Below are 57671 nucleotides of genomic sequence, written 5' to 3'. Positions count from 1 at the left end.
CTTCAAGCATTACAGATGTGGATGGATATACGCACGATGGTAAAAAACGCTATGTAACATTATACGCAGAGCAAATTCCAGACGATGTATACAATCCAACATTCTATGCAGAAAGTACGGAGTTTGAATCAAAGGAATACACCATTCCAATCTACGCAGGATTAGAGTACAGAAAGCAACGTGAAGGTCAGCCAGATCCTAATGTTTGGGAGAAACCAGAAATTTCACATGACAAGCGTTACTTACACTTAGATACAACGGTTTCAAATGCATCCGAACGTTATGAGGCGTTTCCAATTACATTGCCAGAAGTTGGACAGCCAATTTTTGTTCACAAGCAAATTATCAGCGGAACGCATTATTATGGTTCATACGGAATTAACTGGTTCTCTAGAGCGACAGACAGTCCTACGGAAGTGTCTATTGTAACAGCATTACAACCAACAAATCCGTTATTGCCGCCGTCAAACATTCAGCCGCATCTCATTCAGAAAGAGCAACCATTATTGTTGACTTCAGCAGAAGAGCAAGCGCGTTATGATGCCATTACGGATACTGATAAAACCTTGGCAAGAATCTCGTTCGATTACCATTCGTATCAAGAATTGATTGACTATTCTGTGTCAGCAGATTCAGCCATTACAGATGCACAATTGGTAAGTGATACAACGTCTATTTTTGACGATGCCGATGAAATCTTTGCAGAAGATATTGACATCTTTTTCAGAAATGAAATGCCAAACAATATCTCAGGGCAAGTAACCAATGTTGAAGATGATCCTACTAATAATTTGGTTTCTATCGTTACGGTTGATGAATACTATTTATCAAGTGTTGATCAAACATTAACACCAAACATTCCAAATGGTTTAGAGTCAAATTATCATGGAGGTGTTTTCATTATTGGTGAACAACAACACATTATTCATGAAGTAATTCAAACTACTGGTTTCCCACAATTTAAAGTATATAAAAAGGAAATTAGTGATGCATTGGTAGATGATATTCCAGCACCAGATGCAGATGAATTACAAGCAATTCAAATTACAAATGATGGTATTTTCATGGCGATTGAAAACATGCAAACGCCAGCAAGTTGGGGAACGCCAAATCCACAACCATTAGAAGTACAAGTAGGCGATAATTGGCCAATTCATCGTGAAGTTGTCATGATACAAGGTGATGATGGCGAATTGGAACGTCACTTAGAAAAAACACGTGGAATTTGGTCAGATCCAACAAACAATCATACCACAATTACTAAAGTAGATGAAGTTCTTGATGTAGATGCAAATGGTGATCCGATTATGGGACACAACGGAATGTACAATATTACGTTCCATGGCATTGTACTCGATCAGCATGCGCAATACAGTACCAACAGTGATTCTGTAGAATGGTACCGAGGAATTGTACGTGTACATACACAAGACTATCCAGATGGGAAGCGTAAAGTATTGAAAGTGGCAAAAATTCTCAACATTGTCAATCCAGGCGATACAGGAACTCCAAGCGATGTACAAGTACTAGCTTTTGATCCTTTATTCTCTGTCGATCCTGACTATAATTCAATTCAATTTGGAACAAATGTTTCGGTAAACTTCTATCCAGGATACAAAGTGTACTTATATAAAAATCAAACCTATGGTTTAACGGCTGCAAATCTGTTACCTGGCGATGATGAAGAAGTACGCAATTCAATTATTGGTTTACGAAGTCATGATACTGACAATCCGTATTATTCGAATATCAGTATTCCGAAAATCATGTTTGCACAAAAAATTGTGGAAGCAATGCAACCAGAACAACCAAGTGGTGCTAAATATGCGACACGACCAGATTTCTTTGGACGTTCTACATATACAATCACGACGGAATACCAGCACAAACCGCATGGTGTATTGTTCTATAGAGCTAATGACGAAGCAATTTTAAATGCATTGTATGAGAAAGAAACGGTTCGTGAAATCAGGGAAGAGCTCAAAATTCTGGGGGGAAATAATGAGCAATATTTCGCAAATCGTTGGGAGAATTTCTTAGACTTTACAACGTTGCAAGCAGAAGGCGATTATAGATATTATCCGCCAGTAGATGTATCACCAGACCATTACAAATTTCCAAATCCTAATAAGGTAGCATTATTTGAATGGGCAAATAGCATCATTGACCGAATTAATGATAATACGGCATTTCCGCCACCGCAACCTGTAACAAGATTTGTAGATGATCCGCTAGCATCAAATACAGATGTTGGAAACATTGCAGTAGGAGATCCACGATTAATAGGCTTTGTAAAAGGAGTTATTTTCAATGCATTTGTACCGCTGACAAAAGTGCCAGTAGTATATGCATACATTAATGGTCCAGATCACAAGCCGGTCAATAAAAAGCAAGTGTTGCGTGATGAAAATGGTAGTGTATTAATGCCTACCGATCCAGCATTTGAAATGGCGCCAATGATGAAAACCACAAGTACAAGTCCGCACACAACTCAATTTACAGACTTTAACTTGGATGGAACATCAAATAACATCTATTTCTATGCAGCGCGTGAATTAAGTTCGCAAATGAAGCTAGGGGAATTTAGTACCGCATTAGGACCAATTAAATTGGTAACCTCAAATGCACCAGAAGCTCCAGAAGTGAAACGAATCATGCCAGTATTAGAAAATGTTATTACAGGAACGCCGTCACAAATTCAATTGGAAATCAATGCGTATCCAGAAATTCAAGACATCAAAAAAGTGAATATTTACAGAGCGTTTAACAAATTAGATGCACAATCTATTCGTACAATGACGCTAGTAGATTCAGTAGATGTCGATGCTGCAGGATTGCAAGGAAATGAGTTATGGAAAGTATATGATGATTTCGCTGACTTGGATGAAGTTCCGTACGGTGACGGATTATTCTACCGATTGACAGTGTCAAGACAGATAGAATACTCGGAAGCTGATTACGGTACCAATTCGCCACAAGTAGTCACAGATTACGCTCCATCACAAGCTTCAAAAATTGTAGCAAGTATGATGGTAGAAGTGGCAAATCCGCCAGCACCAACATTGAAATACATTGCGGAGCCAATTGCAACAAATGGAGATATTGATCAAATAGCATTGCAGTGGGAAAAAACATGTTACAAAGGAACCTATCACTTGTACAAAATGAATGCACAAGGAAACTGGGTGAAAATTCATGAAGTAACCACCAATGAATCAGAAATTTTCGTCTTACTTGAAGATACTACATTACAAAATCATAGTCTCTCAACACAAGACGCCAATGGAAAGATTGTATATCACCATTTCAAAGTTGTGGCACAAAACACATCTGGAATGCAAAGTACGGAAGAAAACATATTAACAATACCAAACGAAGACAATTGGATTGACATCGGAGGTATTGGAGATATGGTCATCGGAACCACATTTACAACAAGATAACACATCTTAGAACTCGCTTAAGCCGGAACTGCTTGAACAAAAAAGTGAAAGTTTAAGCGAGTTTAAAAAAATAATACACATAAAAAAATTAGATCATGGCAGAAAAAAATAGAACAGAGCTAAAATCATATTTTGAAACAGGAGATCGTCCAACACAAGATGAATTTGGAGATCTTATTGACAGCGCAGTCAATAAAGGGCAAGACAAAGCAAATTTAACGGAAGCATTAACTACAAACGATACAAAGTATATTACGCCAAAAACGGCAAATCATATCGTAGATACTTCAGTGCCAAATGCCACAATTTCCACCAGAGGAAAAGTAGAATTGGCAACCTTGGCAGAAGTAACTACAGGAACAGATGCGAGTAGAGTAGTAACACCACAAGGCGCAAAGCGTGCCGCAGAAATCCATGCGCCTGTAACGAGCGTAAATGGACAAACTGGAGCAATTACGCTTGATGTTAATGACGGAACAACAGTAGGAAGTGTGCGAAATGGGATTGTGAAGTATTTTACAACATCGAACTCAACCTTACCTATTTTCCACTTAAAATTGCCATATAGAGTAGATACAGATAATAAAATGTTTCACTTAAAAGCAACAGGATATTCGTATGGTTCGTCAGATATTATTGATGTAACTTGGGTTGGATATTGTTATACAAACGGATCAGGACTGAACAGATTGCGAAATACAAAAACAGGTATTTTAAATTCTACAGGAGTTACTGCAGGACAGTATATTGGTTCGGACGATCATATTTATTTATGGTTTAAAACACCTTCAACTTACTTTACAACTTTTAGAGTAGACAGCATGCGTGTTGGTAATGGAACCTTACTGGAAGAAGGCGATGTTGAAATGATTATGAGCTTGGATGCTACATTATAGTATTTAGCGCAGATATTTAATAAAAAAAGCAGTTGTGATTTCACAACTGCTTTTCTGTTTAGTGGAAAAATATAAATGATTACTTTTTCTTTTTAGTCTCAATAATGATAACTCCATTTTTTCCTTTCTTTCCATACTTTTCTTTTGCCGATTTTCCTTTCAATACGGACATTGTAGCAATGTTGTCAGCATCTAACTTTGTGAATTTCTTATACGACATTTCTTTTCCGTCCACAATAATTAGCGGCTTCTCTTTGCTGTTAGAATTATTGAAAACGATTTTACTGCCTTGATTCTTAACAATTTTCACCTCTACTTCTTCCTCATCGTCGTCGTTATCGTCATCGTCGTCTGAAGAATACGCATAAATATAGGTGCCTCCATTTCCATCACCTTTTTTAATTTCAACTTCTTCTTCAATAATTTCATCTGGCGAAACTTCTTTCCCATTAATGATTATGATATCTTTTCCATCTTTCTTTCTAATGTTGATGGTTTTTACATCGTCTTTCTGAATCCAAGTCTTTGTAGTTCCGTCTTTAGAGTTTGTAAATTTAGAACGTACTATAACTTTCTTTCCATCATGATCATGATCTTCATCGTGGTCTTTATGAATTTCATAAGTAAACGCATTGCTGTGACCTATATGTTTGTCTGAACTGATAATAAGCGTACCATCTTTTTTTCCGACTTTAATTGTTGGAATTGGCTTTTCTTCACTAGTTTCAAATGTTGCACTAGCTTCAGCACCAGCTTTATCTTTTAAATCAATTTTGATAGCTACAATTTCATTTTTACTATTGAATTTTTTAATGTCATAACGCATAGTAATGTCATAGCTTTTCAACATCTTTTGAATCGCTTTAATTTCTTTAACCGTAGTATTTTTATCAATAGTTACGAGTACATCACCATAAGTGTTTTCAATAAAAGTATTCTCTGTATTTGTAGCTTTAGAAGCACTCACTTCTTTTGCAATTACTTCTGTGTTGAACATAAATACAAAAGCGATAAGCATTGGTATGATAAATGCCTGTTTCCAACGATTTATCTGTGTAGATTGTGTTTTTTGTAACATAACGATTCGTTTTTTGATTAATGAATTATAAAAATTGTTTGTAAGCGCAGGACAAAATGTATTGCCAGACACTTTTAATAAGGTTAATTGATATTCTTTTTTAGAAGGCGTTTGCTTAATGGCAGCGCTGTCTGCTAAAAACTCTAAATTTTGTAGCATGAATTTTTTGTGTAACCATGCAAAAGGATTGAACCAAAAGAAAATACAGTACAATTTCGATACAAAAACATCGATAGAGTGTAACTGACGACTATGTGCTTGCTCATGCTTTAAAATAGCTTCTAACTCTGTACTTGAGTACAATTCAGGATTGTATACGATATAATTAAAGAATGAAAAAGGAGAGATGGAAATATTGGTTTCTATATAAATATAATGTCTGTCTCTTTTGGCAAAAGTCGATTTCCAAAGCAATCGGAACAATGAAAAAAGCTCCAATAAAAACTTACAAAAGAAGAAAACAACACCAGCTACATAGGTGTAAAATAAAATACCTGTCCAGGAAATACCAGAATCTACTATTGGTGTGTCTCCAGTTGCATCAATAAAAGTACCAGAAAGTCCATCGGCAATCGCAGGAATTTCAATATATCGTGTGATGACTAAGAAAGGTAAAGTCAACGAAATCAGCATTCCAATCAACAAGAAAAAACGATTTTCTCGAAAAAAAGTTTCGCTGCGCAGCACCAAAAAGTATACGCCTAAAAATAGCAATAAAACGCCGGTGCTTTTCAAAAAATACATAACTAACTCGTCCATTATTGTTCTTTTTCTATCAGGTTAATAATCTCTTTCAAATCCTCAACGCTAATCTTTTCCTCTTTAGCAAAAAAGGAAACCACGTTTTTATAAGAATCATTAAAATAATGCTGAATTGCAGAAGCCATATACTTTGTTCGATACGCTTCTTTTGTAACAATAGGGAAATATTGATGTGTGTTTCCGTATGCTTGATGACCTACATATCCTTTTTCTTCTAAATTTCTAACAATGGTAGATAAAGTATTGTAATGCGGTTTTTTAGTTTTAATCTCTGCCATGACATCTTTTACAAAAGCTTTTTCGAGCTTCCATATAATGTGCATGATTTCTTCTTCTTTATTTGTCAATTTTTGCATAATAGAATTCAAATTGATGTGATACAAAATTAATTTCAATACAAATATAAACTAAAAAAACAGTTATGCAACTATAAAAATAGTTAAGTAACGAATTTTATAGTTTATTTAACAATGTGAATCATGTAAAAAACAAACAATATTACTGAAGAAAATAAGTGTTACACTGTTATATAACGTTATCTTAGGCGTATTAGAAAGATGAAAAATTAAGTAGCTATTTTATAAAACATTCCTAAATTGTAGGAACAAATACAGAATTTACTTTTTGTCAGAAGTCAATACCATTATAAGATAGGTGAACATGAAAAAAATATATATCATCTTTGTTTTATGCTGCTTTTTCAACAATGTCTGCGGACAGCATAACGAGTCTATTGTTATTGGAAAAACAGACAGCATATATTCCAAAGTATTAAATGAAACTAGAGAAATATGGATTCATGTGCCAGATGGTATTTATGACGGTAGCTTGCAAAAGAAAAAATATCCAGTACTTTATTTATTAGATGGAAACTCTCATTTTCATGCTGTAGTGGGAATGATCAACCAATTAAGTCCAACAAACGGAGATGCTATTTGTCCCAAAATGATCATCGTTGGAATTTTAAATACGAATAGAACAAGAGATTTGACACCTACAAAGCCAACAGAAAAACAGTCAAATGTAAGTCGTGATAAAATGGAGAATTCGGGTGGAGGCAAAGCATTTATGTCATTTATTGAAACAGAGTTAATTCCGTACATAGATTCAAAATATAAAACAGAATCCTATCGGATGTTTATTGGACATTCACTTGGCGGATTAACCGTGATGAACACATTCATACACAAACCTGAATTATTTAATGCTTATGTTGCCATTGATCCTTCTATGTGGTGGAACAATAAAAATCTACTGCGCAAAATTAAGCAAACAAAGTTTGATGAAAAATATAGCAACACATCACTATTTTTGGCAATCGCCAATACTATGAGCAAAGAAATGGATACGATCAAAGTAAAAAAAGACACTACGGATGCTACCCAACATATTAGAGCTATTTTAGAATTAAATGCTGTGCTAAATAAAGATACTTTGCATAATGTATCGTATAAAGGAAAATACTATAAAGATGATTCGCACAGTTCTATACCGCTCATTGCAACCTATGATGCCTTGCGCCATATATTTGGTTTCTACAGAATGCATATTACCAAGCGAGACTTAATGAATCCGAAAAACGATGTTTTAGGTGAGATAAAAAAATATTACCAACGACTATCCAAAGAATTTAAAAGAGACATAAAACCGAAACAATACTATATTGAAGATTTGGCATATCAGCTTATCGAAATGAAACAATTCAAAAAAGCCGAAGCATTTTTAAAACTAAATGTAGCAAATTATCCAGAAGATTTTTATGTGTATAGTTCGCTCGCAGATTTTTATATAGAAATAGGAAACAAAGAAAAAGCGATTGAAAATTTTAAAAAATCAAATGCTGTCCATAAAAATTCCTATGCAACGGAACAATTGCAAAAAATAGAAAAACAATAAAATAAAATCCTGTAGCATTTAATCAGGAATCTGGAAGAAGAGATAATTTTTTCATTCTTCATTTTCTTCTAACTCAGGAATAGATGTTACACATGTAAAAGGAAATAGTATCTTCGCAAAAAATATTTTTTAATGGAAAACATATTGTATGTCCTTGGAGGTTTAGTGCTATTGGTTTTAGGAGGAGAATTTCTTGTCAGAGCATCAGTAGGACTGTCTTTTAAATTGAACATATCTAAAATGGTGATTGGACTTACCGTGGTATCTTTTGCTACGTCTGCACCCGAATTATTAGTAAGTATCAACGCTGCTATAAACGATTCGCCAGCAATTGCCATCAACAATGTCATTGGTTCAAATATTGCCAATATTGGTTTGGTTTTAGGAATTACCGCAATCATTGGTCCCATGGCGGTCAACAATACCTTCTATAAACTTACCTGGCCTGCATTGATGTTATTTTCATTAATTATCTATTACTTTCTGTGGACAGATAGTTTACTAGCGCGATGGGAAGGAATTTTACTGCTCATAGCTCTCATAGTATTTTTAGTAATATTACTTCGTTCGGCGCAAAAAAATAAAGATGATATTGATGTAGAAGAAGTAGACGATGCAGCAGCGACCATTTCTTATGGTAAAATTTTTCTGTGGTTAGCCATTGGTGGAGCAGCATTATATTTTGGTTCAGAATTTTTAGTAGATGGCGCCAAAGCGGTTGCACAAAACATGGGTGTAAGTGAAGGTGTTATTTCCATTACCATGATTGCTATTGGAACCAGTGTGCCAGAATTAGCAGCTTCTATCATAGCAGCAATAAAGAAAGAAAAAGCCATCTCTTTAGGAAACTTAATAGGTTCTAACATCTTTAATATTGCTTCTGTATTAGGAATTACATCTGTCATTACAGAAATTCCTGTGATAGAACCCCAAATATTAGCAAGAGACATTTTTTGGATGCTTGGTTTTGCTTTTATTCTCTATCCGTTTGCGTATGTTCCTAGAAAATTTGGAATCGATCGTTACGAAGGTGTTTTACTATTTATTGGCTATATAGTCTTTATTTACTTGGTTTTTTAAGCAAGAAAACGATTGTTTTTTGTAGTAACCTTTTATGAAAGCTCATTTACTTTAGTATGAATACTCTCTTTTATGAGGCTTCTTAGTTATATGTCTAACTAAAAAATTTCATTAATGAAGAAAAAAATCTTAAATCATTCCACCTTAATAAAAGGTCAATCTCAAATTTAAAAACTACAGAATTAACCAAAGGAGGAGCACTTCCACCAAGTAATAGATTATGTAGTGATACCTGTCCAACTAAAGGAAGATGTCTCAATAGTTATTGTGTACGGTGCGATCTTACGAGTGCGTGTTCTAAATGGTGCTCAAAATTTTGCGATTAAAAAATAGAAGCCCAATATTGCATACTTTGAAGCGAACTTCGGTTCGCTTTTTTTATGATGTATTGGGTAATGAATTTTTGTTTTTGCCCCATATAGATATAAAACATAAAATTTATATATAATGAAAAAACGAAATCTAAGTATCTTAAAACTCCACAAAAAAGTAATCTCAAACGTAAATTTTAAAAATGTAAATGGAGGAATTAACGGAAAGCCATATAGTAAAAGTCCTGACCCAAAAACGGTAGACAAACATGCGTGTATCCTAGAAGATTACCACTCATAAGAACATAAAACAAAAAAAGAGCTTACAAAACGTAAGCTCTTTTTATATATTTTAAAATCCAAACTAACTAATATCAGCAGATTTTACAGTCTTAATAATTCTTCCAGCAATCTTATAAGGATCACCATTAGAAGCTGGTCTTCTATCTTCTAACCAACCTTTCCATCCTTTTTCTACTGTAATAATAGGAATACGGATAGAAGCTCCACGGTCAGAAATACCATAGCTAAAGTCATTGATAGAAGCTGTTTCGTGATCTCCTGTCAAACGTTGGTCGTTAAACTCACCGTATACAGCAATATGCTCTTTTACCACAGGTCTAAATGCTTCACAGATTTTTTCATATACTTCTTGACTTCCACAAGTTCTCAACGTAGTGTTAGAGAAGTTTGCGTGCATACCAGAACCATTCCAGTCCATATCTTTTCCTAATGGCTTAGGGTGATATTCAATATAGTATCCGTACTTTTCTGTTAAACGATCTAATAAATAACGTGCAACCCAAATTTCGTCTCCAGCTTTCTTAGCACCTTTTGCAAACAATTGAAATTCCCATTGTCCAGAAGCAACCTCTTGGTTAATTCCTTCAAAATTCAATCCAGCATCAATACATAAATCAGCATGCTCTTCTACTAAATCTCTTCCGTGTGTGTTTTTTCCACCAACAGAACAGTAGTACATACCTTGTGGAGCAGGATAACCACCAATAGGGAAACCTAAAGGCAATTGAGTTTTTGTATCCATAATGAAATACTCTTGCTCAAATCCAAACCAGAAATCGTTGTCTTCATCTTCAATCGTTGCTCTACCGTTAGATACGTGTGGCGTACCATCAGCATTTAAAACTTCTGTCATTACTAAATATCCATCTCTTCTTGCAGGATCAGGATAAATAGCTACAGGCTTTAATAAACAATCTGAAGATCCACCTTCTGCTTGTCTTGTAGATGAACCATCGAAAGACCAAATTGGACAATCTTCTAATTTTCCACTAAAATCTTCTTCGACTTTAGTCTTACTTCTCATATTTTGCGTTGGAAAATATCCATCCAACCAGATGTACTCTAATTTAGATTTGCTCATAGTAATTGAAATTCACATTAATAAATTCGAAGGCAAATATAATTGAAATTTGAAAACAACCTATCAAAAAGCAAGGTTAAGTTTATGTAAATTATTAAATACTTATTAACAGCCCCTATTTTTTTAGGGGTAAATAAAATTTGATATAAAAAATGCGTCAAAATTGATATATTTGTAAAAAAATAAGATATGTCTACACTCAGATTTGATGCTTTAAAGGAAACATTAAACAGAAAACCTGTTGAAATTCAAGAAAAAGGACGTCGTTCAGAAATATTTGGACAAAATGTTTTTAACGAACATGCCATGTTGCAACATCTCACGAAAGGTGCGTATCAAAGTGTCATGAATGCTATTGAGTTTGGAACTAAAATCGATAGAAAGATTGCCGATCACATTTCTACAGGAATGAAAGAATGGGCCATTAGTAAAGGAGCGACACATTATACACATTGGTTTCAACCTTTAACAGGTGCCACTGCAGAAAAACATGATGCCTTTTTTGAAACGATCGGAAGTGGTCGTGCCATGGAAAAATTTGGAGGTGGACAATTGGTACAGCAAGAACCTGATGCATCAAGTTTTCCTAATGGAGGAATTCGAAATACATTTGAAGCACGTGGATATACCGCTTGGGATCCAACATCGCCTGCTTTTATATATGGTACAACTTTGTGTATTCCCACAGTATTTGTAGCGTATACCGGAGAAGCATTGGACAACAAAGCCCCTTTATTACGAGCTTTGCAAGCAGTAGACCAAGCTGCCACAGCAGTTTGTAAATATTTTGATAAGAATGTATCTAAAGTAAATGCTTCGTTAGGTTGGGAGCAAGAATATTTCTTAATTGATGCGGCTTTGGCGGCAGCTAGACCCGATATTACCCTTACGGGAAGAACCTTATTAGGACATTCTCCTGCAAAGGGACAACAATTAGATGATCATTATTTTGGATCTATTCCGAATAGAGTCATGAATTTTATGCGCGATTTGGAAAACGAATGCATGTTACTTGGAATTCCCGTAAAAACACGTCATAATGAAGTCGCACCAAATCAATTCGAATTAGCGCCTATTTTCGAAGAAGCCAATTTAGCGGTAGATCACAATTCCTTATTAATGGATGTGATGGAAAAAGTATCGCAACGTCATCAATTCAAAGTGCTATTTCACGAAAAACCATTTGCAGGCATCAATGGTTCTGGAAAACATAACAACTGGTCTTTGGCAACCAATACAGGCGTTAACTTATTGAGTCCGGGGAAAACACCAATGAAAAATTTACAATTCCTCACGTTTTTTGTAAACACCATCAAAGCAGTTCATAATAATGAAGAATTGATTAGAGCGTCGATTGCAAGTGCCAGTAATGATCATCGTTTAGGAGCCAATGAAGCACCGCCAGCCATTATTTCGGTATTTATAGGTTCGCAATTATCGGCAGTATTGGATGAATTGGAAAATGTAACGAAAGGGAAATTATCGCCACAAGAAAAAACAGACTTAAAACTCAATATAGTTGGTAAAATTCCAGAGATTTTATTAGACAATACAGATAGAAACAGAACATCACCATTTGCTTTCACAGGAAATAAATTTGAATTACGCGCTGTAGGTTCGTGGTCAAACTGTGCAGGTCCAATGACCGTATTAAATACTATTATCGCGAAGCAATTAAAAGATTTTAAAGTTGAGGTAGATGCGTTGGTAGATGAAAAAGGATTAAAGAAAGATGAAGCCGTTTTTAATATTTTACGAGAATATATAAAAGACTCCAAGAAGATACGTTTTGAAGGTAACGGTTATGGAGAAGCTTGGGAAAAAGAAGCAGCCAAACGCGGTTTAAGCAACAACAAAACTACGCCTGAAGCTTTGAAAGCACAAGTTTCTAAAAAAGTAGTTGACTTGTATGAAGAAATGAACGTGATGAGCAAGGTAGAAGTAGAAGCACGTCATGAAATAGAATTAGAAGAATATATTTTACGCATTCAAATAGAAAGTAGAGTGTTGGGAGATATTGCCCGTAATCATGTGATTCCGACTGCAATTGGCTATCAAAATACCTTGATTGAAAATGTAAGCGGACTGAAAGAGATTTTCGGAAAAGACTTTAAAAAACTAGCTGCGGAACAAATTGATTTGATAGAGAAAATTTCGGGACATATTGCAGGAATCAATTCCAAAGTAAATGAAATGATTGAAGAGCGTAAAAAAGCAAACAAACTCAGCGGACAAAAAGCTGCGGAATCTTATTGCAATAAAGTAAAACCATATTTTGAAGAAATTCGTTATCACTGTGATAAATTAGAATTGCTAGTGGATGACAATGTGTGGCCACTGGTTAAATATAGAGAGTTGTTGTTTACGAGATAGATTTGTTAGACTTCTTAGATTTTTAGATACGGCTTTGCCTGTTAGACGCGCTTTGCTTTTAGAATTTTAGACACGCTGCGCTTTTGGTATTTTGGTATTGGTTTGTTCTTAGTGCTTTGATATTCTTAGCGTCACTTCGAGTGGTTTTTCGGAATAAAATGAAGAAAAATTGTATCGAGAAGTACTATGAAATTATAAATGTAAAATGCTAAATTTTAAATGTAAAAGTTGTATTTCGATACGTCATTACGAGGAGTTGCGACGAAATAATCTGCTTCTAAGAAATAGATTACTACACGTTTTTTCAAAACGCTTGCAAAGACGATTCAAATAACAAATCAATACTTCGACAAACTCAACACAAACAAATCAACAAAAAGACAAATCAATAAGAAAAACAAAAAAGTGAACCTGAAAACCAAAAGAACCAATTCCAAAAATCAAGACTTTATAAACTTGGTCAAAGAACTCGATGCATTTCTAAGCATCCGAAATGGTGAAAGTGACGAATTTTACAGTCAATTCAATGGTTTGGAAGCGTTACATCATACCATTGTATTGTATTTAAATGACGAACCTATTGGTTGTGGCGCAATTAAGCAATTCAACGAAAATACGGTTGAGGTCAAGCGTATGTATGTAAGTCAGAAACTTCAAGGGAAAAACTTAGGCATCACTATTTTAACCGAACTCGAAACTTGGGCAAAAGAATTAGGAAACTCAAGTTGTGTACTGGAAACTGGAACAATGTTGCCTGAAGCCATTCGTTTTTACGAGAAAAATAAGTATCAACGCATTCCAAATTACGAACCCTATATTGGCGCGTCGGAAAGTGTGTGTTTTGAGAAACATTTGTAAAATTAATATCCTTTAGACTTTAGGTGTTTTTGATACGCATCAGTAAGTTTCTGTGCTCTCTTTTTGATATCGTCTTGTACGCTTTGTGGTAAGGTTTTAATTTTTACCGTATTGAAAACATCCGTATCCAACTTGAAACAAATAGTATAGGCTAATTTCGGATTTATGTTATATAAACTATGAAAATAATTAGTCATTTTTTTAGTTAATTCGCTACTCGACAACTTATCTTTATTGACTTTGTACAATTCATGAAAATAATTGGCTACACATTCTGAGTCGTTATTGCAGGCATTAACCTTGCTTTTTTCAGCAGTAGAAAAAGTGTTGAAGTTTGAGGTTGAATTTGAACTTGAACTCGAAGTTGAGGTCGAATTCGAAGTTGAGGTCGAATTCGAAGTTGAGCTTGTCTTGTTAGTATTAGTGGTTGTTGTTCCTTGAAACTTCCCGTTCGCCCAGTTTCCAGCATCATAGCGCGTTTTATTGTAATACATCACACCTTTTCCGTGGTATTGTCCATTTAAATATTCGCCCATGTAAAAATTGTGCTCAGACCATGTATAACTTCCAAGTCCGTTATATTCTCCATTACTAAATTCTCCAATATAATAGGTGCCATTGCTGAAATCTATTTTTCCAAAACCGCTTCGCTTGCCATTACTAAATGTACCAAAATAGAAAGCACCATTACTATATTTATATACACCAATACCGTTGGTGCAGTTTCCAAGCATACAACCCGTTTCGCCATTATATTTAAGCAATTGTTTCGAAACAACTTTTTTATTTTTGAATATGAGTTTGTAAGTTTCTTTCTTTTTAGAGTCGTTTGCAAACCCTTTTGTTAGGTTTTTGTCATAGAAATACACCGTATTTTTGCCATCATATTCATAGGTAAACGCATCATTTTTGTCAAAAGAGCCTGCATAGCTAGAAAATACAGCATCTTTTACATTAGCACTTTCAATGAGTATAGCACCATTTGGTTGTCCGTTGGTATAAAATCCTTTTGCTACTTTTCCGCTAGATGCATATTTGAATTCTCCGTATCCATTATCACAATCGCCACGCAAGCAAGTTCCTGAACGTTTGGCTACAGTATTGGTATTGGTAGTTGTGGTTTCTCCTGCGTCATACGTTTTGAAATCTAAGGCAGGATAAACAGTGAAATTTTTTACATTTTTATAATTGTTTAAAACAACTTTCTCAGGTTCGTTTTCTCCTTGGTAAAACACATCAATATTATTAGGAGCATATTTATACAAACTGCTTTTTTGAATGATAGCACCATTACTCTTAAAGACAACTACTGATCCATTTGTTTTTTTAAACCAATATCCATGAGTGGTTTCCACATCCACTTTTTTTGCAGCATAAGTTTTGTTGATTTTTGCCTGTTTAAAATTTTCTAATTTATACAACTGATTGTTATCTTGGTTGAAAGCCAAAATATGATCTCCCATATAACTCAACATTGCTTTTTGTACAGGTTTATTATTTATATACAAATAGAAATTATCTTCTTTTACCTTTTTCCAAGTCGCAATTTGAGCATCTGAACCTGAATCAGCTTCCATTGCTCTTACTTTCTTTCGGAGTGCTACTAAATCATTCTCAACTTTTGTAATGTCTGTAGTTCCTGTCACTTTACCATTACTATAGGTGATTTGACGCAATGTAGGTTGGCCATAGCTTGGAATTCCTCTAGCTATACTCATATCTAAAAGACGCATTTGAATAATCCAGTTGCCATAGGTATCATATGTATAAGCATAATTGTATGCTGTATAATTGCCATCACTTTTTTTAGTTTCTTTAGAAAATTGGAGATCTCCCTTGGAATTGTATTTTTTGACAGTGATATAATACTCACTTTCTAGTTTCGTAACTTTTCCTTGATCGTTATATGAATACAAACTTTCTGAAGGTTCACTAGAATTATATCCTAAAACTTTCTTTTTAACAAGATTATTTTCGATAAAAATTTTCTGACTTGATTGACCGCTGATTACATATCCATCCGCTGTTTTCTTATAGATTTCCTTAACTGCTGGACCATTCTCTTTAAACGAAATAGTACGCACAAAGTCGTTATCTCCTTCATAAAAATAGTTTTCAAAACGATTCCCATACAATCCGCCTTCCGTCCAATGTTTCTTGAGTCGCCCTTGCGAGTCATAGTTATAATGATATTTAGTCGTTTTTACCTTTCTGGTGATTTGGGATGCTTTTACTTTTTTAAGTTTTGTATCAAACTCAGTAACACTTTCCAATGTAAGTTCGGTTGTAAATTCAGTATTTCCTCTAGATTTTCTTTGATCGTATTGTTTCTTATTCAACTTTACAGGAATAATATTGCCTTTTCCAATCTTCAAACCATAATCTTCTTCAATCTCATGCATTGGGAAACCTAAGTCTATATTGCGTACTTTTTTGGCTACATATGGTTTTTTACCCAAAATAAGTTCATCATACAATTGCTGTCTAGCTTGTAAAAGTGCAGTTTTGATATTTTGACTTTCAGGAGTTTTTCCACCTGTAATATCTCCATTGCTGTATTTTATTTCTCGTAAATAAAAGTTAAAACGACTTCCATACAATCCTTTAGTTCCTGTTGATAATGTATAGGCGATAATCCAGTTTCCATAGCTGTCATAAACGTATTTGTAATGTTTTGTATAATTTTTTGTGACTTCTTTTTCTATTAAATTATGCTCATTGTGATGGAAAGCGTATTTACTTGTTTCACTTTGTTGCAATACTAAAAAACCTTGGTCGTTATAACTATAAGAATCTGTGTACGTTTTGTTAGCACTTTTGTTGAATGTGACTTGTTTGTTAACCAAACCATTTTTGAAATGATACGTTGTGTTTCCATTGGCAAAATTATACGACAAGGTATTGGTTTTGTAAGTGTATTTCTTAGTTTCTACTTTTCCAGATCCTTTGAATACACTTTCTTTGATAAGACCATTTTTATAAAAACTATATTCGTTGATTTCATTATTAGCATCCAATTTTCCAGCATTAGAAGATTTGCTAGTGCTACTTTTTAGCATTCCTTTTTCATCATACGAATAGTAAAAATAGAAAGCATTGGGCTTTCCAAAGGCATTTTGAAATTTATTAATGTTACTAGTTACTTTGTTGCCTTCAAAAGTGAGTGTTCTTGTACTGTAATCTTTTTTTAGATAGCTGAAACTTTTACTTTCAAATCCAAAACCAACATCTATAAACGTAGATTTAATAACAATTTCCGGTTTTATATTCCCTTTAACTTTTAGATTAAAGTCTTTTATCAAATCGGTATTTGGAATTTGAAGAATATCTTTTTGCGTTTTTACTTGTTGAGCAAAAGAAAATGTTAGACTGCAACAGAAAAAAAGGAGGAAAAAACGTTTCATGAGTATTACTTTATAAATTACTTTACAAAAGTGTTAAATACTCAAAAGTGAAAACATTCGGCAGATGACGTATTTTTATATGTAGCACTTAAGAAACCTGTTATTTGAGAAAAGAAATGCGATCCGAAGATCGCATCATTCTTTTAAATAGAACCTTCTTCAGACGGATAGCTAGCACCGTTCCTAATTGGCGGTTTGGGTTTTGGGCATCTAGCAGGATCATTAGAAGTACAAAGGTCTCCACAAGATTTACAAGTGTCTATATTAGGACATGTTTGACATGTGTTACCTATAACGGTAGTATTCCCTTCAGCGCCTCCTACTACTGCATTAAAATTCAATTTAGAAATTAACTTTTTGTTCAGATTCAACGAACTAAAATTCTTTTTTTTCATGAGTATATGTTTTAAAAATTAATACTACTAAAGGAAGGCATAAAGCATATGAAATGGAAGAATAGCAATTGGCGCTTTATAAATGGTAAATAAAAAAAGTAACTTTTTACATCAAAAACAAGACATTCCAACTAACGTGCGAAATACTTAAAAGTGAAAAATATATTACAGTTCTCTCGTTTTTATATACTACTCAAATAACCTGTTATAAGAAGAAAAAAGCGATCCGAAGATCGCAGTATTCTTTTTAAATAGAACCTTCTTCAGACGGATAGCTAGCCCCGTTTCTAATTGGCGGTTCTGGTTTTGGACATCTAGCATCATCAGAAGTACAAAGGTCTCCACAAACAGATGCACAAGTTGCACAAGTGTTTATATTAAGGCATGTTTGACAGCTATTATCTATAATACTAGTATTCCCTTCAGCGCCTCCTACTAATGTATTGAAATTCAATTTAGAGACTAATTTTTTGTTCAGATGTAACGAACTAAAATTCTTTTTTTCATGAGTATATGTTTTTAAAATTAATACTACTAAAGGAAGACATAAAGCATATGAAATGGAAGAATAGCAATTGACGATTTATAAATGGTAAACAAAACTGAGATTTCTTATGTGAAATGAAAGAGATATAAACTTAAGAAAAGGATCATTAGGAGCAATTGTTAGATAAAAACAATAAAAAAAGCTTTCACAGAAAATAAAATTTAAACAATAAAAGTATATTTGCAGCACAACACAACAACTATGAGTCAAGAAGTATCAAAACGCTATGCAATGCGCGGCGTTTCTGCATCAAAAGAAGATGTACACAACGCCATTAAAAACATTGATAAGGGTTTATTTCCGAAAGCTTTCTGTAAAATTGTTCCCGATTATTTAACCAATGATGAGGAATATTGCCTAATCATGCATGCCGATGGCGCAGGAACAAAATCGTCACTTGCATATATGTACTGGAAAGAAACAGGCGACTTGTCTGTTTGGAAAGGAATTGCACAAGACGCGTTGATTATGAATATTGACGATTTGTTGTGTGTAGGAGCTACCGATAATATCATGTTGTCTTCTACGATAGGAAGAAACAAAAATGCCATTCCTGGCGAAGTGATTTCTGCCATTATCAACGGAAGTGAAGAATTGATTCAAGAATTGAAAGAATTTGGCGTAACCATTCATTCTACAGGAGGAGAAACGGCAGATGTTGGAGATTTGGTGCGTACGATTATTGTAGATTCTACCGTAACAGCTCGTATGAAACGAAAAGATGTTATTGACAATGCAAACATTAAAGAAGGTGATGTTATTGTTGGGTTGGCTTCTTTTGGACAAGCTACGTATGAGAAATCATATAATGGCGGAATGGGAAGTAACGGATTGACATCTGCACGTCATGATGTATTTCATAAATATCTAGCCGAAAAATATCCTGAAAGTTTTGACAATGCAGTACCAAGTGATTTGGTGTATTCTGGAAATACAAAATTAACGGATGCTGTGGCAGATTCACCGATTGATGCTGGACAATTAGTTTTATCGCCAACACGTACCTATGCACCGATTATCAAAAGTATCTTAGACAAATACACTTCGGAGCAAATTCATGGAATGGTACACTGTAGTGGAGGCGCACAAACCAAAATATTACACTTCGTAGATAACGTACATATTATCAAAGACAATATGTTTGAAATTCCACCACTTTTCAAATTGATTCAAGAGCAATCGAACACAGATTGGAAAGAAATGTATCAGGTTTTTAACTGTGGACATCGTATGGAAATATATGTTTCTCCGGAAATTGCCGAAGATATCATTGCCATTTCAAAATCATACAACGTAGCTGCACAAATTGTAGGTAGAGTAGAAGCTTCAGAAAGTAAAAAGTTGACGATTAAGAGTACTTACGGGACTTTTAAGTATAATTAAAATTTTGTATATCTCAGTCGTCAGATCGAGTGAAATTTTAGGATAAAATTTAGTATCGAGATCTCTTATGAAGTTTATGTGTTTATCAGTGCTTCTCGATACAATTTTTCTTCATGATATTACGAAAAATCACTCGAAGTGACAGTGCAGTATGTAATTTTGAAACTAGAATTTTATTTAAGATGTTCTAACTTATTCTTAGCAGCAAACTCCGAAAACTCACGCAACAACAATTTCAATTTCGGATTGATAAATTGTTCGCAAAACGGTTTCTTCGGATTGGAATAGTAATAATTGGTAATTTCCTCGCGCGAAGCTTTAAAAGAAACAAAAGGCAATACTTGTGTGATAAGTATCTCTTCAAAATTGGCTTGTAACTCCGCTAAAATTTTAGAAACTTCTTGTTGCTGCGGTTGATCGTAATAATAAATGGCAGAACGATATTTCTTCCGCATAGAATGTTGTACGGTCGATTTATGTGTGTGCAAATGAATTTCTACGAGAACTTTCAAAGGAATTATCGTTGGATCAAACTGTACAATCACAGCTTCAGAAAACGTGTCATTTTCTTCATTAGATTGTACCCAACCTTGCGCAACATCTTGTACACCAATTAAGGATTGAAACACAGCTTCTGTACACCAATGACAACCTCCGCCAAGAGCAACTTTTTGAATCATATACAAAAATAAACAAATGAACTTGAGTTGTCTGAAATGTACATGAAATTCAGTTTGAAATCATGAAAATTATTTTTATGTATTTGATTATTAATAACTTATGTTTTAACAGTTTAATTGTGAAAAAACCGACGCTATGTCGGAAATGTGATAGCATTATGCGGTATTGTTACATGCTTACAGAGAAATTGCAACTACTTTTATCTTCGTAAACTTTAGTTTCAGTGATGTCTCACACTAAAATTAGTATTGAATTATAAATAAGCCTACGTAAACAAACATTTTATGAACCAATACTAAAATTATGATAAGGGCAAATTTCACAAAAACAAAACTAATACTACGTGTTACACAAGTATGTGTGGTGATATGTAGTGCGCAACTATTTTTGAAAAATAGTATGAATTCCAGTGTTTCTCAATTACGTTTAACATCATTAAAGAACGAGAACATATGAAGAATATACTGATAACCATGGTCTTTTTAGCTAGTTCTTTTTCTGTAAAAGCACAAGTAAAAGATAGTATTGTAGACGCGTTAAAATCTCAAATAGAAAAAGCAGCAACAGATTCCATACGATTATCGCTCAAAGCAGATTTGGGAAATCGGCTTGCATTTTTTGATCGATCAATTGCTAAAGAAGTACATTTGGAAGTTGAAAAAGAACTCGATGACAAAGGATATACAAGTCTTTACTATCAACAACTAAAAGCAGAAGTATTGTACAGTCTGTCTAGTATGCATTCCAATCTTGGCGAGAATTCGGAAGCACTTCGCTATGCTAATAAAGGTTTTGAACTTGCCGCATCGATCAATTATCATAGAATTTCCGGAAAATGTATCAGTAATATAGGAAGTGTTTACAAAAAAATGAACGACTTTGATAAGGCAAAACTGTATTACAGACGCGCTTTAGAAATACAAAAAAAGGACACCGTTGCCAGAGGACGTGTAATATCTTACAATCGTTTGGGAGCATTGTATGTGGAAGAAAAAAAGTATGATTCTGCAATTTATTACTTTCACAAAGCCTTGGCAGTTCCTAAGATTACTAAAAAATATCAAATACGAGTTCGTACAAATATTGCCAATACATATATTAAAGAGCACAGATACGACATTGCAGAACAAAAAATAATTGAAAACTTAGCATTTTTAAATACTACAGGACTCTATCAACATTTGTCTAATAACCATTTAAGTCTTGCGAAAGTATACCACAAAAAGGCAGCATATTGCAAAGCAACTTCGCATATAGATAGTGCCATTGTACATGCAAAAAAAATACGTTCTCACTTATTATTAAAATGGTCTTACTCCAGAAAAGCAGAAATTATGCACGACAGTAAAGACTATGCAGCTTCGCGTGAAGCATTCTTACTGTATGATAAATACAAGGATTCGCTGATTAGTGAGAGTAGAACTAAAAGATTGGCAGACTTAGAATACGCGTATCAATTCAAAAAAGAAAAACAACTTGCTGCGGTTCATTTAAAAAATGAATCTACCAAAAAACAACTCTATTTTGCGTTGATATTTGTAGTATTATTATTCGCACTATTATCAATATATATTATTGTAAAACGGAAAGAACGAAAAATTGCCTTGGCTGAAAACGAACTCAAATTAAAAGAAATTGAGAAGTTAAAGGCAGATTTAGTATTGGCCAATCGTGAAAATGAGTTGAAAAAAGTTGTGGTAGAAAATTCGATTACGGAAGAAGTACTCAACAGAACCTTAGATGACATTAAAGAAATTATTACGTTTGAAAATGAAGGAGAACGAAAAAGCGCATTAAAATCTTTATCTGCAGTATTACTTTCTGAAAAAACATCAAAAAGTTCCACATCTAGTTTGCAAAATTATTTAGATGAGGTGAGTATGGACTTCAAAGTATTATTAGATACTCATTTTACAGAATTGAAAGCGCGTGAAAAAGAATTATTGTGTATGATGAAATTAGGATTGAGTTCCACAGAAATTAGTAAACTCTTCAACACAACTTTAGCTTCTATTAAGTCTTCAAGATATCGAATTCGTAAAAAATTAGGTTTAGAATCTAGCGATGATATCATCGCATTTTTAGAAAATACAACACTTCAAATATGAATCCCTAAGAAGCCATTTTTCTAATCTCCCGAATAAAGTCATAAATATATTGTTTATGACTTTTTTTATGCTTTAAAATGCTTTAGAAATGCTGAAAATCAATAATTTATGTTTTTGATACCCTTTTGATACCTGCTAAAACTTGTAACAAATCCGACATAGATTTTTCTTTGTTTACGATTAAAAAATCAAAAATTGAGAAGCGCTATATACATCGTTTCAATTCAAACTTTTTAAGTCCGCATTTACCAGAAAACTAAATATTGAATACCATGAAAAAAATAATAACAATCATCCTATACATAAACATCATTTGTTTGGGAATTACAATGAGTAGTGCGCAGACTACAAATCCAGAAGGTGGCGGTTTCATTTTTACCATTGACGGGATAGAATATGAAGCTATCAGTTTTGATCCTAATGAGGTGTCACTTTTTTTTGCAGATCCAGAAGGAGCATATACAGTGCCAAGTGCTGTAACATTTCAAGGCGTAACGTATAGTGTTGTAGAAATTGGTAACTCAGCTTTTTTTGAAACTTTTATCACAAGTATCACGCTTCCAGCTACTATTAGAGAACTAAAATCTTTTGCTTTTGAGTCTTCAACAATCGCACAAGTAACTGCCTTGGGCACTACGCCACCAATTCTAGAGTCTTTTACTTTTGATGATCGTAGCGCTATTTCGTTAACAGTTCCTGCAGGAAGTGAGGATGCTTATTTAAGTAACGGCTGGACAGGTTTTGCAACGATTAACGGAATTAATCCAAATTTTGAAGTAAACAATATCACATACAGTATCAATTCGCTAACAGGTAATACCGTAAGTGTCATTGATAGTTCTATTACAGGAACTGGTGTAACCATTCCTACTACAGTTACATTTAACAGTACAACGTATACCATTACTGAAATTACGGTTGATGCATTTAAAGGTAATCAATTAACGAGTGTTGGTATTCCTAGTACAGTTACTAAAATTGGTGATAGTGCTTTTGAAAATAATCAATTAACGAGTGTTACCATACCTAGCTTAGTCACTACATTAGGAAGGAGAGCCTTTAGCAATAATCAACTTACTAGTGTCGTATTTCCTGCAAACTTAACAGAAATAGGAGAGCGTTGCTTTGAAAATAACCTATTAGAGAGCATAGACATTCCAACGGGAATTACATTTTTAGATTTCAGAGTTTTTCATAATAATAATTTAACGAGTGTTACCATTCCTGCCAATGTTACAACTATTGGTCTCTCAGCATTTACAGAAAATCCCATTACAACTATAGATGTATTGGCTACTACACCACCAAGTGTCACGACAATTTCCTTTGACAATGAAGGAACAATAGCTGTAACGGTTCCAACAGGAACAGAAGCGGCATATCAGGCAGCAGGTTGGGATATGTTTGGTTCTATAAATGGAATTATTCAATTTTCTGTTGGTGCTACGTTTACCGAAAATAACTTTAGTTATGAAGTTACATCCTTAAATCCAAATGAAGTTGAAATTACAGGAGGAACCAATATTCCGCAAAATTTAGTAATTGACGCTAATGTAACTACACAAGGAACCAATTTTAGCATAGTTAAAATTGCGCAAAGCGCTTTTGAAAATAAAAATTTGACAAGTGTACAGCTTCCAAATACTCTAAGAGTTATAAGAAATTTTGCCTTTCAAAGCAACCAAATCACGAGCCTGACCATTCCTGCAAGCGTTACAAATATTGACTTTAGAGCGTTTCGATTGAACCAAATCGGAAGTGTAGTAATTCCCAATACGGTAACCTCGTTAGGAAATGGTGCTTTTGAATTGAATAACTTATCGAGTTTGACTATTTCCGAAAATCTAACAGCAATTCAACAACATACCTTTAGAAGCAATCAATTAACATCAGTCACGATTCCTGCGGGCATCACTTTTATTGGTGAATCGGCTTTTAGAGATAATCCATTAACGACGGTTTCTTCTTTAAATCCCAATCCTCCAAATGTTGTTGGAAATAATTTTTTTACAAACAGACAAAATATTGCATTGACCGTTCCTACGGATACAGAATTATCTTATTTAATCAATGGCTGGACAGGTTTTGCGTCTATCAACGGAGAAGATCCAGCTTTTTTCAATGAATTTGAAGTTGCAAATATTACATACAAAATTAACAGCCTGAATCCGAATGAAGTTGAAACTGTTGATACCTCAATTACAGGCGAACTCATCCTCCCAAGTACTATAAATGATGGCTTAGAAAACTTTACAGTAACAAGAATAGGAACAGATTCCTTTAGTAATAATCAACTCATCTCTGTAACCATACCAGCTTCGGTTACTAATATTAATGGGAGAGCTTTTCGAAATAATCCTCTTAGAAATATCATCCTAGAAGGTTTTACTCCACCAACGATTAACAATCAAGCAAATGGTAACAATACATTTACCGATCGTTCTAATATTGATGTATTTGTGAGAGCAGGAAACGTTCAATCGTATATTAATGGTGGTTGGACAGGTTTTAAATCAGTCAATGGAGCTTCAAAAGCAATTTTATTAAAAGTGTATTTACAAGGCGCGAGTTTAAACCCAAATACAAATGAAGAAACGCTTATGCGAGACGATTTACGTATCGCAAATCTCATTCCAACCACAAGTCCGTATGCAGATGCAGCAACAGTAAATACAACTGTTTTTGATGTGACAGGAGAAGATGCCATTGTGGATTGGGTTTTTATTGAATTGCGTGATGCAGATAACAATACAAACGTTTTAGAAAGTGCTTCAGCTTTACTACAACGCGATGGCGATATTGTAAATACGGATGGTGTAAGTCCATTTACATTTACTTCACAACTTGATGATTATTTTATTGCTATAAAACACCGAAATCACTTAGGAATTATGTTGGCGAATGCAAAGCGATTATCTTCTGTCATAACGATTATTGACTTTGCAGAAGCCAACAATCCAATCACGTTTGGAAACAATACACAAACAGACGCAGGAATGCCAGCAAACACTTTAGGAATGTGGTCTGGCAATGTAAATGGAGACAGCATTGTACAGTATCAAGGAGGAACGCCAGATGCTACAGCAATTTTGTCAGCCGCTTTAAATGATCCTGGAAACTTTCTAAACTTTTCCACATTTATCATCAATGGTTATACTGACAATGATGTAAATATGAGCGGTACTACACAATACGAAGGCGGAGTTGCAGACTCACCATTGATCCTACAAAACGTATTAGCACATCCAGGGAACTTCTTAAACTTTAGCACTTTTCAAATACCAGAACAATTACCAGAAAACTAAATATCATGAAAAAAATAATCATTACCATACTATTGCTTTGTGTTGCAACAACATGTTTTGCACAAACATTTACCGTTGATGGATTTAATTATAACGTCATTTCAACCAACCCAAACGAAGTTGAGGTTACAGGAGGAACCGATGGCAGCAGTCCGCTTACTTTTCGAAGCACTGTAAACGATAATGGAATTACGTATACCGTAACTACCATTGGTAGTTCTGCTTACAGAAATGGTGCGAGTAATGTTGTTTTACCAAATACCATTACAACGATTAAATTTCGAGCATTTAGAGATAATGGCGGATTAACGAGCATTACGCTTCCGGCAAGTGTGACTTCTGTTGGAGGAGAAGCTTTTTTTGGTGGCGGATTAAATGAAATTATTGCTGAAGGAACGCTACCAGCTAGTATTAGTAACAGTTCCTTTGGAACACGCACGAATGTAGATTTAATAGTTCCAAATGGTTTAGAGGAAACATATCGCCAAGCAGGTTGGACAGGTTTTAATACAGTGAATGGAGAAATTCCGATAGGAGGTTCTTTTAATGTAGGCGATTTACGCTATAGAGTCACTTCACAAAATCCGCTAGAAGTTGAAGTTGCGGGACGTTTAAATGGAATTGTTGATGTGGTAATGCCAGAATCAGTTGTAGAACCACAATTTGGCGATACGTATGCTGTTACTGGTGTAGGGTTTAGAGCGTTTAGAAATGCAGGAATCAATAGTGTTGTGTTTTCAAATACAATAGAAACGATAAAAAACGAAGCTTTCGAAATTAATAATTTAACGACTATTACACTTCCAGCTTCTGTTACTACAATTGGAAATGAAGCGTTCCGAGATAATCCGCTTACAGAAGTAATTTCACAAGCAGTCGCAGCGCCTACAATAGAAACACTCAGTATTAGAGATAGAGGAAACATTCCGCTAACAGTGCCAAGCGGATCGGAAGCAGCGTATGTAAATGGCGGTTGGACAGATTTCTTTTCTATTAATGGAACACCTTTTATTGGTTCTGATTTTTCTACGGATGGATTTAATTATAGAATCAATGGTGTGAATCCTAATACGGTTGAATTACGAGGAGGAACAGTTGATGCTGATGCTGTATTACCGTCTACAACTACAAAAAATGGAATTACATTTACGGTTACGGTTATTGGATTTCGCGCCTTTAGGGGAAGAAACTTAAACAGTGTAATATTACCAACGAATTTGGAATTGATTGGTACAGAGGCTTTTGAAATTAATAACTTAACAACTATTACATTGCCAGCATCTTTAACAACAATTGCCAATGAAGCTTTCAATACGAATAATTTACTTGTGGAAGTAATTTCACAAGCTGTAATTGCTCCTACAATCGAAACAACTAGTATCACAAATCGTGGAAATATTAGTTTAACAATACCTAATGGTTCGGAAGCGGCGTATGTAAATGGCGGTTGGACAGGTTTCTTTGCGATTAATGGAACACCTTTTATTGGCTCTGATTTTTCTGTGGATGGATTCAATTATAGAATTAACGGTGTCAATCCCAATACGGTTGAGCTAAGAGGTGGCGGAAGTGGCACGGATTTAGTATTACCTTCTACAACCACTAAAAACAGTATTTCATTTACCGTAACAGCTATTGGATTTCGTGCTTTTAGAAGTAGAAATCTAAATAGCGTTGTGCTTCCAACCAATGTAGAAGTGATTGGTGAAGATTCTTTTGAAGCTAACAACCTGATTTCTATCACATTTCCTGCTTCTGTATCTGCGATTAATGAAGGAGCTTTTTTGAATAACGATTTAACACAAATTACCTTTAATTCTGGTCCAGAAACTATTGGAAATGATGCTTTTCGAAATAATCAACTAACAAGTCTCGCTATTCCAAATGGAACAATTACTATTGGTGAGAGTGCTTTTATAAACAATCAATTAAGCACAATTTCTATTCCTAGAAGTGTAGATCTTATTGATCGCGAAGCTTTTCGTAACAATCAAATCAGTAATCTAACAATTCCAACAGGTGTTATTACCATTGGTAGAGGCGCTTTTAGAGATAATAGTTTGATGATGGTTGTATTACCAAATACCGTAGAAACGATTGATACAGATGCTTTCTTAGACAATCAAATTACAAGTGTGAATCTTCCTAGTAATTTAACAACACTTGGTTCATCTGTGTTTAGAAACAATCAATTGACAAGTATTGTCATTCCTGATGGTGTAACAGTCATCAACTCGCAAACATTTCGAAATAATAATTTACAAAGTGTAACGCTTCCTGCGAATTTGCAATCTATTAAAAGTGATTCATTTCGTGATAATGAAATTACAAGTATTAGTTTTCCAGCTAGTTTAGTAGAATTACAAGGATTTTCTTTTCGTAATAATCAATTGACAAGTGTGACCATTCCGACAACTATTTCAACAATTGAAGTAAATACTTTTAGTGAAAATCTTTTAACAACTATTACCATTCCTTCAAATATTCAAACTATAGGTGTTGAAGCTTTTAATAGCAATCCATTAAACTCAATTACAGCAGACAGTGCTACGCCAGCAACTATTGAATCAAATAGTTTTGGTGGACGAAGTGCCATTAACTTGTCTATCATTCCAAACCAGCAATCGGTCATTGATGATTATACAGCAGCAGGTTGGACAGGTTTTGCATCTGTAAATGGCGAATTTCAACTAGGTGCTCGATTTACAGAAGGTGATTTACAATACGAAGTGATTGCCGTAAATCCAAACGAGGTAACTGTATTGGACATTGCAAATGGATTACAAAATCAAAATATTGTCATCCCAGCTACCGTTACAGAATCATTTAGTGGAACTACATTTAACGTCACTGAAATTATAGATAGTGCGTTTCAAAATACAGGAATTACTTCCGTAGTTATTGGAGCCAATATTACATCAATAGGAAGCAATGCTTTTATAGGAACATCACTTACTACTATGGATGTACTAGCAACCACGCCACCAACAATTGTAGCTTCGAGCTTGGGTGATAGATCCGTAATTAATTTAACCATTCCAAGCGGAACTGAAACGGCGTATACAAATGCAGGTTGGACAGGATTTTTAACTGTAAATGGTCAACTGTCAGATGGAGTTATTGGCACAACATTTATTGATGGAGGAATAACGTATGAAATCACTTCGCTCAATCCAAATGAAGTAGCTGTAGATGGTGGTTCTGTAACAGGAGATTTGGTGATTCCTGAACAAGTTACTTTTAACACAACTACATTCTCAGTAACAGGTGTCAATGCTAGTGCTTTTCAAAATGATGACATTACGAGTGTCACACTTCCAGCAACTATAACTGCTATTGGTGCCAATGCTTTTAATACAACAAGTTTGGAAGAAGTCATTGCCTTAGGAACGACTCCAGCTACGATTGAAACCAATTCTTTTGGCGAAAATGAAAACATAAGTCTGACGATTCCTAATGGAACAGAAACGACGTATGAAAACGCAGGTTGGACAGGTTTCTTCTCGGTAAACGGAAATGGTATTGCTATTGGAAATAGATTTACTGTAAATGGTATTCGCTATGAAATTCTCACACTTTCACCAAATACACTCAGTGCAGTTGCGAGAAACGGTGATGTACCGAATGGAGACTTTATTTTCCCAGAACTCTTATCAAAAGGCGGATTGGATTTTATAATTACTACTATTGGAAACTCTGCTTTTAGAAACAGAAGTGTACGTACTATAAGTTTACCAAGTACCTTAACTACAATTGAATTTAGAGGATTTCGAAATAATATCAACTTACTAAGTGTAACTATTCCTGCAGGTGTAACCTCAATTGGTTCAGAAGCTTTTTTCATCACTGGTTTAACAGAAATTATTTCAGAAAGTGTAAATCCAGCAACTGTAAATGGTGGAACTTTTGGCGATAGAACGAAAACAGATTTATTTATCCCACAAGGAACAAGACAAATTTATTTAAATGCAGGTTGGACAGGTTTTAAATCGATTATAGAACAAGGAACCGTGATTGTAGAACCGAAAGTATTTTTACAAGGAGCAGCTTTAAGTCCAAATACAGGAGAAGAAGACCTAATGCGAGACGATTTGCGTGTAGCAGGAATCATTCCAACGACTTCTCCGTATGCAGATGGCATTACATGCAATGCATCTGTATTCAACAAAACTGGAAACGACGCTATTGTCGATTGGGTTTTTGTAGAATTACGAGATGCTTCAAATAATACAACCGTTGTAGAAAGTAGATCAGCATTATTACAACGTGACGGAGATATTGTAGATGTAAACGGACTTGGAATTTTACAATTTACAGCACCAGTAGACAATTATTTTGTAGCAATTACACATAGAAACCACCTTGGAATCATGACGAGTACAGTATTGCAACTAGATGGAAGTCGTGTAAATATAGATTTTACGGATGCAACCAACCAAATAACTTTTGGAGTCAATGCGCAAACAGCTGCAGGAATGCCAGTCGATACTGTAGGAATGTGGTCTGGAAATGTAAATGGAGACATTATTGTACAATATTTAGGCGCAACACCAGATACGACAGCTATCTTATCAGCCGCTTTAAACGATCCAGGAAACTTTTTGAACTTTTCCACATTTATCATCAACGGATATAATGACAATGATGTAAATATGAGTGGTACTACACAATACGAAGGCGGATCAGCAGATTCACCACTCATCTTACAAAACGTACTAGCACATCCAGGGAACTTTTTAAACTTTAGTACTTTTCAAATACAAGAACAATTACCAGAAAACTAATTATCAGAAAACTAAATATGAATATTATGAACAAAATTACCTTTACCAACATTTGTATGGCAATTTATTGCCTGTTTACACTACAAGTAAATGCGCAAGATGGCTATACGTATACACTAATTGACAATGGAAATTATAGTTTTTCAATTGGAGCCGTACCGAATGCAAGCGCATCTAATTTTGCTACATCTGTGCAGAGTTATGGATTTACAATTATTGTCCCAGATGGAGTCACAGCAACAGTAACATCTTCTTTAGGCGGAGCAGCGAGTGCTACTTTTTTTGATGGAACTAATGTAGCACAACCAACACTGGATGGCTATTTAATTACAGAAACCTTAGGAAGTCCGGCTTCATTGCCAGCACCATCTGCTGGAACAACAGCGCCTATGGTTACGATTCAAATAAATGGTTCGCCAACAAGCGGAATTTTAGAAATATTAGCAAACGATTCTGCCTTAGCAACAACGGTAACACCTTTAAAAAGCTTCATGCAAGCAGATATGATTGATGATGGATCGGCTGCATTTGCCAATGTGGTAGATCCAAATGCTTCTGGATTATCAGGAACGTCTACGTTTGATTTTTCAACACTTTCGGTAGCTGACAAACAACTTGAAAACTTTTCGGTCTATCCAAATCCAGCAGTAGATATGGTAACGATTAAAAGTGCAGAAACGCCAATTATTAAAGTAGAAGTATATACCATAAATGGACAATTGATACTATCGAAAAAAAATAATTTAGAACGTATAAATGTGAGCCATCTACAGAGTGGAATGTATCTTATGAAATTATACAGTAATGATGCCAGTAAAACAGTAAAACTAACCCGAAAATAGTAGTAAACTCAAAACTAAGTACGTACTACTTTCAAAATTGACGGCAAGCAAACAATTGCAAATAATTTTTGTGTAAAAATGAAGTTGAATGTCATTTTTTATGTAAATTTTAAGTATTAAATTTTGTCATAGAAGTTTATTTATTAATATGGTTTATTAATTAGTTGCTAAGCTAACCGCATTTTGACTTTTAAATGAATAGAATTCAATAGAAGTATGATTCCTAAAATACAATATACAAAAAGTGGTAATCTAAATATTGCCTATCAAGTATTTGGCAATGGACCTATTGACTTGGTCTATATTCCGGGCTGGATTTCCAATATTGATTGGATGTGGGCTTGTCCAGAATTGGTTGACTTTTTTCAGGAATTAAGCAAAGTAGTACGTATTATTCTTTTTGATAAAAGAGGTACAGGACTTTCAGATCGTATTGTAGAACTTTCTACACTGGAAGAACGCATGGAAGATATCAAAGCCGTTATGGATGCTACGAATTCTAAAAAAGCCATTCTTTTTGGACATTCAGAAGGCGGAAGCGTTTCGGCTTTATTCAGCGCCACCTATCCAAATCGAGTGATTGCGTTGATCACTTTTGGAATTTTTGCAAAACGTAGATATTCAGAAGATTATCCTTGGGCGCCAACCGACGAAGAACGCCAAAAGGTGTATGATATGATTGAACACAATTGGGGAAGTGGTGAAATGAACTTAGAATCGCTCGTTCCTTCCAAAGCCAATGACAGACAGTTTATGAATTGGTTGGCAAGTTACTTCCGATCTGGCGCAAGTCCTAGAGCAGCAATGAAACTTACCAAAATGAACACGCAGGTAAACATCATTGATATTCTGAGTTATATAAAAGTGCCAACGTTATTGATGCAGCGTACCAATGATATTGATGTAAAAATTGAAGAAGGAAAATTTATTGCAGCACGTATCAAAGGTTCCAAATTTGTAGAGTTTGATGGAAACGATCATCTTTTTTGGGCAGGAAATACTCAAGAAGTACTATCGGAAATGAAAACATTCATTCGAGAACTTCCTTCATCTGATGGTAGTTACAAAAAAAGACTGTCCACCATTTTATTCGGACACATTATTACAGCTTCTAACTTTAGCATACCATCACAAATACTAGAAAAAGTTGTCACTCAAAACGGAGGTACCATTGTCAATTATGACAAAAAGTTTTTTACAGTTGCTTTTGAAGTGCCTAGCAAAGCGATCACAGCAGGAATAAGCTTACTCAATGATTTTAAGGCAAAAGAAATTCCTTTTTCAGCAGGAATTTACATGAAAGAAAGTGCCAAAAATCACGATGATCCTTTAAATGAAAGAGACAATTATATGATTGCGTCTATTTTATCACTCATAAAACCGAATAAAATTTTAGTGACACAAGCCATCAAACATTTACTTTCGGGAGTTGCCTTCAATTTTTCAAAAGAAACATCAATACTAACCTACAAAACGCACAAACTTTGTAAACTGTATCATGTTACGGATAAATCAAATACAGACGAAAAAATATCGTTCCCTTATGGCTTCTCTAAATACGATTCATTTTTAGAAGATGTTCTCAAAATCATTAATGAACATATAGACAATAATGCGTTTGGTGTAGAAATGTTAACGAAAGAAACGGGCGTAAGTGAACGAAAATTACAACGACGAATCAAAGAGACAACAAGCAAGTCACCAAGTCAATTAATAATGTTTGTTCGACTGAATAAAGCCAGAACAGCATTATTGAACAACAATGAAACAGTTGCCGAAATTGCATTTAAATTTGGATTTTCGAGTCCATCGTATTTTTCAAAATGTTTCAAAAAAGAATTCGGAATACGACCTACGGAAGTATTCAACTCAAAGTAGTATTTTGCAGTTATTTGACGTTTGTAAATGTTGAAGCTGCTTGTAAAAAAGCGTCATAATGTCGGAAAAATACTAGTAAAAAACGGTATCGTTACAGTCAAAAGAACAAAAGAATCATACTTTTACTTTGTAAACTGCCATTTGCACTAAAAATAGAAGCATTCGCCGCAAAGGTACTGTAAACACTGAAAAAGAATAACAACAAAAAAGAAGGTGAAAGTTCCTTTTTAAGGCTAATATTTCCGTTTCAAGGGATTTATTTAGGAGTTATAGGCAAAACCGTTGTTTATTTATAACACTTCTAAATGATTCGTGAAGATTGTATAAATGTAGCTAATAGGTTAAATTTCATAACAAATTAGTTAAATAGGAAACCTGCAAGAAAGCGTTTGATTTGGAAAAAGTATCATAAACGTAAATTAAGAATTAAATTTAAAACAATGTATCGAAAATTAACTTTAGTAACTATGTCGTTAATTGTTGTCACACTTTACAACTGTACAACAAATACCATTGACGAAGGTGACATTACAGATTTGCCGCCAATTGTTGAGGTGGTCACGTATGATGATGATGTAGCATCTATTATCAACACAAATTGTGTAGGTTGCCATAGTGGACCTAATGCAAATGCAGGATTGCAGCTTACGGGCTATGCCAATGTAAGAGCTGCCGCAGAACAAGGAAACTTATTGAATCGTGTAAACAACGCTTCAAATCCAATGCCTCCATCAGGACAACTTCCTCCAGAAACACGTCAAATTATTGACCAATGGGTTGCTGATGGATATCTAGAAAACTAAAAAAACACCTAATAAAACAATACATAAACAATATGAAAAAAATACTATACATGTGCATGTTTCTAGCGGTCGGAACCGTTGCAGCACAAAAATATTACACAAAAACCGGAGAAACAGATTTTAAAGCTTCTGTAGCAGCATTTGAGCCTGTAGAAGCAAAAAGCAATAGTACTACGGCTCTTTTAAAATCAGACTCAGGTGAATTTGCAGCGTTATTATTTATCAAATCATTTCACTTCAAAGTGGCGTTGATGGAAGAACACTTTAATGAAAACTACATGGATTCTGATAAGTTTCCAAAAGCTACATTCAAAGGGAAATTAGAAGGTTTCAATATGTCTGACTTATCAAGTACAGCCAAAGAATACAAACTATCTGGAGTCTTAACAGTAAGAGGAGAAACTAAAAACGTTTCAACAACAGCCAACATATCTAAAGATGGAGACAAAATAATAGTAACATCGGCGCTTTCTGTAAAACCACAAGAATTTGGAATTGAAATTCCAAGTATTGTACGCGAAAAAATAGCAAAAGAAATTAACATCACCATGAATTATGAGCTTGTCGAAAAAAAGTAAAAAAAGAATAATTATTGCCCTAGTAGCCATCGCTGCTGTACTTGTTGGTGGATACTTCTACCTATACCAATCGCATCAATCCATTAATGATATGGAAGTCGCTTTTAAAGGAAACTCACAAGAGTTTTTAACCAAAATAGAAGCCAATGCAGATGAATGGACTACAGGAGGTAATAAAGTAGTTGAACTCACAGGTGTCATTAGTGGAAAAGACCTAAAAGGTGTTACCGTAAACGGAAGCATCTATTTCCAATTGGAAGAAGGAACAAAAACTGATGCCTTAAAAGAAGGACAAAAAATTAATATAAAGGGTAGAATTATCGGGTATGATGAAATCCTAGAAGAATTGAAACTTGACAAAGCAATCATTCTTAAAAAATAACATAAATGAAACACTATTATATACTAGCATTATGCTGTTTGTTCAGCATAGGATTGCAGGCACAAGATGATTTACTAGACGAGTTGGAAGGTGAAGCAACGCCAGAAACATTTGAATCACCTGCATTCAAAGCCATGAAAATTGGTAACTTACAATCGACAAAAGTAGGAGCAAAAGGAGACTTTTATTTATATGTATCGCACCGATTTGGAACTTTAGATGATGGATTGTCTACGTTTTTCGGATTTGACAATGCAAACACAAAAATTCAATTGGTATACGGACTTTTTGAAGGTTGGCAGTTTGGAGTAAGTAGAGAATCTTTACGACAAACCTACGCGCTTTCTACAAAAATGAAAATAAAAAGTCAATCAGATAATTTTCCTGTAAATCTTGTAGGATACGCTACAGCGAATATAAACACGCAAGTGCGAAAAGATCGTTTCCCGTTCTTAACATTTTCAGATCGTTTAAGCTATACAACGCAGTTATTAATTTCACGTCGATTCAATAATAACTTTTCGTTTGAACTAGCGCCATCATATGTGCGTCATAACTTAACACTAGAAGCAGCTCAAAAGCACGATCAATTTGCCATGGGAGCAGGAGGACGTTTAAAAATAAGCAAACGTATGTCTATCAACATGGACTATGTGTACAATTTCAGTAGAGCAGATGGAACAGCGTTTAGAAATCCGTTGACCATTGGTGTAGATATTGAAACTGGAGGACACGTATTTCAATTGCTATTCTCCAATGCACAATCAACTAACGAACCAGGATTCTTGAGCTATGCTGAAGGCGATTGGGGAGATGGAGATATTTTCTTCGGATTTAATATTGTGCGTGTATTTTAATCACAAAACATTCAAAAAAAATACAAAAGGCTTTCAATACTATTTGAAAGCCTTTTTTTAATCTGTAAAAAAAGCTCTTAGCATACAAATGTTGGACATGCAGTCGATTGACAAGCTACTGTTATGCATGTGAAAGAATCACAGTCAAAAGTTGGTAAAACGCAATCAAATGTGTCATAACAAGCAAAAACTGTGACGCAAAAATTAGTGCCGCCACCAACAATGTCATTTGTGTTTAATTGAGAAACTTTTGACTTAGAAAGTTGAAGCTTTTTCAATGATACTTTTTGTTTTTTCATGATTATAATTTTAAGTTGAATACTTCTCAAAACTAGCAAAATGTAACAGCTAAATAAAGAAATCAAAACATTACTGTATAGATGGTATAAAAATGAAAATAGTTGGTATAAAAAAGGCTCTCAGATACCTGAAAGCCTTTAAAAATGTTGTTAAAAATTGTATGCTTAGTAGCACTGAATCCCTGGAGGGCAAACAGAATCTGAATTACACCCAATATTAGATCCACATCCATTTGTTGGAGGAGGACATCCGTTTGTTGGACAATTTTGTGTTTGTGGAGGGCAATTTACTGTGATACATCCATTAGTTGGGTTACAGCCAAAATCAGTAAAACATGGTTCTGCAGTTCCTGTCCAAGACTGGAATCCACCAGTTGTCCATCCACTAGTTCCTCCTGTTAAATTGTCCGATTCTAAAGAAGCTACTCTAGACTTTTTTAAAGCCAATTGTCTTAAATTTACTTGCTTTTTTTTCATGATATATAAGTTTGTGGTTAACGACACAAAAATAATAAGAAGTTATAGGTTTCATCGATGGCAAGTCCGTAATAAAAGTAGGTTCTCAAAACAATATTAAACAAAAAAGCTTCCAGAATTTCTGAAAGCTTTCGTTTGTATTTTTATGTAAAAAAGGTCTAGTAACAATATACTCCTGGAGGACATACTGAGTGAGAATTACATAAAAGTGTTGCTGGTGGACAATTTTGTGTCGCTGGTGGACAACCATTTGTTGGACAATTTTGCGTTTGTGGTGGGCAACCTGCTGTTGGACAAGCATTTGTTTGGTTACACCCAAAAATTGTTCCACAACCATAATCAGAAAAACATGGTTCTGCTGTCCCTGTCCATGATATGAATCCTCCAGTAACACTGTTTGACTCTAAAGAAGCTACTCTAGACTTTTTTAAAGCTAGTTGTTTCAAATTTACTTTCTTTTTTTTCATGATATATAAGTTTTTAGTTAAACTATAAAACTACTAAGAAACTGTAAACTTTTTCGATGGAAATTCCGTAAAAATGGTAATGTTTGCTAGAAAGAATATAGTATTACTTTCTGTTGGAAATTAAGTAGTTATGTGTTTTTTTTTGATTCAGAATGCAGGTTCTGGTGTTTTACAATCATATGTTTTTGGAGCATTAATTTCGAAGTAAGATAAGTCTGTATAAATAAACAGAAATTTGATACATTCGTATACATGTTTTAGAAGTCTAGGAGAAAACTACAAACAATCAATAAAAATTGTAAATTTGCAAACCTGAAAAGAGAAGTTACATGTTAGAAAAGTTACAAATAGTAAAGCAGCGTTTTGATGAGGTGAATGATTTAATCATTCAACCAGACATTATTTCTGATCAAAAAAGATACGTACAACTAAACAAAGAATATAAAGATCTTAAGATACTTGTTGAAAAAAGAGAAGTATACAAAGAACTTGTAGATAATATTGCTGAGGCAGAAGAAATTATTTCAGATGGAAGTGATGCTGAAATGGTAGAAATGGCTAAAATGCAATTGGATGAAGCGAAAGAAGCTTTGCCAATACTAGAAGAAGAAATCAAATTCTTATTAATTCCGAAAGACCCTGAAGATAGTAAGAATGTCGTTGTTGAAGTTCGTGCCGGAACTGGTGGAGATGAAGCTAGTATTTTTGCAGGAGATTTACACCGTATGTATACAAAATACTGTGAAGGTCGCGGCTGGAATGTAAGTGTTGTAGATTATAGCGAAGGAACTTCAGGTGGATTTAAAGAAATTATTTTTGAAGTATCTGGTGAAGATGTTTACGGAACTATGAAGTTTGAAGCTGGTGTACATCGTGTACAACGTGTACCACAAACGGAAACTCAAGGTCGTGTACACACAAGTGCAGCTACCGTAATGGTATTGCCAGAAGCCGAAGAATTTGATGTAGAATTAGATATGAACGATGTTCGTATTGAACGTACCACATCTACAGGTCCAGGAGGACAATCGGTTAATACAACGTATTCTGCAATTCGTTTACATCACGGACCATCAGGATTGGTAGTAAGTTGTCAAGATCAAAAATCGTCACACAAAAACTTAGAAAAGGCCTTAAAAGTATTGCGTTCTCGTTTATACGAAAAGGAATTGGAGAAAAAGTTAGCTGCCGATTCTGCACGTCGTAAAAGCATGGTTTCTTCAGGAGACAGAAGTGCTAAAATTAGAACATATAACTACCCGCAAGGACGTGTAACCGATCACAGAATTGGATTAACATTATACGATTTATCAAACATTATCAACGGAGACATCCAAAAGATCTTGGACGAATTGATGCTTGTAGAGAACACGCAGAAACTCAAGGAGTCAAGTGAACTTTGATATAGTTGTTAGTTTTTTTGGTCTTAGGTCTTAGATTTTAGGTCTTGGCCTTTAGATGAAAACCTATCGTATACTTGAATTTGTAGAAAATACCCTCGAAATGCTCTAATATTTAAATTATTATTAGAAATTTTCGAAAACTAGAAATATGGAATGATGCTATTGAGGTAGTAACAATAGTTTACAAATTAATAAAAAAGTTGCCAAATACTGAAAAGTTTGGTTTGTATTCGCAACTTTCAAGAGCTGTAATATCAATTCCTTCTAATATAGCAGAAGGTTGTGCAAAAGACTCACAGAAAGAATTTATTAGGTTTTTAAAAATAAGCTTAGGATCTTCTTTTGAAGTAGAAACACAAATTATTATATGTATAGAACTTGGTTATTTTACTAAGGATGAAGGAGAGTCAATTATAGAAAAGATTAATATTTTACAAAAAAGAATTAATGCTTTGACAAAGTACGCAAGAACCCAAATATCCAAAGCCTAAAACCCAAGACCCAAAACCCAACACCAAAAAATGACAACAACACAACTAATTGCAGAAATTCACAAAAAGAAATCGTTTTTATGCATTGGATTGGATGTAGATTTAGAGAAGATTCCAGCATTCTTATTGGAAACAGACGATCCGATTTTTGAATTTAACAAAGCAATTATTGACGCAACGCACCATTTAGCAGTAGCATACAAACCAAATATAGCGTTTTATGAAGCTTACGGAATCAAAGGTTGGAAAGCGTTGGAAAAAACAATTCAGTATCTAAATACAAATCATCCAGAAATTTTCACCATTGCCGATGCAAAACGTGGAGATATTGGAAATACTTCAAACATGTATGCGAAAGCCTTTTTTGAAGACTTGGCATTCGATTCCATTACAATAGCGCCATATATGGGGAAAGATTCTGTAGAACCTTTTCTAGCTTTTGAAGGTAAGCATACCATTCTATTGGCATTGACTTCAAATCAAGGTGCATTTGATTTTCAAACAAAAATGATAGATGACAAAGAAGTTTACAAACATGTATTAGAGATTTCTAAAACGTGGGAAAATAGTAAAAACTTAATGTATGTGGTTGGTGCAACCAAAGCTTCATTTTTAGGAGAAATTCGTGAAATTATTCCAGAAAGCTTTTTATTAGTTCCTGGTGTGGGCGCTCAAGGCGGGAATTTACAAGAAGTTTGCAAATATGGAATGACAGAAAACGTTGGACTTTTAATCAATTCTTCTCGCGGAATTATATATGCTTCCAACGGAGACGATTTTGCTTCAGCAGCAGCGAACAAAGCACAAGAATTACAATCGCAAATGGAAACAATTTTAAATTCCTAAATCATTTTAGCTTGATGGAATTTACAGACCAAATGCAACGACAATTTACGTTAGAAAAAACACCAAAACGAATCATTTCGTTGGTGCCATCGCAAACGGAGTTGTTGTATGATTTAGGTTTGGAAGATAGCATTGTAGGTATTACAAAGTTTTGTGTGCATCCGTATCACTTAAAAAGTACCAAAACGATTGTCGGCGGTACAAAGAACATCAAAATTGATAAAATAAAAGAACTGCAGCCAGACATCATTCTTTGTAACAAAGAAGAAAACACAAAAGAAATTGTAACTCAATTAGAAGCGTTATTTCCTGTACATGTTTCAGACGTAAAAAACATTTCCGAATCGTTGGAAATGATTACACAATACGGAACAATGTTTAAATGCAATACAGAAGCTTCAAAAATCAATGATAAAATTGAATATCATTTAAAAGATTTTCAGCATTTTGTACAGGACATTCCTGTGCAAAAAGTAGCATACTTTATCTGGCGTAAACCGTGGATGGTTGCTGGACAGGATACATTTATCAATTACTTGCTAAAACTGTGCAAGTTTGAAAACATTTACGAATCGCACGGAAGATATCCAGAAGTAGAACTAAAAAAAATACGTTTGCAAGGCGATCCAGATATTGTCATGTTATCTTCTGAACCCTATCCGTTTAAAGAAGAACATGCGTTTGAAATTGGAAGATGTACACATCATGCAAAAACAGTATTTGTAGATGGTGAATATTTTAGTTGGTATGGTTCGCGGCTAGCCAAAGCTTTTGATTATTTCAAGCTACTTCACAAAAGATTGCAATAAAAAAATCGGGCAATGAAACCCGATTTTCTATTTTTTAACTAACCCAAAAATGTTGTAGTAGATTATTACAACACTGCAAATATAAGTGGAAAACCTAGACTTGTATGTTAAGAGAATATTAGAAATTGATTAAAAAATGTTAAGAATTGTAAAAGTTTACCAATTGATTATCAGTTGAAAAAATGTTTTTTTATAAAATCATCAAAATTTATGGTATCTTCAATAGTACAAATCAATTCCCTCTATTATGAAAAAAATACTCATCATTTGTATTGCATTATTCTCTTATACAGTAACCGCTCAACAAAGCAAATGCGCGTGTTGTACTGAAAATCATCAAGCTTTTGACTTTTGGATAGGAACATGGAAAGTCACCAATGCAGATGGTACATTTGCAGGAAAAAATACCATCACAAAAATAGAAGACAACTGTGTATTGCGTGAAAATTGGACAAGTGCTAAATCTAATTACACAGGAACGAGTTATAATTTCTACAACGCTCAAAAAAAGCAATGGGAACAAATCTGGATCGACAATCAAGGAGGCAATTTGCATCTAAAAGGAAATAGAGTAGGAAACCAAATGATTTTAATTAGTGATGAAGTACTATCTCCAAAAGGGCAAAAATATGTAAACAGAGTTACGTGGACATTGAACGAAAATGGTTCTGTACGCCAGCATTGGGAAACTTCCGGAGATCAAAAAACATGGAAAACGGTATTTGATGGTTTATATGTGAAAGAAGAATAAACTTTAAAATTATCACCAAAACTACTTCCAAATATATCTATAGTTCAACTATGTTATAGAGTTTAACACGTTGTTATTGAGTTTTTTGGATGGTAATGCATTCTTTAATTTTTTATCTTTAGGTATATGAATTAAAAACTTATAACCATGAAAAAAAAGAATTTAAAGTCATTAAAATTAAACAAAAGATCCATTTCTAATTTTAATGATGTCAAAGGAAGTTCAAATCAAACAGGACTGAGTCCATGTGAATTTACACCAACTTATTATTGCGATTATATGACAAATCCAGATGGTATGTGTTTACCTGTCAGATTGTAAATATGTTCCATCATCAAACATTGCATGCAGCGGACTTAGGTTCGCTTTTTTTAATTGTACTTTTTCTGTAGAAATAGTATTTATCCTTTTCCTAATTGTACAGCTTCTTGCATAGCTTGATAGCGTTTTCTCCAGGCAGCTCGATCTTTGTTTAAATGATCGTCAATATGAACAGGATCTTTCGTGTTGAAATTTCCGCCCCAACGCAATTCCGGATCGTCAATGATTAAGCTTAAAAAGTATTTTACCGGATCGTCAACGTTTGGATATTTTGTCAATACTTTAGAATTGGCCCATTTTCCATTTCCATATTGTAAATTCATATCAATTCCGTGTCCTGCCAAATGGTTTGAAAACGTAGCGGGCTTTACAATGGCACCATGCACATTGGTCGTAGTTCTGAATGAACTTGTTATGTATACAAAAACATTGGCTTGCTTTGCGTAACCATTAATTTTTTCGAGTGCTGGTACAAACTGTACATCTGCTCTGCAAGGTTTTCCAGAAAAATTAGAAGCTTCAAACAGTACTAAAGGCGATTTTTTGTTCGGTAAATTTTTAGAAGCCAAATCACTCCATTTACTTCCGTAATATTGATTAATATCTTTTAAAAACTGATTGATTAATGGTCGTGTTAACAAATCGCCATCCGATTGAATTCCATGATCGCTTGCATATTTCATCACAGCGTTTCGCGTGCTATTTCCGTAAAAACCATCGGCACCAAACTTTGCAAAATTCAATTGTTCTCCATAACCTTCTGTATTTAGAAATACTTGAATTGCGGTAATGCTCATCTTCGTTCCTTTAGAAATATATTTTTTAGTACGCAAATCGGAAGTATGTATTTGCCACAATACGTACATTTCAGGTAGAAAATCGTGTCGTTGTAATATCAACTTTGCCAAATCATCCGTAACAGCATCTCCTTGACTATGATGTCCGTTTCTTTTCGCAAAAGCGGCTACAGCTGCGGTAGTAGCTCTTCCATAATCACCGTCGGCTTGGTAATTATCCCATTTCAACTCTTTTCGAAAACCCAATTCGAAAAGCGTTCGTTGCAAATCAGTGATTAAAACTTTATCGTTTGATCCTCTAAATAAGGACTGATTGATATTTCCTTTTTTTAACGCTGCTTCGAGCAAATTTGAACATTCCATGGTAATAGCTTTTTTTCGTGATAACAAAGTACTAAAAATTAAGCAGAGCGGAAAAGGGGGAAAACACGGAGTTTATTAATTATCTTAAATCATCAATAAATCCACTTGCAGCACCAGATCTTTTGGGTCTATTCTGTTTCCTTAAAACACCTGTAAGTCTGTCAAACTGTGCTCTGGTTACTTTCCCTTTTCTCCATTTGTATTGTCTTGCAAGCTTAAAAGCATACTTATTATAATTTGGATGACTTCCACCACCTTTTATATGATGCATTTTTCCTTTATCCAAATGTTTTAAACGTAAATGGTTCGTTCTGCGTCTTCCAGAAGGTAGCATCATTCCATTCACAGCGCTATTTGCCCAAGCTTTAGGGATTCCGTAATCTCTACATACTTGTGCCGGAATTAAATGTTGTGCTTCTCGTCCGCGTTTCCATCTTTTAAAGGCAACTCCTTTTATTCTTTTTCCGCCACCTCTTTTAAAACGTTCTCTTGCCAATTTTGCAGAATCTCCATATTTAGGACCTCTGACCAATTGAACTACTTGTCGTTGAACAATTTGATTGTTATATTTTTGTTGATATAATTTTTTCTGAACGATGGAAGATGCTCTATTATCTACCAACTGAAAAACAGGCTTTGTAGTTCCTTTTTTAGGAACACTATGTGCCGCAGAAAGCTGTTTCTTCTGTACAGTAGTTTCAAGATGTCTTTGCATAGAAAGTTCTCTTTGGTAGTTAATTTCAATAGAAATTTAGAGAATAATTTGCAAGAAGTGAACATTCAGAGAGTAAAATAAGTACGCTGTCTACGAATTGTATATGCTTTGGAAGAATTTAACTCATTATAACCTTGATGTGCGATTAGTCATAAGGTATAAATTGACTTTTAAAACGAATCAATTTGCTTACTTTTTGTAAGCTTAAAAATACATTCTACATAAAAAACCACAACCATCACCAAAAATGGAATTGCAGAAATAGTGGTTTGCCTTTGAAACTCAACCATCTCTGTTAACGCGATAAGTAATGGAATTGTAACGAGCAGCGGCGCTATTAATAATAGCCACAATTTAGTACCTGAAACTGTTTTCAATCCTAAGAATAAAAAGAGTAATTGCCCAGTTAGCACCACTAAAAAGGGCAGAAAATTTATAAAGTCGCCACGTTGTATTATTTCGGGAAGGTTGAGAAATATAAAAAATTCAAACAAAACCCATGGACCACCAACATGTCTTCCGTACACCATAAAAAAGAAGGAAGAAACGATAAGGGCGAGAAAAATCCAACGACTGATTCGTAGTTTCATGCGCTTTATTTCAAGTCGGCGAGTAATTTCAATGCTTTTTCTACATCTCCTTCTGCTACATGTAAATCAACGGTGCCACCTAAAATTCCAGCGTGTGCGGTATCCATTTTATTGATTTCAAAGTAATTAATTCCTGCCTGATGCAAGATGTTTTTAGCATCCATAATATCTATTTGAACATTGCTTGTATATATCCGTACGTTTTCCATAAAGTAAAATTAATAGTAATACTATCAATATACGAAATTATAGTTGATTTTGCTAGGTTTTTGTCTGGATTTTGGGAAAGATTTGTGAGTTAAAACTTTTAATGACTCTATAACTTAATTGACGAATATCCATAAAAAAACACCATCACAAAATCAAAATTTCATCATGGTGTTTCTATATATTTTAAACAACTGTCACATCGAGCGCAGTCGAGATGGGAACAAATTAATCCTGTAAAGCAAAAACTTTTCTCAACAAATCAGTTGTTCTTGAACCTACTTTGTTACGAATTTCTTTCTCTTCAACAGCAATCATTCTATAAACACCTTTCAAAGCTTCAGTAGTTACATAATCCGTTAAATCTGGATTTACCTTATTTACAAAAGGAATTTTATTATAATTATTGATCAAATTTGCCCAAATACGATCAGCACCAACCTTTCCAAAAGAATTCTGAATTACAGGTTGAAACTTACCATACAAAGCACTTGTTGTTTTTCCTTCCAAATACTGAGTAGCGGCATTATCTTGTCCTAATAAAATATTTTTAGCATCTGCAAACGTAATGTCTTTTACTGCGTTTACAAAAATTGGAGTTGCTTCTTTTACGGCATCTTCAGCAGCTCTATTCAGCATTTTAATTCCATCATCTGCTAAACTTCCCAAACCAACATCACGCAAAGCTTTGTCTACTTTTTGCAATTCTTGCGGCATCAAAATCTTTACAAGGCTATTGCCATAAAAACCGTCTTTAATGGTCAATTTTGACACTTGTTTCTCAATTCCAAAGTCCAATGCCTGACGTAATCCTGCTGCAATATCAGCATTTCCTAGTGTTCCACCTTGTGGCAATTGGCTCACAACTTGCTGTAATTCTGCGCAAGAATTTAACATCAATAATCCAACAAAAGCAATAATGATTTTTTTCATGAGTGTATATTTAAGATTTTTAGACTGTGAAAAAGTACAAAAGGTTTAATCGATTCCAAAATTGTACTCCGCAAAAATACACGAATAATTAAAAGGAAGCATCTATTCGAGTTGAAAATTAGCGCACATATGTTTCAATAAAAAACAATATCTTACTAAAAAAATGCAAAATGAAGCAAAGTCTTTCCTACTACATTACAAAAGCTGTTCTAAAACTAAAAGGCATCAAAAAAACGTTCAGTCAAGATCCAGTGAATGTGAAAAAAATACGGAAAGAAGATGTGTTTGTACCCAAAGGTAGTTTTTACAAAAAGAATGTTACACGAGAATTTCAAATAGAAAAAACTTCCATCACAGAAATAAAAACCCAACATTCAAAAGATACGTTGCTGATGTACATTCACGGCGGCGCTTTTATTTCAGGACCTGCAAAACATCATTGGGATTCGCTTAAAACCATAGCAAAAGAAACAAATTGTATAATTTGGATGTGTAAGTATCCAAAAGCTCCGGAACATAACATCACTGAAATATCACAAAACATTGATGCTGTATATAAGGAAGCATTACAAAAATATCCAGCCGATCAAATAATACTTATGGGCGATTCTGTTGGCGGCACATTAATTACAGCGCTGACACAAAGATTGCGCAACGAAAAAGTCGCACTGCCTCAAAAAATTATGCTTATTTGCCCAGTAATGGATTCAACATTGCAAAATCCAGACATTGAAAAAGTAGATAAAATTGATCCTATGTTATCTAAAGCAGGGATATTGAGTGCTAAAAAAATGTGTGCAGGAGATGAAGGTTTACACAATGTAATGATTTCACCATTAAACGGGAATTTTGAAGGATTTCCTAAAACGATTTTATGTGTAGCAGCACATGATATCATGTATCCAGATCAATTATTGACCGTTGATAAAATGAAAAAAGCAAAGGTAGATTTGGAGTTAATAGAAGGTAAAAACATGCCGCATATTTGGCCATTATTACCAGTAATGAAAGAAGCAAAAGTTGCATTGCAATTACTAATTGAAAAAATAAAGGAGTAAATTTTTATGTTTTTTAAAAAGTCACACAGTAAAAAAAATAGCAATCACAAAGTTTGGTTGTTACTCACGACTTTATTTTTGTGGAGTTGTCAAGAAGAAGTAAAAGAAACAAAAAGCACTATAACGCAAGATTCGCAATATCTCACAGTCTTAGGAACGGCGCAAGATGCAGGTTATCCACAAATCAATTGTCAAAAATCGTGTTGTCAACCGTATCACGAAGGAAACGTAGAAAAAAAGTTGATTTCTTGTTTGGGTTTAATTGATCTCGAAGCAAAGAAAAAATGGTTATTTGATGCCACACCCGATATCGCACAGCAAATTCAAAACCTTTCCAAACAGCTAGAAACGACAACGGTAATTGACGGCGTTTTTCTAACGCATGCGCATATCGGTCATTATACAGGACTCATGTATTTTGGGCGCGAAGCTATGGGCGCAACACAAGTTCCAGTGTATGCAATGCCTAAAATGAAAACCTATTTGGAAAACAATGGACCTTGGAGTCAATTAGTTTCTTTAGAAAATATTAGTCTAAAAAACTTAACGCACAACACTTCCGTAGAATTGACAAACGGACTCCAAATAACGCCTTTTTTAGTACCACATCGTGACGAATTCTCAGAAACGGTCGGTTACAAAATCGAAGGAAAACACAAATCAGCATTATTCATTCCAGATATTAACAAATGGCAATTGTGGGAAAAAGACATTGTAGCTGAGGTAAAAAAAGTCGATTATGCATTTTTAGATGCAACCTTCTTCAAAGAAGGAGAAATTCCAAGACCGATGAGCGAAGTGCCGCATCCGTTTATTGTTGAAACCGCAAAACTCTTTGAAAATGAAGAGCAAGCCACAAAAAACAAAATCATTTTCATTCATTTCAATCATTCAAATCCTGCATTGCAAAAATCCAATCGATTAAAAGACAGTTTACAAAACAAAGGTTTCCAATTTGCAGAAGAAGGAATGCGCGTCGGACTCTAAAAATTCACACACTCCATTTCTTATATATTTCTTAAAAAATGTCCGTTTTTTTTGAATAATCCGTAAATTGCAGCCCTAAAATAGATACTTCATTACAGATGGAACAAGCGCAACCCTACAAACCGACCTATAAAGTACGAATCGTAACTGCTGCATCACTTTTTGATGGACATGACGCAGCCATCAATATCATGCGAAGAATTATTCAATCTACAGGCGTAGAAGTAATTCACTTAGGACATGACAGAAGTGTTGAAGAAGTAGTAAATACTGCGATTCAAGAAGATGCCAATGCAATTGCCATGACTTCGTATCAAGGAGGACACAATGAGTACTTTAAATATATGTACGATTTGTTACAAGAAAGAGGTGCAGGACACATCAAAATATTTGGTGGCGGTGGCGGTGTAATCCTTCCAGAAGAAATTAAAGATTTAATGGAGTATGGAATTACACGTATCTATTCACCAGATGATGGACGTGAAATGGGATTACAAGGAATGATCAACGATTTGGTGCAAAAATCTGATTTCGCTATTGGAGATTCACTAAATGGAGAAGTGAATGTTTTACACGAAAAAAATCCAAAAGCCATTGCACGTGTCATTTCTTCGGCAGAAAACTTTCCAGAAATAGCGAAAGATGCCTTAGATAAAATTCACGAAAAAAATAAAACATCACATACACCAGTGCTCGGAATTACAGGAACTGGTGGTGCAGGGAAATCAAGTTTAGTAGACGAATTAGTTCGTCGCTTCTTAATAGACTTTCCAGAAAAAACAATTGGATTAATCTCGGTTGATCCATCAAAACGAAAAACAGGTGGCGCATTGCTTGGAGATCGTATTCGTATGAATGCAATCAACTCACCAAGAGTATACATGCGTAGTTTGGCAACACGTCAGTCGAACTTAGCACTTTCTAAATATGTAAACGAAGCGGTTCAAGTATTAAAAGCTGCCGAATATGATTTGATCATTCTAGAAACCTCTGGAATTGGACAATCGGATACGGAAATTATGGAGCACAGTGATGTGGCTTTATATGTAATGACACCAGAATTTGGAGCAGCAACACAGTTGGAAAAAATTGACATGCTTGATTTTGCCGATTTAGTTGCCATCAACAAATTTGACAAAAGAGGTTCGTTAGACGCTTTGCGCGATGTAAAAAAGCAATACATGCGTAATAACAATTTGTGGGACATTCCGCAAGATCAATTGCCAGTATACGGAACCATTGCTTCGCAGTTCAACGATCCAGGAATGAACACGTTGTACAAAGCGGTGATGGACAAGTTGGTAGAAAAAACAGAAGCAGATTTACAATCGACTTCAAAGATTTCTAGTGAAATGAGCGAAAAGATTTTCGTTATTCCACCATCAAGAACACGTTATTTATCTGAGATCGCAGAAAGTAATAGAGCGTACGACAAAAAAGCAGATGCACAAGTTGAAGTTGCGCAAAAACTATACGGAATCTATAAAACAATCGGATCTGTTTCAAATGTAAAATCACACGAAGTAGAAAGATCGTTCATGTCTAAAACTGGCTTGGATGAAAACATTATTTTAGAACGATTGGACAGCGAATCGGATATCGAATTGGTAAAATTATTACTCAAAGAGTTCGATCGCGTCAAGCTAAACCTAGATCCATACAACTGGGAAATCATCAACGGTTGGAACGATAAAGTAAACAAATACAAAGATCCGATCTACACGTTTAAAGTACGTGACAAAGAGATCAAAATCAATACACATACAGAATCCTTATCACACGTACAAATACCAAAAGTTGCCTTGCCAAAGTATCAAGCTTGGGGAGACATTTTAAAATGGTGTTTGCAAGAAAATGTACCAGGAGAATTTCCATACACATCAGGATTGTATCCTTTCAAACGTACCGGAGAAGATCCAGCACGTATGTTTGCCGGAGAAGGTGGACCAGAACGTACCAATAAGCGTTTCCATTACGTAAGTCAAGGAATGCCTGCAAAACGTTTATCTACGGCATTTGATAGTGTAACTTTATACGGAAATGATCCAGATTTACGACCAGATATTTATGGTAAAATTGGAAATGCAGGAGTTTCTATCTGTTGTTTAGATGATGCTAAAAAACTATATTCTGGTTTTGATTTAGCACATAAAATGACATCGGTAAGTATGACAATTAATGGTCCGGCGCCTATGTTATTAGGTTTCTTTATGAATGCAGCTATCGATCAGCAATGTGAGATATATATTAAAGAAAACGAATTAGAAGCTGAGGTAGAAGCAAAAATTGCTGAAATCTACAAAGGAAAAGAACGTCCACAATACAATGGCGATTTGCCAGAAGGAAATGACGGATTAGGTTTGATGCTTTTGGGTGTTACTGGAGATCAAGTATTGCCAGCAGAAATCTATGAAGACATCAAAGTGAAAACCATTGCACAAGTTCGTGGAACGGTGCAAGCAGATATCTTAAAAGAAGATCAAGCACAAAATACGTGTATCTTCTCTACAGAATTTGCCTTGCGTTTGATGGGAGACGTACAAGAATATTTCATTGAAAACAATGTACGTAACTTCTATTCGGTATCTATTTCTGGATATCATATCGCGGAAGCTGGTGCCAATCCAATCACACAGTTAGCCTTAACGTTATCAAACGGATTTACGTATGTGGAGTACTATTTAAGTAGAGGAATGGACATCAATAAATTTGGTCCAAACTTATCATTCTTCTTCTCAAACGGAATTGATCCAGAATATTCGGTAATCGGTCGTGTAGCACGTAAAATTTGGTCAAAAGCCTTAAAACATAAATACGGAGCCAATGCAAGAGCACAAATGTTGAAATATCACATTCAAACTTCTGGACGTAGTTTACACGCTCAGGAAATTGACTTCAACGATATTCGTACAACCTTGCAAGCTTTATATGCCATCTATGACAACTGTAACTCGTTGCATACCAATGCGTATGATGAAGCGATTACGACACCAACGGAAGAATCGGTTCGTAGAGCAATGGCAATTCAGTTGATCATCAACAAAGAATTAGGATTGGCGAAAAACGAAAATCCAATTCAAGGTTCGTTCATCATTGAAGAATTGACAGATTTAGTTGAAGAAGCTGTTTTAACAGAATTTGACAGAATTACAGAACGTGGCGGTGTATTAGGAGCGATGGAAACGATGTACCAACGTTCTAAAATTCAGGAAGAAAGTTTATACTACGAAACCTTAAAGCACAACGGACAATTCCCAATTATTGGCGTAAATACCTTCTTGAGTAGTAAAGGTTCGCCAACGGTAGTGCCAAAAGAAGTGATACGTGCGACAGAAGAAGAAAAACAATATCAAATCAAGATTCTTGAAAATCTACACAGCGCGCATGACACAGAAGGTTTGTTATACGATTTACAATTAAAAGCTGTCAATAACGAAAACATATTTGAAGCCTTAATGAACGTTTGTAAAGTATGTTCGTTAGGTCAAATCACAGCAGCTTTATTTGAAGTGGGAGGACAATATCGAAGAAATATGTAGTTATTTCTACAACAATCATGATAAAAAGCATATTAGTATACTTCTATATTAATATGCTTTTTTTATGAACAAACCTCAAATTTTATACTGTTTTTCAAATCCTCAAAATCCTTATAAATAGGTATTGATTCAGAAATCAATTCATGATAGCTTTAAAATGATTTTGTACGGTGCGAAATGAACTCTCAATAATCGTTAAGAACATTGTTTTTAATTACATGTTGGTTGTATGGTTTCCCGTAATGAAATGTAATGTTTTATGTATATACATTATCTATAAAATTTCATTGCATTAAATCAAATAAGTTATTAATTTAAAAATGATGGTTTATGATCAAAAAAACTCTTTTTACACACATTAAAAATAGCGGAAGAACCTTAGCAATTGCTAAGTCAGGTGACGAAGCTTTAGGACCTCTAAAACATCTACCAGGAACGTGGAAAAATACAGAAGCACTGAATGGTAGAGGTTGGAATATGATTGCTGTACCATTTGCAGATGGAAAATTTGGGTATCGATTATTACTAAATCAGTACAATGAAACATTGGTTTTTAAAACTGTAGATAAAGGAGTTCCAAATCGAGGAATTCCTACGAATACAGATGGAACAGATGGTGATCAATTTTTAGTAGCCTTAGATTATTCACAAACAATAGAGCAAATAATAGCTGATGATTTCCCAAAAAGTGGATTGGCAGGAAAACCCAAATTAAAAATACATCATGAACCAGGCTTATGGTTACATATGTTGAATAAGACCACAAATAAACTAGATATTGCTCGACTAGCAACAGTTCCACACGGCGATTCTGTACTGGCTTTAGGGAGAAGTGATTCCAAAACAGGTAAACCTATCATTCCTAAAATTAGTGGTCTGCCTATTGGGTTAAAGAATCCAACACTTAGTAATAAGTATTTAGAACCTTATAAACATTTCAAAGATAATTTATTTCAAGGTGTATTTAATCCTGTAAGTCCTAATGATTTATTAGTTGAGGCTAATAAAGGAGTTAACATAAGAAAAACTACCATACTGGATGTAGACTCAAAAATTGAAACAGGAGGCGTCATCAATATTCCTTTCATAACAAAACAGGCTAATGCAACGGAAATGACTTCTACTTTTTGGATTCAAGAATTAAGAGAATTAGATGACAATGGAAAACCCAAATTAAGACTACAATACACACAAACTGTATTTTTAGACTTTTTTAAAAGAACTGACGGAGTTCCGGGACTCATTAGATGGCCACATGTAAGTATCAATACTTTAGAAAAAGTGTCCGATTAAAACATCCTTTTTTGGATTAGAAGTTTTTGAAAAAATCAAAGAAATATGTAGTAAATCTAGAAGAACTTTCTGTCATTTTTGATAAAGATAAAAAACGGCAATACGTTCCAAACAAAATATATAATACCAAAAATGTATGAATCATGTCGGTTCATACATTTTTTATTTATATCTATCTGTAAACAAAGTATTTTCATCCTCGTAAACTAAAAATAGTGGCAAATTACATGAGGGCAAAATTACTTTTCTTTGGAATATTCCTAAGTACTGTTATGTATACTTATGGACAAGTTCCAGCAAACAATGACTGTGCAAATGCAGAAATTATCTCTGTAACTACTACAAATGCCATATTAGTAAGTTTTAATAATGGCATGGCAACACAAAGTTTGTTAAGTAGTTGCGATACTGCTGCTACCACTTATCCAGATGTTTGGTACGAATTTACCATGCCTGTTAACGGAAACATTCGAATAACGGGTGTGAATGGCTTAGATGGTTTTTCCTTATACAATACCTGTGGTGGCGCTGAAATAGGCTGTTTTTATGATGATGGATTTTTCTTTAACCTTTCAACAGGAACCTATAAACTCCGTGCAACAAGTACTTTAGCTCAAGCTGGTGCAGATAGTTTTAGCATTCAAGCTTTTGAAACGATTGCTAATGATGAATGTGCTACAGCAGAAGTGATTACCGATGATATTACGACACTACGATCTATCAGTTTTGATAACAGAGCCGCTACCGAAAGTTTGGACGCAAGTTGCGATACAGCAAGCAATATCTATTTAGATGTTTGGTATGAATTTACCATGCCAGTGAATGGCAATCTACTCATCTCAGGAGTAAATAGTCTAGATTTGTTTACATTATATGACGCTTGTGGAGGTAATGAAATTGCCTGTTCATCAGACGATACTTTTTTCTATAATCTTTCCACAGGAACGTATACGCTTAGAGCATACAGTCGATCTATTCATGCTTCTGCAGATAATTTTAATATCCAAGCCTTTGAAACGGTAGCGAATGATGAATGTGCTACAGCAGAAGTTATTACAGACGATATTACCACTGAAAGAATCATTGCTTTTGACAATAGAGCCGCTACCGAAAGTCTACAGGCAAGCTGCGATAATATAAACAATACGTATTTAGATGTTTGGTATGAATTTACAATGCCAATCAATGGAAATTTTCAAATAACAGGTGTAAACAGTTTAGATGCGTTTACCTTATATGATAGTTGTGGCGGTTCAGAAATAATATGTACTACCGACGATACATTTGTCTACAATCTCACTGTAGGAACTTACTATTTAAGAGCGTATAGTAGAGCAATTTACGCTTCTTCTGATAGCTTCCGAATTCAAGCTTTTGAAACAGTCGCGAATGATGAATGCGCTACTGCAGAAGTGATTATGGATGATATTACCACGCTAAGAACCATCAATTTTGACAATAGAAATGCTACCGAAAGTTTAGAAGCAAGTTGCGATACGGCAAGCAATACCTATTTAGATGTTTGGTATGAATTTACGATGCCAGTCAATGGAAATTTATACATCTCAGGCGTCAATGGTTTAGATCGTTTTACGCTATATGACAGTTGCGGAGGTTCAGAAATTATATGTTTCGATAATGATACATTTGTATACAACTTAACTACAGGAACCTATTTCTTAAGAGCATACAGTCTAGCTATATATGCTTCCGCAGATAGTTTCAATATACAAGCTTTTGAGACAGCTGCAAATGACGAATGTGCTACTGCAGAAGTCATAATGGATGATATTACTACAGAAACAACTATTAATTATGATAACCGTGCTGCTACCGAAAGTTTAGAAGCGAGCTGTGATACGGCTGGTAATGCCTATTTAGATGTTTGGTATGAATTTACCATGCCAGTCAATGGAAACGTTCGAATTACAGGTGTTAGCAGTTTAGATCGTTTTACAATATATGATAGTTGTGGCGGAACAGAAATTGTATGTTCCAATAATGATACCTATACTTATGATTTAACCGCAGGAACCTATTTGTTAAGAGCCTACAGTTTATCCATATACGCTTCCGCAGAGAGTTTCAATATCAGAGCGTTTGAAATATTACCGAACGATGATTGTGCAAATGCAGAAACGATTTCAATCGCAGGTATTGGTGTGTGTGGGACACAAAATGTTACAGTCGACCTCAGAGGTGCTACAGAAACAACTATAACAGACATCGGAAGTTGTTTTAATAGTTTACAAACTTGGTTAGATGCTTGGTATTCTTTTGAAGCACCAATTACAGGAAACATATCGCTTACAAGCACAAATTTTAGTAACACCTTTGCCGTATACGAATCTTGCGGCGGAACAGAAGTTGCTTGTTTTACAGACGATGGTGTCATACCTGTCGTATTCGGAAATACCTATTACATACAAGTTGCCAAGTCAGAGATATTAGCAAATGAAGTTACATTTTGCTTGGAAGGAACACCAGCAATTGCAGCAGGAACACCAGGAATATGTGAAACCATACCAACGATTGAAATTTCAACAACACAAGGAAATACCGACGAATGGGTTCCCATTTATGATGCATCTGGCGATATTGTCGCTGCTATCGATGCCAACGGAAACGATTTAGGAAACGTAAGTACAACTTTATTCATTGAAAATGCTGATACAAGAGACTTCTCTGGGCAACCGTATTCACGGCGAGAAGTCTCTATCAGTACCACAAATGCGCCATCAACCAATGTAAATGTACGCTTGTACACACTTGGTGATGAGGTAGATGATTTAATTCTAGCAGATAGTAATCTCTCAAATATTTCAGGGTTAGAACTCATGAAAGTAGCAGGAAATACCTGTACTGCGGGTTATGTTTCTGGAGGAGATTTTATCAATGCAACAGGCGTTTCATATTTGGATAACGATTACTATGTACAATTTTCAACCAATTCATTTTCGGTTTTCTATCCAACATCAACAAACTTAAGTGAAACTTTAAGCGTTCCATCCATAGAAAATAACATATTAGGTGTCACAATTGCGCCAACTGTTACGGATGGAATCATATATATAAAAGCAGATACATCTCTTACAGATGTTACTGTAAATGTGTTTGATATTACGGGAAGAAATATCTATCAAGGAAATTTTGAAACCATCAATCAAACACAACAATTTGTGAATCTTGGCGGATATACGTCTGGTGTGTATTTTATGAAAATTACGCATCAAGACGCACAATTGACAAAAAGAATCATATTAAAATAGTTAGTAGTATGATACTTTTACAAAAGCAGTGTCACTAAGCGTTTTTTAGTCTTTACGCCGCGTGACACTGTTTTTATCTTATAAAACAAAAAACTATAATTTACTTTTTCTTACCTGAGATTTGTCTGATTACTTTTTCAAAATCACTCAAGCTTGCTGTAATATTATTGTTCTCTATCGTCTGATTCATAATTTTTAAAGCTTCTTCTGGGTTTGTCTCTAACATTGCTTTTACAGCAACAGTTGTCGCCGCGTTTTGCAGCATGTATAATTGTTGTTGTTGACTCACCATGTTTAGCATTGCTAAAGATGCAGCTTCTACAAGTGCTTGGTTTGCGATCAACTCTAAATTATCGTTGTCTGCGCTTTTTAAAAGTGTATTAATAGATTTAATAGCATCTTCTATTTGATTGTTTATATTTACTGAACTCATATTAATTTCGGATTAAAGATTGTACACATACTGATATTGTAGCATTATATGCTATTTCTGTTTGTCCCTGAGTACTCACTGAATTTTCATAAAGAAGTCCCAAAGAATGTGCTGCGGTTTGGTAAACATTTCCAATTGCCATTGCAGGTGTTTCTGAAACTACTTTTACATTTGTTTGTGTAACCGCATCTGTTATTTGGGATGATGTTACTATCTTTTCTTCTGGTGTTGTCTTTTTTGATGTTGCCATAATGAATTATTTTTTGATTTGATGGGTTATGATAATTTATCCTTTGCTGTAGTATCAGCTTTTGTATGAATGTCTCCAAGCAAATGTCTTACGCAGGTAGAAGTTACCGTAGTAGATAAAATATTTACTTTTTGCTGATTTAAGGCAGCGCTTTCCATTGCCATAGAAAGTGCATGAGATAAAGTTTGAAAAGACATTGATGATGATACTGTAGGAGCAGATGCTTGTAAGATCATATTTTCCTCTATCACAGAATCTAAAATTTTGGTATCCACACTATTAGTTTGTGCTTTCATATACATATTATTTAAAATTATGAACTTAAATATATGTAATAGCCCATCATTCAGGCAACGATATAAAGAGTTTCGTTACTGAGAAGAATAAAATCACGTAGTACTACCTGATTGTATTAAGAAGAATTACTAAAGTAAATACAACGGTACTTTTTATTTTAAACGCTTAAAAACATATCCTGCTTTTTCTGCGCCCCAAACATGTTCGTCATTGGAGTCAAATCCGCGGTCCCAACTTTCAATCACATTTGCTTTAACGGTTACTTCAGAAGTTGCATAACTAGCACCACGCATAGTACTTTTACAATCTTTTTCGTTTGTGCTTCCGGTGTAGAAATCACCTTTTTTCTCTAAAATAACAGCACAGCCTTCACGTTCTTTCAACATAGAAGTATCAAACTGATCAAAGTAGGTTGGAGTTTTCCACTTACCAACAGCTTCTTTTGGGTTTTCTAAGGTGTAAACTTTACTTGAAAATTTACCATTTTCTAACTTTTCTAGTTGATACACACGTTGGCGATACGGTTTATTTTGATTGCTATTCAAGGCTTGTTCTACATATAACCAATGTCCATCTTTAGAAGTCCAAATAGGATACATGTGCAAGGAAATATTATAATAACTATCGTCAGCAGTAGCTTGTTCGCTACTATCAAACGAACCTGTCATCAATGTTTGTAATGCATTCAATTCATCTGCAGTACTTACAGATTTATAACTATCGCAACTTGAAATAGTTAAACAAAATAGCGTAATCATTGCGTATATAAGCGAATTTTTCATGTGTCGGTGTATTAGGGTGTTTTAAGATCGATATGTGGTAAATGTAGAAAATATAGGCTAGTTTTCAAACTTACATAGGAGATAGTTTGGAAAACGCAAAATGTTAAAAATAAAATGCTTATTTGAGTTGATTTCTCATAGAAATGAAACACATGAATACAAAGAGTAAAAAAGCGAACCGAAGTTCGCTTTTCAAAATTAACCTTTTCGACAATCAATAACATCAATAGAAAAACAAATGTTACATTCACTGTATCTCAAAGTTT

The 57671-nt window shown here is 34.6% G+C and carries 47 protein-coding genes (1 of these 47 only partly in view); 28 read left to right on the top strand and 19 right to left on the bottom strand.

Features of this window, described 5'->3' with window-relative positions; all coding sequences use genetic code 11:
- Together Q0845_RS17025 and Q0845_RS17020 are read left to right on the top strand one after the other, a co-directional pair.
- On the top strand, positions 1-3443 hold the final stretch of the coding sequence (locus Q0845_RS17025) for an Ig-like domain-containing protein (protein ID WP_298515759.1). 4090 nt of this gene lie to the left of the window's left edge; only the last 3443 of its 7533 coding nucleotides appear in the window; its start codon lies off the left edge, out of view; it ends in the stop codon at positions 3441-3443.
- Between the two features lie 95 nt (positions 3444-3538).
- Complete coding sequence (locus tag Q0845_RS17020; protein ID WP_298515756.1) at positions 3539-4339, top strand: hypothetical protein; 801 nt, start codon at positions 3539-3541, stop codon at positions 4337-4339.
- 79 nt (positions 4340-4418) lie between these two features.
- On the opposite strand, the gene Q0845_RS17015 is transcribed toward Q0845_RS17020, so the two are convergent.
- A complete protein-coding gene (locus tag Q0845_RS17015; protein ID WP_298515753.1) occupies positions 4419-6176 on the bottom strand; it encodes a M56 family metallopeptidase in 1758 nt (585 codons plus the stop codon).
- A complete protein-coding gene (locus Q0845_RS17010; RefSeq protein ID WP_298515750.1) occupies positions 6176-6535 on the bottom strand; it encodes a BlaI/MecI/CopY family transcriptional regulator in 360 nt (119 codons plus the stop codon). Before Q0845_RS17010 ends, Q0845_RS17015 begins: the two co-directional genes overlap by 1 nt.
- Positions 6536-6839: 304 nt before the next feature.
- Between Q0845_RS17010 and Q0845_RS17005 the strand changes: the two genes are divergently transcribed.
- The 3 genes from Q0845_RS17005 to Q0845_RS16995 all read left to right on the top strand — a co-directional run bounded on the left by Q0845_RS17005 (position 6840) and on the right by Q0845_RS16995 (position 9767).
- Entirely contained in the window at positions 6840-8075 is a 1236-nt protein-coding gene (locus Q0845_RS17005; protein ID WP_298515747.1) for an alpha/beta hydrolase-fold protein, read from the top strand.
- A 132-nt stretch (positions 8076-8207) separates the two neighbouring features.
- On the top strand, positions 8208-9155 hold the full coding sequence (locus Q0845_RS17000) for a calcium/sodium antiporter (RefSeq protein ID WP_298515745.1): 948 nt from the start codon (positions 8208-8210) through the stop codon (positions 9153-9155).
- Positions 9156-9602: 447 nt separating this feature from the next.
- Positions 9603-9767, top strand: coding sequence for a hypothetical protein (locus Q0845_RS16995; RefSeq protein WP_298515743.1), 165 nt, complete (start codon positions 9603-9605; stop codon positions 9765-9767).
- A 63-nt stretch (positions 9768-9830) separates the two neighbouring features.
- Here the strand turns inward: Q0845_RS16995 and Q0845_RS16990 are convergent, their stop codons facing one another.
- On the bottom strand, positions 9831-10850 hold the full coding sequence (locus Q0845_RS16990) for a glutamine synthetase beta-grasp domain-containing protein (RefSeq protein WP_298515741.1): 1020 nt from the start codon (positions 10848-10850) through the stop codon (positions 9831-9833).
- A gap of 189 nt (positions 10851-11039) precedes the next feature.
- Here Q0845_RS16990 and Q0845_RS16985 point away from each other — a divergent pair, with 189 nt between their 5' ends.
- Both Q0845_RS16985 and Q0845_RS16980 read left to right on the top strand, forming a co-directional pair.
- Positions 11040-13223, top strand: a complete 2184-nt coding sequence (locus Q0845_RS16985) for a glutamine synthetase III (protein ID WP_298515739.1) — start codon at positions 11040-11042, stop codon at positions 13221-13223.
- 405 nt (positions 13224-13628) lie between these two features.
- Positions 13629-14081 (top strand): GNAT family N-acetyltransferase, encoded by a 453-nt coding sequence (locus tag Q0845_RS16980; RefSeq protein WP_367180677.1) that lies wholly within the window; start codon positions 13629-13631, stop codon positions 14079-14081.
- A 2-nt stretch (positions 14082-14083) separates the two neighbouring features.
- Here Q0845_RS16980 and Q0845_RS16975 read toward each other — a convergent pair whose 3' ends face one another.
- From Q0845_RS16975 to Q0845_RS16965, 3 genes are all read right to left on the bottom strand, one after another.
- The gene (locus Q0845_RS16975) at positions 14084-17485 is read right to left on the bottom strand and encodes a hypothetical protein (RefSeq protein WP_298515737.1); all 3402 of its coding nucleotides are present in this window, start codon (positions 17483-17485) and stop codon (positions 14084-14086) included.
- A gap of 143 nt (positions 17486-17628) precedes the next feature.
- Positions 17629-17880 carry a hypothetical protein gene (locus tag Q0845_RS16970; protein ID WP_298515734.1) on the bottom strand — a complete coding sequence of 84 codons (252 nt, stop codon included), beginning with the start codon at positions 17878-17880 and terminating at the stop codon, positions 17629-17631.
- A 247-nt stretch (positions 17881-18127) separates the two neighbouring features.
- Positions 18128-18334 (bottom strand): hypothetical protein, encoded by a 207-nt coding sequence (locus Q0845_RS16965; protein ID WP_298515732.1) that lies wholly within the window; start codon positions 18332-18334, stop codon positions 18128-18130.
- A gap of 294 nt (positions 18335-18628) precedes the next feature.
- Here Q0845_RS16965 and Q0845_RS16960 point away from each other — a divergent pair, with 294 nt between their 5' ends.
- A complete protein-coding gene (locus tag Q0845_RS16960; protein ID WP_298515729.1) occupies positions 18629-19810 on the top strand; it encodes an AIR synthase related protein in 1182 nt (393 codons plus the stop codon).
- A 173-nt stretch (positions 19811-19983) separates the two neighbouring features.
- Here Q0845_RS16960 and Q0845_RS16955 read toward each other — a convergent pair whose 3' ends face one another.
- Positions 19984-20490, bottom strand: a complete 507-nt coding sequence (locus Q0845_RS16955) for a peptide-methionine (S)-S-oxide reductase (protein WP_298515726.1) — start codon at positions 20488-20490, stop codon at positions 19984-19986.
- Between the two features lie 453 nt (positions 20491-20943).
- Between Q0845_RS16955 and Q0845_RS16950 the strand changes: the two genes are divergently transcribed.
- The 9 genes from Q0845_RS16950 to Q0845_RS16910 all read left to right on the top strand — a co-directional run bounded on the left by Q0845_RS16950 (position 20944) and on the right by Q0845_RS16910 (position 36028).
- On the top strand, positions 20944-22599 hold the full coding sequence (locus Q0845_RS16950; protein WP_298515723.1) for a tetratricopeptide repeat protein: 1656 nt from the start codon (positions 20944-20946) through the stop codon (positions 22597-22599).
- 272 nt (positions 22600-22871) lie between these two features.
- The gene (locus Q0845_RS16945) at positions 22872-25904 is read left to right on the top strand and encodes a leucine-rich repeat domain-containing protein (protein ID WP_298515720.1); all 3033 of its coding nucleotides are present in this window, start codon (positions 22872-22874) and stop codon (positions 25902-25904) included.
- A gap of 5 nt (positions 25905-25909) precedes the next feature.
- Complete coding sequence (locus tag Q0845_RS16940; RefSeq protein ID WP_298515718.1) at positions 25910-30688, top strand: leucine-rich repeat domain-containing protein; 4779 nt, start codon at positions 25910-25912, stop codon at positions 30686-30688.
- Between the two features lie 26 nt (positions 30689-30714).
- Entirely contained in the window at positions 30715-31530 is an 816-nt protein-coding gene (locus Q0845_RS16935) for a T9SS type A sorting domain-containing protein (RefSeq protein ID WP_298515715.1), read from the top strand.
- Between the two features lie 216 nt (positions 31531-31746).
- On the top strand, positions 31747-33408 hold the full coding sequence (locus tag Q0845_RS16930) for an alpha/beta fold hydrolase (protein WP_298515712.1): 1662 nt from the start codon (positions 31747-31749) through the stop codon (positions 33406-33408).
- Between the two features lie 440 nt (positions 33409-33848).
- Positions 33849-34211: a cytochrome c gene (locus tag Q0845_RS16925; RefSeq protein ID WP_298515709.1), complete on the top strand. Its 363-nt coding sequence runs from the start codon at positions 33849-33851 to the stop codon at positions 34209-34211.
- Between the two features lie 32 nt (positions 34212-34243).
- Entirely contained in the window at positions 34244-34789 is a 546-nt protein-coding gene (locus Q0845_RS16920; RefSeq protein ID WP_298515706.1) for a YceI family protein, read from the top strand.
- Positions 34767-35171, top strand: a complete 405-nt coding sequence (locus Q0845_RS16915) for a hypothetical protein (protein ID WP_298515703.1) — start codon at positions 34767-34769, stop codon at positions 35169-35171. Before Q0845_RS16920 ends, Q0845_RS16915 begins: the two co-directional genes overlap by 23 nt.
- 5 nt (positions 35172-35176) lie before the next feature.
- Positions 35177-36028, top strand: coding sequence for a DUF5777 family beta-barrel protein (locus Q0845_RS16910; RefSeq protein ID WP_298515700.1), 852 nt, complete (start codon positions 35177-35179; stop codon positions 36026-36028).
- 77 nt (positions 36029-36105) lie between these two features.
- Here Q0845_RS16910 and Q0845_RS16905 read toward each other — a convergent pair whose 3' ends face one another.
- From Q0845_RS16905 to Q0845_RS16895, 3 genes are all read right to left on the bottom strand, one after another.
- Positions 36106-36327: a hypothetical protein gene (locus Q0845_RS16905; RefSeq protein ID WP_298515698.1), complete on the bottom strand. Its 222-nt coding sequence runs from the start codon at positions 36325-36327 to the stop codon at positions 36106-36108.
- 165 nt (positions 36328-36492) lie between these two features.
- Positions 36493-36804: a hypothetical protein gene (locus Q0845_RS16900; RefSeq protein WP_298515695.1), complete on the bottom strand. Its 312-nt coding sequence runs from the start codon at positions 36802-36804 to the stop codon at positions 36493-36495.
- Positions 36805-36962: 158 nt separating this feature from the next.
- Positions 36963-37271: a hypothetical protein gene (locus tag Q0845_RS16895; RefSeq protein ID WP_298515693.1), complete on the bottom strand. Its 309-nt coding sequence runs from the start codon at positions 37269-37271 to the stop codon at positions 36963-36965.
- A 329-nt stretch (positions 37272-37600) separates the two neighbouring features.
- Here Q0845_RS16895 and prfA point away from each other — a divergent pair, with 329 nt between their 5' ends.
- The 6 genes from prfA to Q0845_RS16865 all read left to right on the top strand — a co-directional run bounded on the left by prfA (position 37601) and on the right by Q0845_RS16865 (position 41892).
- On the top strand, positions 37601-38674 hold the full coding sequence (prfA, locus tag Q0845_RS16890; protein WP_298515690.1) for a peptide chain release factor 1: 1074 nt from the start codon (positions 37601-37603) through the stop codon (positions 38672-38674).
- A 116-nt stretch (positions 38675-38790) separates the two neighbouring features.
- Positions 38791-39165, top strand: a complete 375-nt coding sequence (locus Q0845_RS16885) for a four helix bundle protein (RefSeq protein WP_367180682.1) — start codon at positions 38791-38793, stop codon at positions 39163-39165.
- Positions 39166-39195: 30 nt separating this feature from the next.
- Complete coding sequence (gene pyrF, locus Q0845_RS16880; RefSeq protein ID WP_298515687.1) at positions 39196-40011, top strand: orotidine-5'-phosphate decarboxylase; 816 nt, start codon at positions 39196-39198, stop codon at positions 40009-40011.
- 14 nt (positions 40012-40025) lie between these two features.
- Positions 40026-40820 (top strand): ABC transporter substrate-binding protein, encoded by a 795-nt coding sequence (locus tag Q0845_RS16875; RefSeq protein WP_298515685.1) that lies wholly within the window; start codon positions 40026-40028, stop codon positions 40818-40820.
- Between the two features lie 247 nt (positions 40821-41067).
- Entirely contained in the window at positions 41068-41571 is a 504-nt protein-coding gene (locus tag Q0845_RS16870) for a hypothetical protein (RefSeq protein ID WP_298515683.1), read from the top strand.
- A 147-nt stretch (positions 41572-41718) separates the two neighbouring features.
- The gene (locus tag Q0845_RS16865) at positions 41719-41892 is read left to right on the top strand and encodes a hypothetical protein (protein ID WP_298515680.1); all 174 of its coding nucleotides are present in this window, start codon (positions 41719-41721) and stop codon (positions 41890-41892) included.
- Positions 41893-41972: 80 nt separating this feature from the next.
- On the opposite strand, the gene Q0845_RS16860 is transcribed toward Q0845_RS16865, so the two are convergent.
- The 5 genes from Q0845_RS16860 to Q0845_RS16840 all read right to left on the bottom strand — a co-directional run bounded on the left by Q0845_RS16860 (position 41973) and on the right by Q0845_RS16840 (position 45497).
- Positions 41973-43052 carry a peptidoglycan-binding domain-containing protein gene (locus Q0845_RS16860; RefSeq protein WP_298515679.1) on the bottom strand — a complete coding sequence of 360 codons (1080 nt, stop codon included), beginning with the start codon at positions 43050-43052 and terminating at the stop codon, positions 41973-41975.
- 79 nt (positions 43053-43131) lie between these two features.
- Positions 43132-43767 (bottom strand): hypothetical protein, encoded by a 636-nt coding sequence (locus Q0845_RS16855; protein WP_298515676.1) that lies wholly within the window; start codon positions 43765-43767, stop codon positions 43132-43134.
- A gap of 170 nt (positions 43768-43937) precedes the next feature.
- On the bottom strand, positions 43938-44357 hold the full coding sequence (locus tag Q0845_RS16850) for a hypothetical protein (RefSeq protein ID WP_298515674.1): 420 nt from the start codon (positions 44355-44357) through the stop codon (positions 43938-43940).
- A gap of 5 nt (positions 44358-44362) precedes the next feature.
- Positions 44363-44566, bottom strand: coding sequence for a DUF2007 domain-containing protein (locus Q0845_RS16845; protein WP_298515671.1), 204 nt, complete (start codon positions 44564-44566; stop codon positions 44363-44365).
- A gap of 226 nt (positions 44567-44792) precedes the next feature.
- Complete coding sequence (locus Q0845_RS16840; RefSeq protein WP_298515668.1) at positions 44793-45497, bottom strand: DUF4197 domain-containing protein; 705 nt, start codon at positions 45495-45497, stop codon at positions 44793-44795.
- Positions 45498-45667: 170 nt separating this feature from the next.
- Between Q0845_RS16840 and Q0845_RS16835 the strand changes: the two genes are divergently transcribed.
- The 5 genes from Q0845_RS16835 (at position 45668) to Q0845_RS16815 (ending at position 55643) form a co-directional block, all read left to right on the top strand.
- The gene (locus tag Q0845_RS16835) at positions 45668-46555 is read left to right on the top strand and encodes an alpha/beta hydrolase fold domain-containing protein (RefSeq protein ID WP_298515666.1); all 888 of its coding nucleotides are present in this window, start codon (positions 45668-45670) and stop codon (positions 46553-46555) included.
- A 6-nt stretch (positions 46556-46561) separates the two neighbouring features.
- Entirely contained in the window at positions 46562-47542 is a 981-nt protein-coding gene (locus Q0845_RS16830; RefSeq protein ID WP_298515663.1) for an MBL fold metallo-hydrolase, read from the top strand.
- A gap of 98 nt (positions 47543-47640) precedes the next feature.
- Entirely contained in the window at positions 47641-51081 is a 3441-nt protein-coding gene (locus Q0845_RS16825; protein WP_298515660.1) for a methylmalonyl-CoA mutase family protein, read from the top strand.
- A 330-nt stretch (positions 51082-51411) separates the two neighbouring features.
- Complete coding sequence (locus tag Q0845_RS16820; protein WP_298515657.1) at positions 51412-52374, top strand: heme-binding protein; 963 nt, start codon at positions 51412-51414, stop codon at positions 52372-52374.
- A gap of 227 nt (positions 52375-52601) precedes the next feature.
- A complete protein-coding gene (locus tag Q0845_RS16815) occupies positions 52602-55643 on the top strand; it encodes a T9SS type A sorting domain-containing protein (RefSeq protein ID WP_298515654.1) in 3042 nt (1013 codons plus the stop codon).
- 100 nt (positions 55644-55743) lie between these two features.
- Here the strand turns inward: Q0845_RS16815 and Q0845_RS16810 are convergent, their stop codons facing one another.
- The 4 genes from Q0845_RS16810 to Q0845_RS16795 all read right to left on the bottom strand — a co-directional run bounded on the left by Q0845_RS16810 (position 55744) and on the right by Q0845_RS16795 (position 57405).
- Positions 55744-56076, bottom strand: a complete 333-nt coding sequence (locus Q0845_RS16810; RefSeq protein WP_298515652.1) for a RebB family R body protein — start codon at positions 56074-56076, stop codon at positions 55744-55746.
- Position 56077: 1 nt separating this feature from the next.
- Entirely contained in the window at positions 56078-56326 is a 249-nt protein-coding gene (locus Q0845_RS16805; RefSeq protein WP_298515651.1) for a RebB family R body protein, read from the bottom strand.
- A gap of 26 nt (positions 56327-56352) precedes the next feature.
- Positions 56353-56622 carry a RebB family R body protein gene (locus Q0845_RS16800; protein WP_298515648.1) on the bottom strand — a complete coding sequence of 90 codons (270 nt, stop codon included), beginning with the start codon at positions 56620-56622 and terminating at the stop codon, positions 56353-56355.
- Positions 56623-56775: 153 nt separating this feature from the next.
- A complete protein-coding gene (locus tag Q0845_RS16795; protein ID WP_298515645.1) occupies positions 56776-57405 on the bottom strand; it encodes a chromophore lyase CpcT/CpeT in 630 nt (209 codons plus the stop codon).
- Positions 57406-57671 lie beyond the last annotated feature (266 nt).

Origin of the sequence: uncultured Kordia sp. (assembly GCF_947489565.1) — a bacterium.
Lineage (GTDB): Bacteria > Bacteroidota > Bacteroidia > Flavobacteriales > Flavobacteriaceae > Kordia.
Note: the sequence above shows the minus strand (reverse complement) of the source record. Positions and strands in the feature narration are given on the sequence as shown.

Bases quoted from the DNA above. Each gene is read 5' to 3' on its own strand.
- Q0845_RS17020 (WP_298515756.1), top strand. From the start codon at position 3,539: ATGGCAGAAAAAAATAGAACAGAGCTAAAATCATATTTTGAAACAGGA.
- Q0845_RS17015 (WP_298515753.1), bottom strand. From the start codon at position 6,176: ATGGACGAGTTAGTTATGTATTTTTTGAAAAGCACCGGCGTTTTATTG.
- Q0845_RS17010 (WP_298515750.1), bottom strand. From the start codon at position 6,535: ATGCAAAAATTGACAAATAAAGAAGAAGAAATCATGCACATTATATGG.
- Q0845_RS17005 (WP_298515747.1), top strand. From the start codon at position 6,840: ATGAAAAAAATATATATCATCTTTGTTTTATGCTGCTTTTTCAACAAT.
- Q0845_RS17000 (WP_298515745.1), top strand. From the start codon at position 8,208: ATGGAAAACATATTGTATGTCCTTGGAGGTTTAGTGCTATTGGTTTTA.
- Q0845_RS16995 (WP_298515743.1), top strand. From the start codon at position 9,603: ATGAAAAAACGAAATCTAAGTATCTTAAAACTCCACAAAAAAGTAATC.
- Q0845_RS16990 (WP_298515741.1), bottom strand. From the start codon at position 10,850: ATGAGCAAATCTAAATTAGAGTACATCTGGTTGGATGGATATTTTCCA.
- Q0845_RS16985 (WP_298515739.1), top strand. From the start codon at position 11,040: ATGTCTACACTCAGATTTGATGCTTTAAAGGAAACATTAAACAGAAAA.
- Q0845_RS16975 (WP_298515737.1), bottom strand. From the start codon at position 17,485: ATGAAACGTTTTTTCCTCCTTTTTTTCTGTTGCAGTCTAACATTTTCT.
- Q0845_RS16970 (WP_298515734.1), bottom strand. From the start codon at position 17,880: ATGAAAAAAAAGAATTTTAGTTCGTTGAATCTGAACAAAAAGTTAATT.
- Q0845_RS16960 (WP_298515729.1), top strand. From the start codon at position 18,629: ATGAGTCAAGAAGTATCAAAACGCTATGCAATGCGCGGCGTTTCTGCA.
- Q0845_RS16955 (WP_298515726.1), bottom strand. From the start codon at position 20,490: ATGATTCAAAAAGTTGCTCTTGGCGGAGGTTGTCATTGGTGTACAGAA.
- Q0845_RS16950 (WP_298515723.1), top strand. From the start codon at position 20,944: ATGAAGAATATACTGATAACCATGGTCTTTTTAGCTAGTTCTTTTTCT.
- Q0845_RS16945 (WP_298515720.1), top strand. From the start codon at position 22,872: ATGAAAAAAATAATAACAATCATCCTATACATAAACATCATTTGTTTG.
- Q0845_RS16940 (WP_298515718.1), top strand. From the start codon at position 25,910: ATGAAAAAAATAATCATTACCATACTATTGCTTTGTGTTGCAACAACA.
- Q0845_RS16935 (WP_298515715.1), top strand. From the start codon at position 30,715: ATGAACAAAATTACCTTTACCAACATTTGTATGGCAATTTATTGCCTG.
- Q0845_RS16930 (WP_298515712.1), top strand. From the start codon at position 31,747: ATGATTCCTAAAATACAATATACAAAAAGTGGTAATCTAAATATTGCC.
- Q0845_RS16925 (WP_298515709.1), top strand. From the start codon at position 33,849: ATGTATCGAAAATTAACTTTAGTAACTATGTCGTTAATTGTTGTCACA.
- Q0845_RS16920 (WP_298515706.1), top strand. From the start codon at position 34,244: ATGAAAAAAATACTATACATGTGCATGTTTCTAGCGGTCGGAACCGTT.
- Q0845_RS16915 (WP_298515703.1), top strand. From the start codon at position 34,767: ATGAGCTTGTCGAAAAAAAGTAAAAAAAGAATAATTATTGCCCTAGTA.
- Q0845_RS16910 (WP_298515700.1), top strand. From the start codon at position 35,177: ATGAAACACTATTATATACTAGCATTATGCTGTTTGTTCAGCATAGGA.
- Q0845_RS16905 (WP_298515698.1), bottom strand. From the start codon at position 36,327: ATGAAAAAACAAAAAGTATCATTGAAAAAGCTTCAACTTTCTAAGTCA.
- Q0845_RS16900 (WP_298515695.1), bottom strand. From the start codon at position 36,804: ATGAAAAAAAAGCAAGTAAATTTAAGACAATTGGCTTTAAAAAAGTCT.
- Q0845_RS16895 (WP_298515693.1), bottom strand. From the start codon at position 37,271: ATGAAAAAAAAGAAAGTAAATTTGAAACAACTAGCTTTAAAAAAGTCT.
- prfA (WP_298515690.1), top strand. From the start codon at position 37,601: ATGTTAGAAAAGTTACAAATAGTAAAGCAGCGTTTTGATGAGGTGAAT.
- pyrF (WP_298515687.1), top strand. From the start codon at position 39,196: ATGACAACAACACAACTAATTGCAGAAATTCACAAAAAGAAATCGTTT.
- Q0845_RS16875 (WP_298515685.1), top strand. From the start codon at position 40,026: ATGGAATTTACAGACCAAATGCAACGACAATTTACGTTAGAAAAAACA.
- Q0845_RS16870 (WP_298515683.1), top strand. From the start codon at position 41,068: ATGAAAAAAATACTCATCATTTGTATTGCATTATTCTCTTATACAGTA.
- Q0845_RS16865 (WP_298515680.1), top strand. From the start codon at position 41,719: ATGAAAAAAAAGAATTTAAAGTCATTAAAATTAAACAAAAGATCCATT.
- Q0845_RS16860 (WP_298515679.1), bottom strand. From the start codon at position 43,052: ATGGAATGTTCAAATTTGCTCGAAGCAGCGTTAAAAAAAGGAAATATC.
- Q0845_RS16855 (WP_298515676.1), bottom strand. From the start codon at position 43,767: ATGCAAAGACATCTTGAAACTACTGTACAGAAGAAACAGCTTTCTGCG.
- Q0845_RS16850 (WP_298515674.1), bottom strand. From the start codon at position 44,357: ATGAAACTACGAATCAGTCGTTGGATTTTTCTCGCCCTTATCGTTTCT.
- Q0845_RS16845 (WP_298515671.1), bottom strand. From the start codon at position 44,566: ATGGAAAACGTACGGATATATACAAGCAATGTTCAAATAGATATTATG.
- Q0845_RS16840 (WP_298515668.1), bottom strand. From the start codon at position 45,497: ATGAAAAAAATCATTATTGCTTTTGTTGGATTATTGATGTTAAATTCT.
- Q0845_RS16835 (WP_298515666.1), top strand. From the start codon at position 45,668: ATGAAGCAAAGTCTTTCCTACTACATTACAAAAGCTGTTCTAAAACTA.
- Q0845_RS16830 (WP_298515663.1), top strand. From the start codon at position 46,562: ATGTTTTTTAAAAAGTCACACAGTAAAAAAAATAGCAATCACAAAGTT.
- Q0845_RS16825 (WP_298515660.1), top strand. From the start codon at position 47,641: ATGGAACAAGCGCAACCCTACAAACCGACCTATAAAGTACGAATCGTA.
- Q0845_RS16820 (WP_298515657.1), top strand. From the start codon at position 51,412: ATGATCAAAAAAACTCTTTTTACACACATTAAAAATAGCGGAAGAACC.
- Q0845_RS16815 (WP_298515654.1), top strand. From the start codon at position 52,602: ATGAGGGCAAAATTACTTTTCTTTGGAATATTCCTAAGTACTGTTATG.
- Q0845_RS16810 (WP_298515652.1), bottom strand. From the start codon at position 56,076: ATGAGTTCAGTAAATATAAACAATCAAATAGAAGATGCTATTAAATCT.
- Q0845_RS16805 (WP_298515651.1), bottom strand. From the start codon at position 56,326: ATGGCAACATCAAAAAAGACAACACCAGAAGAAAAGATAGTAACATCA.
- Q0845_RS16800 (WP_298515648.1), bottom strand. From the start codon at position 56,622: ATGAAAGCACAAACTAATAGTGTGGATACCAAAATTTTAGATTCTGTG.
- Q0845_RS16795 (WP_298515645.1), bottom strand. From the start codon at position 57,405: ATGAAAAATTCGCTTATATACGCAATGATTACGCTATTTTGTTTAACT.